48 protein-coding genes and 2 tRNA genes (1 of these 50 running past the window's edge) are annotated in these 57,671 nt (G+C 63.6%); 34 read left to right on the forward strand and 16 right to left on the reverse strand.

What is annotated here, in order from left to right:
• The first annotated feature begins 531 nt into the window (after positions 1 to 531).
• From BTM36_RS25645 to BTM36_RS25670, 6 genes are all read left to right on the forward strand, one after another.
• Positions 532 to 957, forward strand: a complete 426-nt coding sequence (locus tag BTM36_RS25645; RefSeq protein WP_077238463.1) for a thioesterase family protein — start codon at positions 532 to 534, stop codon at positions 955 to 957.
• 159 nt (positions 958 to 1,116) lie between these two features.
• Positions 1,117 to 2,268, forward strand: coding sequence for an ABC transporter substrate-binding protein (locus BTM36_RS25650; protein WP_006465414.1), 1,152 nt, complete (start codon positions 1,117 to 1,119; stop codon positions 2,266 to 2,268).
• A 171-nt stretch (positions 2,269 to 2,439) separates the two neighbouring features.
• Entirely contained in the window at positions 2,440 to 3,330 is an 891-nt protein-coding gene (locus tag BTM36_RS25655) for a branched-chain amino acid ABC transporter permease (protein WP_006465413.1), read from the forward strand.
• Between the two features lie 4 nt (positions 3,331 to 3,334).
• Positions 3,335 to 5,302 carry an ATP-binding cassette domain-containing protein gene (locus BTM36_RS25660; protein WP_077238464.1) on the forward strand — a complete coding sequence of 656 codons (1,968 nt, stop codon included), beginning with the start codon at positions 3,335 to 3,337 and terminating at the stop codon, positions 5,300 to 5,302.
• A 2-nt stretch (positions 5,303 to 5,304) separates the two neighbouring features.
• A complete protein-coding gene (locus tag BTM36_RS25665) occupies positions 5,305 to 6,033 on the forward strand; it encodes an ABC transporter ATP-binding protein (protein ID WP_006465411.1) in 729 nt (242 codons plus the stop codon).
• Between the two features lie 164 nt (positions 6,034 to 6,197).
• A complete protein-coding gene (locus BTM36_RS25670) occupies positions 6,198 to 7,028 on the forward strand; it encodes an alpha/beta fold hydrolase (protein ID WP_077238465.1) in 831 nt (276 codons plus the stop codon).
• A 29-nt stretch (positions 7,029 to 7,057) separates the two neighbouring features.
• Here the strand turns inward: BTM36_RS25670 and BTM36_RS25675 are convergent, their stop codons facing one another.
• Positions 7,058 to 7,252: a hypothetical protein gene (locus BTM36_RS25675; RefSeq protein WP_077238466.1), complete on the reverse strand. Its 195-nt coding sequence runs from the start codon at positions 7,250 to 7,252 to the stop codon at positions 7,058 to 7,060.
• Positions 7,253 to 7,309: 57 nt separating this feature from the next.
• On the opposite strand from BTM36_RS25675, the gene BTM36_RS25680 reads away from it, so the two are divergent.
• Complete coding sequence (locus BTM36_RS25680; protein ID WP_254427100.1) at positions 7,310 to 7,801, forward strand: helix-turn-helix domain-containing protein; 492 nt, start codon at positions 7,310 to 7,312, stop codon at positions 7,799 to 7,801.
• A 486-nt stretch (positions 7,802 to 8,287) separates the two neighbouring features.
• On the opposite strand, the gene BTM36_RS25685 is transcribed toward BTM36_RS25680, so the two are convergent.
• From BTM36_RS25685 to BTM36_RS25695, 3 genes are all read right to left on the reverse strand, one after another.
• A tRNA-Lys gene (locus tag BTM36_RS25685) sits at positions 8,288 to 8,363 on the reverse strand.
• 71 nt (positions 8,364 to 8,434) lie between these two features.
• Positions 8,435 to 8,510: transfer RNA gene (locus tag BTM36_RS25690), tRNA-Lys, on the reverse strand.
• 215 nt (positions 8,511 to 8,725) lie between these two features.
• The gene (locus BTM36_RS25695; RefSeq protein WP_077238467.1) at positions 8,726 to 9,550 is read right to left on the reverse strand and encodes a spermidine synthase; all 825 of its coding nucleotides are present in this window, start codon (positions 9,548 to 9,550) and stop codon (positions 8,726 to 8,728) included.
• 184 nt (positions 9,551 to 9,734) lie between these two features.
• Between BTM36_RS25695 and BTM36_RS25700 the strand changes: the two genes are divergently transcribed.
• Both BTM36_RS25700 and BTM36_RS28500 read left to right on the forward strand, forming a co-directional pair.
• Complete coding sequence (locus BTM36_RS25700; protein WP_077238468.1) at positions 9,735 to 10,550, forward strand: MetQ/NlpA family ABC transporter substrate-binding protein; 816 nt, start codon at positions 9,735 to 9,737, stop codon at positions 10,548 to 10,550.
• Positions 10,551 to 10,633: 83 nt separating this feature from the next.
• Positions 10,634 to 10,774, forward strand: coding sequence for a hypothetical protein (locus BTM36_RS28500; RefSeq protein WP_166757875.1), 141 nt, complete (start codon positions 10,634 to 10,636; stop codon positions 10,772 to 10,774).
• 36 nt (positions 10,775 to 10,810) lie between these two features.
• Here the strand turns inward: BTM36_RS28500 and BTM36_RS25705 are convergent, their stop codons facing one another.
• Positions 10,811 to 11,410, reverse strand: a complete 600-nt coding sequence (locus BTM36_RS25705; RefSeq protein WP_077238469.1) for a DNA-deoxyinosine glycosylase — start codon at positions 11,408 to 11,410, stop codon at positions 10,811 to 10,813.
• 164 nt (positions 11,411 to 11,574) lie between these two features.
• Here BTM36_RS25705 and BTM36_RS25710 point away from each other — a divergent pair, with 164 nt between their 5' ends.
• The 3 genes from BTM36_RS25710 to BTM36_RS25720 all read left to right on the forward strand — a co-directional run bounded on the left by BTM36_RS25710 (position 11,575) and on the right by BTM36_RS25720 (position 13,421).
• A complete protein-coding gene (locus BTM36_RS25710) occupies positions 11,575 to 12,324 on the forward strand; it encodes an SDR family oxidoreductase (RefSeq protein ID WP_077238470.1) in 750 nt (249 codons plus the stop codon).
• 34 nt (positions 12,325 to 12,358) lie between these two features.
• Complete coding sequence (locus tag BTM36_RS25715; RefSeq protein ID WP_077238471.1) at positions 12,359 to 12,805, forward strand: DUF962 domain-containing protein; 447 nt, start codon at positions 12,359 to 12,361, stop codon at positions 12,803 to 12,805.
• Between the two features lie 163 nt (positions 12,806 to 12,968).
• On the forward strand, positions 12,969 to 13,421 hold the full coding sequence (locus BTM36_RS25720) for a glycine zipper 2TM domain-containing protein (protein WP_006465401.1): 453 nt from the start codon (positions 12,969 to 12,971) through the stop codon (positions 13,419 to 13,421).
• Between the two features lie 326 nt (positions 13,422 to 13,747).
• Here the strand turns inward: BTM36_RS25720 and BTM36_RS25725 are convergent, their stop codons facing one another.
• From BTM36_RS25725 to htpG, 3 genes are all read right to left on the reverse strand, one after another.
• Complete coding sequence (locus BTM36_RS25725) at positions 13,748 to 14,326, reverse strand: GNAT family N-acetyltransferase (protein WP_077238472.1); 579 nt, start codon at positions 14,324 to 14,326, stop codon at positions 13,748 to 13,750.
• Entirely contained in the window at positions 14,310 to 14,837 is a 528-nt protein-coding gene (locus tag BTM36_RS25730; RefSeq protein WP_006465398.1) for an FUSC family protein, read from the reverse strand. Before BTM36_RS25730 ends, BTM36_RS25725 begins: the two co-directional genes overlap by 17 nt.
• A gap of 166 nt (positions 14,838 to 15,003) precedes the next feature.
• Positions 15,004 to 16,914, reverse strand: coding sequence for a molecular chaperone HtpG (htpG, locus tag BTM36_RS25735; protein ID WP_077238473.1), 1,911 nt, complete (start codon positions 16,912 to 16,914; stop codon positions 15,004 to 15,006).
• A gap of 449 nt (positions 16,915 to 17,363) precedes the next feature.
• On the opposite strand from htpG, the gene BTM36_RS25740 reads away from it, so the two are divergent.
• From BTM36_RS25740 to BTM36_RS25765, 6 genes are all read left to right on the forward strand, one after another.
• Positions 17,364 to 19,010, forward strand: a complete 1,647-nt coding sequence (locus BTM36_RS25740) for a TolC family protein (protein WP_077238550.1) — start codon at positions 17,364 to 17,366, stop codon at positions 19,008 to 19,010.
• 12 nt (positions 19,011 to 19,022) lie between these two features.
• Complete coding sequence (locus tag BTM36_RS25745) at positions 19,023 to 19,862, forward strand: OmpA family protein (protein WP_077238474.1); 840 nt, start codon at positions 19,023 to 19,025, stop codon at positions 19,860 to 19,862.
• Positions 19,859 to 21,232 (forward strand): HlyD family type I secretion periplasmic adaptor subunit, encoded by a 1,374-nt coding sequence (locus tag BTM36_RS25750; RefSeq protein ID WP_077238475.1) that lies wholly within the window; start codon positions 19,859 to 19,861, stop codon positions 21,230 to 21,232. Before BTM36_RS25745 ends, BTM36_RS25750 begins: the two co-directional genes overlap by 4 nt.
• 127 nt (positions 21,233 to 21,359) lie before the next feature.
• Entirely contained in the window at positions 21,360 to 23,030 is a 1,671-nt protein-coding gene (locus BTM36_RS25755; protein WP_077238476.1) for a biopolymer transporter ExbB, read from the forward strand.
• Between the two features lie 39 nt (positions 23,031 to 23,069).
• A complete protein-coding gene (locus BTM36_RS25760) occupies positions 23,070 to 24,773 on the forward strand; it encodes a peptidase domain-containing ABC transporter (RefSeq protein ID WP_006465392.1) in 1,704 nt (567 codons plus the stop codon).
• Between the two features lie 55 nt (positions 24,774 to 24,828).
• Positions 24,829 to 32,841 (forward strand): S-layer family protein, encoded by an 8,013-nt coding sequence (locus BTM36_RS25765; RefSeq protein ID WP_168189844.1) that lies wholly within the window; start codon positions 24,829 to 24,831, stop codon positions 32,839 to 32,841.
• A gap of 47 nt (positions 32,842 to 32,888) precedes the next feature.
• Here BTM36_RS25765 and BTM36_RS25770 read toward each other — a convergent pair whose 3' ends face one another.
• Positions 32,889 to 34,385, reverse strand: coding sequence for a PLP-dependent aminotransferase family protein (locus BTM36_RS25770; protein WP_039876992.1), 1,497 nt, complete (start codon positions 34,383 to 34,385; stop codon positions 32,889 to 32,891).
• Between the two features lie 199 nt (positions 34,386 to 34,584).
• Between BTM36_RS25770 and BTM36_RS25775 the strand changes: the two genes are divergently transcribed.
• From BTM36_RS25775 to BTM36_RS25800, 6 genes are all read left to right on the forward strand, one after another.
• Positions 34,585 to 35,679 carry a threonine dehydratase gene (locus tag BTM36_RS25775; RefSeq protein WP_077238477.1) on the forward strand — a complete coding sequence of 365 codons (1,095 nt, stop codon included), beginning with the start codon at positions 34,585 to 34,587 and terminating at the stop codon, positions 35,677 to 35,679.
• Positions 35,676 to 36,275: a LysE family translocator gene (locus BTM36_RS25780; protein WP_077238478.1), complete on the forward strand. Its 600-nt coding sequence runs from the start codon at positions 35,676 to 35,678 to the stop codon at positions 36,273 to 36,275. Before BTM36_RS25775 ends, BTM36_RS25780 begins: the two co-directional genes overlap by 4 nt.
• A gap of 112 nt (positions 36,276 to 36,387) precedes the next feature.
• Positions 36,388 to 37,308: a DMT family transporter gene (locus BTM36_RS25785; RefSeq protein ID WP_077238479.1), complete on the forward strand. Its 921-nt coding sequence runs from the start codon at positions 36,388 to 36,390 to the stop codon at positions 37,306 to 37,308.
• Between the two features lie 161 nt (positions 37,309 to 37,469).
• Positions 37,470 to 37,928 (forward strand): RidA family protein, encoded by a 459-nt coding sequence (locus tag BTM36_RS25790; RefSeq protein ID WP_077238480.1) that lies wholly within the window; start codon positions 37,470 to 37,472, stop codon positions 37,926 to 37,928.
• Positions 37,929 to 38,040: 112 nt separating this feature from the next.
• Positions 38,041 to 39,237 (forward strand): PLP-dependent aminotransferase family protein, encoded by a 1,197-nt coding sequence (locus BTM36_RS25795; RefSeq protein ID WP_077238481.1) that lies wholly within the window; start codon positions 38,041 to 38,043, stop codon positions 39,235 to 39,237.
• 19 nt (positions 39,238 to 39,256) lie between these two features.
• A complete protein-coding gene (locus BTM36_RS25800; protein ID WP_006465296.1) occupies positions 39,257 to 39,586 on the forward strand; it encodes a DHCW motif cupin fold protein in 330 nt (109 codons plus the stop codon).
• Positions 39,587 to 39,659: 73 nt separating this feature from the next.
• On the opposite strand, the gene BTM36_RS25805 is transcribed toward BTM36_RS25800, so the two are convergent.
• Together BTM36_RS25805 and BTM36_RS25810 are read right to left on the reverse strand one after the other, a co-directional pair.
• Positions 39,660 to 40,769, reverse strand: a complete 1,110-nt coding sequence (locus BTM36_RS25805) for an MBL fold metallo-hydrolase (protein ID WP_077238482.1) — start codon at positions 40,767 to 40,769, stop codon at positions 39,660 to 39,662.
• Positions 40,770 to 40,870: 101 nt separating this feature from the next.
• Entirely contained in the window at positions 40,871 to 41,254 is a 384-nt protein-coding gene (locus tag BTM36_RS25810; protein WP_077238483.1) for a tautomerase family protein, read from the reverse strand.
• 199 nt (positions 41,255 to 41,453) lie between these two features.
• On the opposite strand from BTM36_RS25810, the gene BTM36_RS25815 reads away from it, so the two are divergent.
• The gene (locus tag BTM36_RS25815; protein ID WP_077238484.1) at positions 41,454 to 42,299 is read left to right on the forward strand and encodes a LysR family transcriptional regulator; all 846 of its coding nucleotides are present in this window, start codon (positions 41,454 to 41,456) and stop codon (positions 42,297 to 42,299) included.
• A 17-nt stretch (positions 42,300 to 42,316) separates the two neighbouring features.
• On the opposite strand, the gene BTM36_RS25820 is transcribed toward BTM36_RS25815, so the two are convergent.
• Both BTM36_RS25820 and BTM36_RS25825 read right to left on the reverse strand, forming a co-directional pair.
• Positions 42,317 to 42,769: a carboxymuconolactone decarboxylase family protein gene (locus BTM36_RS25820; protein WP_077238485.1), complete on the reverse strand. Its 453-nt coding sequence runs from the start codon at positions 42,767 to 42,769 to the stop codon at positions 42,317 to 42,319.
• Between the two features lie 99 nt (positions 42,770 to 42,868).
• The gene (locus BTM36_RS25825) at positions 42,869 to 44,341 is read right to left on the reverse strand and encodes a PLP-dependent aminotransferase family protein (RefSeq protein WP_077238486.1); all 1,473 of its coding nucleotides are present in this window, start codon (positions 44,339 to 44,341) and stop codon (positions 42,869 to 42,871) included.
• 96 nt (positions 44,342 to 44,437) lie between these two features.
• Here BTM36_RS25825 and BTM36_RS25830 point away from each other — a divergent pair, with 96 nt between their 5' ends.
• From BTM36_RS25830 to BTM36_RS28505, 9 genes are all read left to right on the forward strand, one after another.
• Positions 44,438 to 44,923 carry a GNAT family N-acetyltransferase gene (locus BTM36_RS25830; protein ID WP_077238487.1) on the forward strand — a complete coding sequence of 162 codons (486 nt, stop codon included), beginning with the start codon at positions 44,438 to 44,440 and terminating at the stop codon, positions 44,921 to 44,923.
• Positions 44,920 to 45,537 carry an FMN-dependent NADH-azoreductase gene (locus tag BTM36_RS25835; RefSeq protein ID WP_077238488.1) on the forward strand — a complete coding sequence of 206 codons (618 nt, stop codon included), beginning with the start codon at positions 44,920 to 44,922 and terminating at the stop codon, positions 45,535 to 45,537. Before BTM36_RS25830 ends, BTM36_RS25835 begins: the two co-directional genes overlap by 4 nt.
• Before the next feature lie 158 nt (positions 45,538 to 45,695).
• Positions 45,696 to 46,154 carry an Hsp20 family protein gene (locus BTM36_RS25840; protein WP_006465288.1) on the forward strand — a complete coding sequence of 153 codons (459 nt, stop codon included), beginning with the start codon at positions 45,696 to 45,698 and terminating at the stop codon, positions 46,152 to 46,154.
• A gap of 284 nt (positions 46,155 to 46,438) precedes the next feature.
• Complete coding sequence (locus tag BTM36_RS25845) at positions 46,439 to 46,807, forward strand: Hpt domain-containing protein (protein ID WP_077238489.1); 369 nt, start codon at positions 46,439 to 46,441, stop codon at positions 46,805 to 46,807.
• Positions 46,808 to 46,985: 178 nt separating this feature from the next.
• Positions 46,986 to 48,431 (forward strand): efflux transporter outer membrane subunit, encoded by a 1,446-nt coding sequence (locus BTM36_RS25850; RefSeq protein ID WP_077238490.1) that lies wholly within the window; start codon positions 46,986 to 46,988, stop codon positions 48,429 to 48,431.
• Positions 48,432 to 48,433: 2 nt separating this feature from the next.
• Complete coding sequence (locus BTM36_RS25855; RefSeq protein ID WP_077238491.1) at positions 48,434 to 49,513, forward strand: HlyD family secretion protein; 1,080 nt, start codon at positions 48,434 to 48,436, stop codon at positions 49,511 to 49,513.
• Positions 49,510 to 52,260 carry a ribosome-associated ATPase/putative transporter RbbA gene (gene rbbA / locus BTM36_RS25860; RefSeq protein WP_077238492.1) on the forward strand — a complete coding sequence of 917 codons (2,751 nt, stop codon included), beginning with the start codon at positions 49,510 to 49,512 and terminating at the stop codon, positions 52,258 to 52,260. The genes BTM36_RS25855 and rbbA overlap by 4 nt, the downstream gene beginning before the upstream one ends.
• A 1-nt stretch (position 52,261) precedes the next feature.
• Entirely contained in the window at positions 52,262 to 53,389 is a 1,128-nt protein-coding gene (locus BTM36_RS25865) for an ABC transporter permease (protein ID WP_077238493.1), read from the forward strand.
• Between the two features lie 64 nt (positions 53,390 to 53,453).
• Complete coding sequence (locus BTM36_RS28505) at positions 53,454 to 53,618, forward strand: hypothetical protein (RefSeq protein WP_158243315.1); 165 nt, start codon at positions 53,454 to 53,456, stop codon at positions 53,616 to 53,618.
• Positions 53,619 to 53,678: 60 nt separating this feature from the next.
• Here BTM36_RS28505 and parC read toward each other — a convergent pair whose 3' ends face one another.
• The 3 genes in view from parC to BTM36_RS25880 are tightly spaced (at most 34 nt apart) and all read right to left on the reverse strand, a layout consistent with a single transcriptional unit that may run on beyond the window.
• Complete coding sequence (gene parC / locus BTM36_RS25870) at positions 53,679 to 55,994, reverse strand: DNA topoisomerase IV subunit A (protein WP_077238494.1); 2,316 nt, start codon at positions 55,992 to 55,994, stop codon at positions 53,679 to 53,681.
• 34 nt (positions 55,995 to 56,028) lie between these two features.
• Positions 56,029 to 56,952: a lytic transglycosylase domain-containing protein gene (locus tag BTM36_RS25875; protein WP_077238495.1), complete on the reverse strand. Its 924-nt coding sequence runs from the start codon at positions 56,950 to 56,952 to the stop codon at positions 56,029 to 56,031.
• A gap of 1 nt (position 56,953) precedes the next feature.
• Positions 56,954 to 57,671, reverse strand: the final stretch of a protein-coding gene (locus tag BTM36_RS25880; RefSeq protein WP_077238496.1) for a DNA topoisomerase IV subunit B. The gene runs 1,271 nt beyond the window's last position; 718 of the gene's 1,989 nt are visible here — the last part of the coding sequence; its start codon lies beyond the right edge, outside the window; the stop codon is at positions 56,954 to 56,956.

The following is a 57,671-nucleotide window of genomic DNA, read 5'->3' on the forward strand; positions in this document are numbered from 1 at the left end:
CGACAGCCCGGCTGGACCGCCGCCGACGATGACCACGTCGTATTCCATGGATTCGCGAGGGCCGTATTGTGCGAGCAAGTCTTGAGAAGAAGTCATGGGTGTCCCGTGTTATGTGAACTGCCTGTTTTTCGAACGATCGTGCTATTGTTAAGTATTTTTCGATGAAACGCTAGAGGGCCGGCGGTAATTCGTCGAATTTCTTCGCCTTCCTGTGCGCAGGTCTGAAACAATGCGCGGTGAACAGCGTTTCACGGCGGCCATTGCGCCGGTCTGAGTCGTTCCAGAATGCCGCGTATTTTATGGGATTTTGCCGGCGAGACTCATACCGGTTTGGCATCTGGCTATAACTCGCGCTTATGTTCCCGCTGAAATCTGTGCCAAGGGTGGCGTGGAGAGTCTGCGGTTGAATCCGGAATGAAGCGGAAAACCGGGGTTCAAGAAGAATCTGCTGCGTCAGAAAAGTGACGAGAACGGCCCGCCCGCATGAAAAATATTTCAGTCATCGATGAATCAAACCGTAAAGGATCACCAATGAGCAGTCAGGAAAGCACCGCAGCGAAACCTCTTTTCGTTTCCCGCCAGAGCATTCGCTGGGGCGACATGGATGCGTTCGGTCACGTCAACAATACCGTCTACTTCCGCTTCATGGAGCAATGCCGCATCGAGTGGCTGGAAGAGGTCTTCGGCCCCACCATCGCGGGCGAGGAAGGACCGGTGATCGTCAATGCGCACTGCAATTTCCGGCGCCAGATGAAGTATCCAGCCACCATCGAGGTGCACATGCTGGGTGGCCAGCTGGGACGCACGAGTGTGGAAACTACGTATGTCATCCGCGACGCCGACGATGAACAGATCATTTATGCTGACGGTGCCGCAAAAATAGTCTGGGTTGATTTCAAAAAAGAAAAGTCCACTGCGATGCCTGACAAGCTGCGACAGCTCCTGACAAGCTTGTAAGTTTGGCGCAAGGAAACTGCGACAGAATCGCCCCGACACTCCCGCAAGGAATCGCCAAAGAGCGAGGGGAGCGGAGAATTCGTTTCACACGGAGCGGGTTCAAAAAGTGCTACGCCCGTCACCGATGTGCTAGCCAACAATTACATTCTGGAGGATGACATGACATACAAGACCCAAGCCTTTGTTGCTGCCGCCCTGATGACGCTCGCAATGTCGTCGCAGGCAGCTGATCCGATCAAGATCGGTGTTTCTGGTCCGTACACTGGTGGTTCCGCTCCGATGGGGGTCTCCATGCGCGACGGCGTGAAGCTGGCCGTGGCCGAGATCAACGCCGCTGGTGGCCTGCTGGGTCGCCAGATTCAGCTGGTCGAACGCGATGATGAAGCCAAGAACGAGCGCGGCGTGCAGATCGCCCAGGAGCTGATCAACAAGGAAAAGGTGGTCGCCACCGTCGGCTTCATCAACACCGGCGTGGCCCTGGCCTCGCAACGCTTCTACCAGGAAGCCAAGATCCCCGTGATCAACAACGTGGCCACCGGCACCGTGATCACCAAGCAGTTCGAGAAGGAGAAGGACAATTACGTCTTCCGCACCTCGGCTGCCGACAAGATCCAGGCCAAGATGATCGCCGACGAAGCCGTCGACAAGCAGAAGCTGACCAAGGTCGCCATCCTGGCCGACTCCACCAACTATGGCCAGCTTGGTCGTGAAGACCTGGAAAAGGTCCTCTCCGACAAGAAGGTCACTCCGGTGGCCGTCGAAAAGTACAACATCAAGGACGTGGACATGACGGCCCAGCTGCTCAAGTCCAAGCAGGGCGGCGCCCAGGCGGTGCTGACCTACGGCATCGGCCCCGAACTGGCGCAGATCGCCAATGGCATGGAAAAGCTGAACTGGCACGTGCCTATCATCGGCAGCTGGCCGCTGTCCATGGGTAACTTCATCGACAACTCCGGCAAGAACGGCAATGGCGCCCGTATGCCGCAGACCTTCATCCAGGACGGCACCACTCCCAAGCGCAAGGCCTTCATCGAGGCTTACCAGAAGGCTTACAAGGTTGACCGCATGCCCTCGGCTGTCTCGGCTGCCCAAGGCTACGACTCCATCCTGCTGCTGGCCGCTGCCATCAAGCAGGCTGGCACCACCGACGGTGACAAGGTCCGTGCAGCCCTGGAAAACCTGAACACCAAGGTCGAAGGCGTGGTCACCACCTACGACAAGCCGTTCACCCACGACGATCACGAAGCCATCAAGCCGGGCATGGTCGTGATGGGCGAGGTCAAGAACGGCCGCGTCATCCTCGGCAAATAAGACTCGACTTGCTTCACGCACAGTAGTCGAAGAGGCCAGTCCTTGCGATCCGGGGGCTGGCCTTTTTCACACGATCTGTTGACGATTTCCTAACGGTCCGCCCTGGCGGTGCCGCGGCGTCGTCGCAGCTCTACGCCGCCACCCGGCGGTAGCCGCTTCTTGGGAAATACAATGGACATCCTCTTACAACTGGTCTTCTCCGGGATCGCGCTCGGCATGATCTACGCCGTGATCGCCTTCGGTTACCAACTGACCTTCGCCACGTCCGGCACGCTCAATTTCGGTCAGGGTGAAGCCCTGATGCTGGGCGCGCTGGTGGGCCTGTCGGTCGTGGGCAATATCCACGGCGGACCTTATCTCAACTATTGGCTGATGATCCCCATCGTGCTGGTGTTCGGCGCACTGCAAGGCATGTTCGTCGAATGGATCGGCGTGCGGCCGGCCATCAAGATCAAGTCCGAATTCGGCTGGATCATGTCCACCATCGCACTGGCCATCATCTTCAAGAACGTGGCCGAAAACATCTGGGGCAAGGACGACTTGCCGTTCCCTTCGCCGATCTCCGGCACGCCGTTCCAGATCATGGGCGCCAATGTGCAGCCCATGCAGGTGCTGGTGGTGATCGGCGCCTTGCTGATCATGGCGGCGGTCGAATTGTTCAACCGCAAGTCCATCTACGGTAAGGCCGTGGTGGCGACTTCCAATGACCGTGACGCTGCCGGCCTGATGGGCATCAACACCAGCATGGTGATCACGTTCTCCTATGCGCTGTCCTCGGCCACGGCGGCCTTTGCCGGCGTGCTGGTGGCCCCGCTGACCTTGACCGGCGCCACCATGGGGGCGGCACTGGGTCTGAAGGCGTTTGCGGTGGCCATCATCGGCGGCCTGACCTCGGGCATGGGCGCCATCGTCGGCGGCCTGATCCTGGGCGTGGCCGAGACCGTGACCGGCTTCTACATCTCGACCGGCTACAAGGAAGTTCCGGGACTGGTACTGCTGTTGCTGGTACTGGCTGTCAAACCTGCAGGCCTGTTCGGCAAAACTGCGATCAAGAAGGTCTGAAGCGATGAACAAGAAAATCCTGCTGCTGTCCTTGCTGGGCATTGTCGCGCTGGGCGGCATTCCCATGGTGGTGCACAACCCGTATTACCTGCACCTGATCGAAACCATCCTCATCTATGCCATCCTGCTGTTCGGGCTGGACATCGTGGTCGGCTACACCGGCCAGGTCTCGCTGGGGCATGCCGGCCTGTTCGGTATTGGTTCCTATGCGGCCGGCGTGCTGTTCTTCAAGCTTGGCATGCCCATCTTCGTGACCATTCCTGCCGCCATCGCGGTAACGGCCGTGTTCGGTGCCATCCTGGCGCTGCCGGCCTTGCGCGTGACTGGTCCTTACCTGGCCATGGTCACGCTGGCATTCGGTACCATCATCCAGATCCTGATCAATGAAATGACCTTCCTCACCGAAGGTCCACTGGGCATCAAGCTGCACAAGCCCATGATCGGCGGCGAGAAGATGAGCGAAGTGCAGTTCTTCTATCTGGTGGCGATCCTGATGGTGCTGTCCATGATCGTGGTGCATCGTATCCTCAAGTCCAATCTCGGTCGTGCCTTCCAGGCATTGCGCGATAGCCCGATCGCCTCGGACTGCATGGGCGTGTCGGTGTATCGCTACAAGGTCTATGCCTTCATCATCAGTGCCGCGCTGGCGGGCCTGTCGGGCGCGTTGTATGCGTATTCGGAGGAGTACATCTCACCCAATACCTACAACTTCGAACTGACCATCCTGTTCCTGCTGGCAGTGATCATGGGGGGGCGCAAGTCACGCATCGGTTCGCTCATCGGCGCGCTGATCGTGGTGATGCTGCCGAGCCTGTTGTCGGATATTGCGCTGTTCCGTCAGATCGCGACCGTGCTTGCGGTCATCGTGGTGGTCGGCGCAGGTGTGCAGCTGGCCAAGAAGACCAAGACCCTGCGCGGCGTGGCCGTGCCGGTGGTGGCGACCATTGCCATGGCGGCCTTCTCCTACAAGCTGGAAAACATCACCGACTGGCGTCTGACCATCTTCGGCTTGATGACCCTGTTCGTCGTGTACTACCTGCAGGATGGCATCGTCGGCTTCTGTCGTAGCCTGTTCGGCCGTGTCTTGACCAGGCATGTGCCGGTGGCGCAGCAGATTGCCGGTGACAAGGAGCGCGCCGTCATCACGACCGACTCGGTCAAGGATGAAGGTGCAACCCTGCTGAAGGTCAACCAGATCCTGATGCAATTCGGTGGTCTGAAGGCGCTCAACCGCGTGGACCTGGATGTGCGCAAGGGGACCGTGCATGGCCTGATCGGCCCCAATGGTTCCGGCAAGAGCACGATGATGAACGTGCTCACCGGCATCTATCGTCCTACCGATGGTGCGGTGGAATACGACGGTCGCCAGATCTCCGGCAATACTCCCTCGACCATTGCCCTGGGTGGCGTGGCGCGGACCTTCCAGAACGTGCAACTGTTCGGCGAAATGACAGCCACCGAAAACGTGCTGGTTGGCTTGCATCACACCTTCAACAGCAATGTGGTCGATGTGATGGTCAACACGCCGCGTTATGTGCGGGAAGAGCAGGCTGCCCGTGAGCGTGCGGCTGCCATCCTTGAGTTCGTCGGTCTGGCCAACCTGGCCAACGAAGAGGCACGCAACCTGCCTTACGGCAAGCAGCGCCTGCTGGAAATCGGTCGTGCCCTGGGGCTGAATCCGAGCCTGTTGCTGCTGGACGAGCCGGCCGCCGGCCTAACCGCGCCCGACATCAAGGAACTCATTGCCATCATCCGCAAGATCCGCGAAGCCGGCATCACCATCATCCTGATCGAACACCACATGGACGTGGTCATGTCGATCTGCGATACCGTCACCGTGCTCGACTTCGGCCAGAAGATCGCCGAAGGCAAGCCAGCCCAGGTGCAAGCTGACCCCAAGGTCATCGAAGCCTACCTCGGCAGTGGCGCAGGCGATGCCCATGACAACACATCCAGCCCCGCGGGAGCCTGAACATGCTGACTATTTCCAATCTGCACGCCGCTTACGGCAAGGTCGAGGTGCTGCATGGCATTTCCATGGACGTGCCCAAGGGCAAGGTGGTGACACTGATCGGCTCCAACGGTGCCGGCAAGACCACCACCATGCGCGCCATCTCCGGCATGATCAAACCGAAAGGCGGGGAGGTCACGCTCGGCGGCAAGAACATCACCGGCCTCGATTCCCACCGGATCGCCCGCTTCGGCCTGGCCCATTCGCCGGAAGGGCGGCGAGTGTTCGCCACCATGAGCGTGACGGACAACCTGCTGCTGGGCGCTTTCCCACGTTTCACCCGGGCGCGGCCCAAGGGAGATATCGCCCACGATCTGGAGCGGGCGCTGGAGTTGTTCCCGCGGCTCAAGGAGCGCCAGACCCAATTGGCCGGGACGCTCTCTGGCGGCGAGCAACAGATGCTGGCCATGGCGCGTGCCGTGATGTTGAATCCCGAGGTCATCCTGCTGGACGAGCCCTCCATGGGGCTGGCGCCGATCCTGGTTGATGAGGTGTTCCGTATCATCTCGCGGCTCAAGGAGCAGGGCGTGACCATGCTGCTGGTCGAGCAGTTTGCGGCGGCCGCGCTCAATGTTGCGGATTACGGTTATGTGTTGGAGAATGGAAAGATCTCCGTACATGGACCCGCCGACAAGCTGCAGAACGACCCGGCGGTCAAGGCCGCCTATCTGGGCGGTGGGGCGCATCACTGATGAGCTGAATTGGACTTCGCGTCAGGCGTGCGATCCGCATGATACTTGGGCTCGCACGTCGCCGTGGCTGACAGCGTGTCCGGTATATTAAGGGGGAGGCATACCCCTTGAAGGCTGTTTAGGCGCACCCTTGGGTGCGCCTTTTCTTTGGTGGAGGTGTCTACGTGAATGCGCCGCAATCATGCCGGTTCGAGGTGAAGGTCGAGGGTGTCACCCTGCAGGCCTGTCTCTGGGGTGAGCGCAAGCCGGGCCGTCCGGCCCTGGTGTTGATGCACGAATCCCTCGGTGGGCTGGCCCTTTGGCGGGACTTTCCGGCGCAATTATCGGCGCGTACCGGTTGCGCCGTGGTCGCTTACGATCGCTATGGCTTTGGTGCCTCCGATGCGCGCAATGACCGGCTTTCATCTGATTTCGTCGCCGCCGAGGCCCGGCCGTGGCTGGCCGCCGTATTGCAGCAGCTGGAGCTGGGCGCCGTGGTGTTGTTCGGTCATAGCGTGGGCGGCGGCATGGCCATCTCGGCCGCGTCCCAATTGCCGGATCAGGTGGTGGCCGTCATCACTGAATCGGCTCAGGCCTTTGTGGAAGAGCAAACGCTGCAAGGCATACGCGCGGCGCGTAACAGCTTCGCCGACCCGGCCCAGGTATTGCGGCTGGCGAAGTACCACGACAACGACGTGCGGAAAGCACGGTGGGTGCTCGATGCCTGGATCGACACCTGGCTCGATCCAGGCTTTGCCGGCTGGTCGCTGGATGCTGTTTTGGCCCGCGTGCATTGCCCGGTGCTGGCGCTGCATGGCGATCTGGATGAATTTGGATCACTGGCGCATCCGCAGCGCATTGCCCGCGTCGGCGTAGAGGGGCAGCAGGGACGCGAATGCCTGGTGCTGTCCCGCTGCGGCCATGTGCCTCACCGGGAGCAGCCGGAGCAGGTTCTGCAGGCAGTCTGCGATTTTCTGCGGCGGCGGGTCGAAGGCTGTTCGCATCTGTCTGGTTAGCGGGGGGGGATTCGGGGTGAGCACTGCCTCTATTGCTCATCCAGATCACCCTGGAAGGCCTGCAGGCCTCGCAAGTACATCATCCTGATGAACAGTGCCCTGGATCGGTAAGTTTGTGCCGCAAAGTGGTTAGCCTCCTCCAGTTCAGCTTGGGTAAGTCGAAAATTCACCAGACGTGCCGACGCATTTGCGGGCATACGTTCGGTTTGTTGCTTGCCTGCCATAAGATGTCTCCTGGCTTATTGATTCGAGAGAAACATTCTAGGAGAGGTCGTTTTCAGATGTCATCGAATAAAACTGAATATTTGACAATACTTGGCGATCGGTTGGCGAAAGAACGCAGCCGTTGTGGCCACACCCAGAAATCCGTGGCCGACGAACTGGAGATCACCGCCCGCACGCAGATCAAGTACGAGATCGGTGAAACCGCGCCTGACGCTTACTACCTGCATGGCCTCGTGGCGATCGGCATCGATGTCACCTATGTGCTGACCGGCACGCGAGGCGTGCTCCCCACGGCACAGGAGAGTGAACTGATCTCGTGCTATCGCAGTGTCGATGCACCGACCCGCACTTTGCTTGTGCAACTGCTGCAAGGAATGGCGCGCATGTCGCTGGCGACACGCAAGAAGCGCGACTTCTACGCTGTTCAGGACGTCAAGCGTGGCAAGCCGGGTCGCCGCAAATCAGTGCCTCCCGAAGCACCGAAGGTCGATGCTGGTGGCGACTCAACCACGCCGACCTCGGGCCCGGACCGAATGGACGGGCGCTGAGCCGGAGGGGAGGCGCCTTGGGCTGTTTTCCGAAGCCTCAGGTCGATTGGCAAGCTTCGCCCTGGAGCATCACCTCGCGGTGCCGCGTCGAGACCACGAAAGCCATCGCTGGGCCTATTCATGACTTCCTCGCACGTCGGCGGGTCGATATGGGGAATTGTGTTCCGGGCAGCTCTGCATTAAGCGATATCTGCATCAAGCGATATTCGGCTTTAGTGAAGGCCGGGCATTTGCGGAGTTGCTTTTATCGGAAGTCGCACGGGCCCGTTTTGTTAGCCAGCAGATTGCTTCATTTCCCGGTAAGTCATGTCGTCTATGCGAGCTGATCTTGCTGACAGTGAAAGGAGCTTTGCTTCCAGGCTGTTACCAAACCGCCACTCAGGCGTGTGAGCTGATTCTGCCGATGTAGTGGCTTGATCAACCAGCCGGGAATGGTGGAAATGAAAAAAGGGTTACAGACCTGTGCAGGCTGTAACCCTTTTGTATTGGTGGGGCGTCACAGATTCGAACTGTGGACCTACGGATTAAGAGTCCGCTGCTCTACCAGCTGAGCTAACGCCCCGAGATGTTCCTGCCAATGCAGGTCAATCTGGAAGTGAAAAAGGCCTCGATACGAGAGGCCTTTTGAAATTTTGGTGGGGCGTCACAGATTCGAACTGTGGACCTACGGATTAAGAGTCCGCTGCTCTACCAGCTGAGCTAACGCCCCGTTGCTGCACTTCGTTGTTGCTGCAGTGCTGCAAGAGAGAGCGCATTATAGGAGGGGGTAGGGGGTAGTGCAAGCATTTTTTGGGAAAAAGATAAAAATATTTTATCTCTAAGCACTAACAAGCTATCCAGCCCCCTGTTTTGTGGCGAATGGCGCGCACTGATCGCGCCATTGCAACAAGGCCATGCCAGGCTATTGCGCAGTCCCCTTTACGCTCAATCTCCAGCCTTGATACCGTTCACCCAGGACTTTGCCGGCAGTTTGGTCTGGGCCTCGATCAAGGCCGCCCGCGCATAGAGTTCCGGAAAATCAAACGCGATCTGTCCCTTGAAGGCCAGCGCCACCACGTTGCCATCGTGGACCTCCGGCAGCGACACCACCTTGTCGAAGGCGAACTCCATGGCGCGCAGGTTCTTGGCGTAGCTGGGATGATCGCCGAAGAGGTTGACCGTCATCACGCCACCCGGTGCCAGGCTGTCGTAACAGGCCTGGTAGAACTCCGGGCTATCCAGCACCGGCCCGCGCGCCGTGGCGTCATAGAGATCGACCTGCAACGCATCGATGATGCCGTGACCGGCGGCATGGACGATGAAATCCATGGCGTCGCTCTCGATGATCATCAGACGTTCGTCCGGTTCAGGCAGCTTGAACATGCTATGGCAAATCGCAATCACCGCCGGGTTCAATTCCACCGCCGTCACCAGCGCCTGCGGGAATTGCCGATAACCGAACTTGGTCAGCGCACCCGTGCCCAGCCCCAGTTGCACGATGTGTCGCGGCGCACCGTTGAACAGCATCCACGCCATCATCTGCTGCGCATATTCCAGTTCGATCCAGTCCGGTTTGCGGATGCGCATGGCACCCTGCACCCATTCAGTCCCGAAGTGCAGATAACGCACGCCGTCCAGTTCGGAGAGCGTGACCGGTGCGTATTTGGGCTTGCGCGGCTTGTTGCTGTCGGCGTCCAGTTGTTGACGACGGCGATTGGGACCGGCCTTGGTATTGGCCTGGGCCTCGATGGATTTTCTTTTGATGAGCATTTTCGATAGGAATCTGGCGCAGCATCCCGAAGAGAAGGGCGTGCCGACGGATGCCGAATGATACCTTGCCTGACCGATGCCCAGCGCCTTGCCTGCAATTGCCGCATATCGACATGCGGATTCATTCCTTCTTCCGGGCCTGGCTACATGTGAGGATGCAGACCTCATCATTTTCGGAGTCACCATGCATTTCGCTGCATTCATCAAGCGCATCGCAGTCGTTGCTGCGCTGACCCTGGCGGTCGCGCCCCATCTGGTGCACGCCCAGGACAAGACCAAGATCAAGGTCGGCATCTCGGTCGGCAGCGCCGAGGCCATCTTCGATGTGGTCAAGAAAGTCGCCGCGCGCGATGGACTGGAGATCCAGACCGTGGTCTGCAGTGACTATCTGCAGCCCAATGCGGCACTGGCAGCGGGCGACCTTGACGCCAATGCCTTCCAGCACCGCCCCTACCTGGAAAGCCAGATCGCCGCGCGCGGCTACAAGATCGTGCCAGTCGGTCTGACCATCACCGCGCCGCTGGGCATCTATTCGCGCAAGTTCAAGTCGGTCGACCAACTGCCCAACGGCGCCCATATCGGTATCCAGAACGATCCCTCCAACGGCAATCGCGCCCTGCTGCTGTTGCAGAAAGCCGGCCTGATTAAGCTCAAGCCGGGCGTGGGTGAAAACGGCGTCAACGCCACGCCGCTGGACATCATCGACAATCCCCGCAAGCTCAAGCTGATCGAGCTGGACGCCGCGCAACTCCCGCGCTCGCTGGACGACCTGGCCGCGGCCTCGATCAATAACGACTACGCCTACAAGGCCGGTCTATCGCTGCAGAAGGACTCCATCGCCGTCGAAGACCCGCGCGGCCGCTATGCCAACATCATCGCCACCCGTGCCGAAGATCAGGACAAGCCCTGGGCCAAGAAACTGGTGCAGGCCTACCACTCCGAGGAAGTGCGCAAGTTCATCGAGACCGAATTCAAGGGCTCGCTGGTCCCCGCCTTCTGAGTCGGGCGGCAAGCACGAGCCGAACCGCCCTCCGGGGCGGTTTTTTTCATGCCAACCGCGCCGGCCTCCATTAAACTGCCGGCATGATCAAGAATCTCATCCTCTGCCTGAAGCTGGCCATCGTGTTCGGCGCCATCGTGTTTTTCGCGAAGGCCTTGCAGTATCTGATTTTCAATGGCGGCTTGTCGGGCGAGTTCTACGATTACCTGTTCTTCCGGAAGTGAACGCCGGGCGCAGGCGCCACGAAGGGCGAGCAGGCCTCAAGCGGACCCGGTCAATGCATCGCGCCAGCGCGCCAGCTTCTGCGCATACGCCAGCGCCGCATAGGCCGGGCTGCTGGACGGCAACAGGGCGATCCGATACCGCTGTGCGTGCAACCCCAAGGCCGCCAGTCCCAGCTTGGCCGCCGTCCCGCCGTTGAAGGCAATCGTGCGCAATTGCGGCAAGGTGGCCAGCAGCGCCTGCAGGTCGTTCTGGGAGTGATCGCGGATAGCGCTGTCCAGGCTGCCCAGACGTCGCGCATTGGCGATCACGTCCCACAGGCCGATGCGGTGTTCCAGCAGCGTCGCCAGCCGGGCTTCATAGGCCATCCCATACAAATCGGCCCCGATCACCTCGCCCACCAGGCGCCAGAACGCATTGCGCGGATGGCCATAATACTGGTGCAGGGCCAGCGAGGCGACGCCAGGCAGGCTGCCCAGGATCAGGGTGTGCGTGTCCTGCGCCACCACCGGTGGAAAGCTCGCCAGCAGCGGATCACTGGCGGCGAAGGCTACCGGCGCGTGGAGAGCGCTGCTGGACTCCGCCACCGATGGCGGAGTCAAGGCGGTAGCACGCCGGGCGGTTTTTCGGTCGGGCATGATTGCGTCTGGATGAAAAGAATTTCAGCAAGCGCCGCACTCATCTGGACGCGGCACAATGACCGGCGGCTGCAGATGCCGCGCGCTTGCGGCAAAATGCACATCTTAGCGTAATCATCCCCCGGGCCAGCGCGTTCGGGCATTTCATCCAAGGGAGACAGAACATGACAGAAAAGGTCATCATCGTCACGGGCGGCAGCCGTGGCATCGGTGCGGCAACCGCCTTGCTGGCGGGCCAGCGCGGCTATGCGGTATGCGTCAACTATGTCAGCAACCGTGACGCCGCCGAATCGGTGGCCGAACGCATCCGCACCGCCGGTGGCCGCGCCATTACGGTGGCCGGTGACGTGTCCCGCGAGGAGGACGTGCTGCGGCTCTATGCCACGGTAGATGAGCAGCTCGGCCGCGTGAGCGCTCTCGTCAACAATGCCGGCATCCTTGAACACCAGTCCCGCCTGGAAGACATGAGCGCCGAGCGTATCACCCGCGTGCTGGTCGCCAATGTCACCGGCAGCCTCTTATGCGCGCGCGAAGCGGTCAAGCATATGTCTACCCGCCATGGCGGCCAGGGTGGGGCCATCGTCAACCTGTCCTCGATGGCGGCCAAGCTGGGCGGGCCGGGCGAATATGTCGACTATGCCGCCTCCAAGGGGGCCATCGACGCCTTCACCATCGGCCTGTCCAAGGAAGTGGCGGGCGAGGGCATTCGCGTCAATGGCGTGCGCCCGGGCCTGATCTATACCGACATCCATGCCAGCGGCGGCGAAGCCGGCCGGGTCGATCGTCTCAAGGACGCCGTCCCGATGAAACGCGGCGGCACTGCCGAGGAAGTCGCCCATGCCATCCTCTGGCTGCTCTCGGACGAGGCCTCCTACGCGACCGGTACCTTCATCGACGTCTCCGGCGGCCGTTGAGGTCGGCCGGTTTCCTTTCCAGCGGAGAGCCAGCATGGACAGCACGACTTCACCCCGTCGCATCGACGAGTTGCTGGCCCGCTACGGCGAGCACCACCGGCACCCCATGAACGAGCTGATCCACTGCATCTGCGTGCCGGCCATCGTGTTTGCGGTGCTGGGCCTGTGCTGGCTCATCTCGCCGGCGGTAGCACTGCTGGTCGCGGCCGGCGCACTGGCTTACTACCTGCGCCTGTCGCCGCCCTTTGCCGTGGGCATGCTGGCCATGTCGGCGCTGATGCTGGTCGTGCTGGCGCGCTTGCCCGCAGGTGCGGTGCTGCCGGGCTCTGTCGTGGTCTTCGTGCTGGCCTGGATCGGCCAGTTCGTCGGCCATCGGATCGAAGGGCGCAAGCCCTCCTTCTTCCAGGATTTGCGCTTCCTCCTGATCGGGCCGCTGTTCGTACTGGCCTTCCTCTATCGGCGCTGGCATATCCCGTACTGAAGCGGGCAGCCGCAGCATTTCCGGATCGGGCGCGCTTTGTATTAAGATGTCGTAGATGGACGGTATCGACCGCCGATGCGCATTCATGGCGCGTTTGCGAGGATGCGTGCCATTTCCACGCTGCCCGGAGACGGGCCAAAATTTCAGTTGGAGTGTTTTTGTTATGAAGAAATTGCTTGTGATTGCAGCCTTGGGCTCCCTGGTGGCCGGCTGCGCAGTGACCCCCAATTCGGCCAGCGTCTACAACTCCCGCCAGGCGCAGGGTGAGCAGACCGTGCGCATGGGCGTGGTCGAATCGATCCGCAACGTGACCATCGACAAGGGTTCCAGCGGCATCGGTACGCTTGGTGGCGCTGCACTCGGCGGCATCGCCGCGGGCTCCAACATCGGTGGCGGCAACGGTGCCCTGGCAGCCGGCATCGTCGGCGCGCTGGCCGGTGGCGTGCTGGGCAACCAGGCTGAAGCCCACCTGAACAACCGTCCCGGCCTGGAAATCACCGTGCGCCTGGACAATGGCGAACTGCGTGCCATCACCCAGGATGCCGACGAGCCGTTCCGTATCGGCGAGCGCGTGCGCCTGCTCTCCAACGGCCGTACCACCCGCGTGACCCACTGATCGGCGTCACCGCATCAGAAAAAGCAGGACTGCGGTCCTAATGCCGCTCAGTTAAGCTTGTTACCAGCTCGAAAGCTCGCTCAGACTTTGTTTGCACCACCGCTGACCGTTCGTCCTGAGTAGCGGCGTAGCCGCGTATCGAAGGCGCGCCACAAGCTGAGCAGCGCCTTCGATACGGCCCTAAAGGGCCTACTCAGTCCGAACGGTTTCAGATGGCTTGAAGAGAACCAAGCAAAATCGCCGCGCCAAAGTCATCTGGCGCGGCGATTTTTTCTTAACTGAACGGCATTAGGACTGCGGTCCTGCTTTTTTTGTCCTTGCGCAGTTCAGGAGCAAGCCCGCGTCAGCCAGGCTTGCCTCTCCATCCGGTATAGCCGGTGCATGCGATACGGGTGATTCACGGGCAGCCGTGGGTGCAGGAAGTCATCCTGCACGTCCGTCTGCATTCCAAGCCTTTGCATTACCGCCAGCGAGCGCAGGTTCGCCGGGATCGTGAATGCCACGATCTGGGATAAGTGCAGTGCCTGGAACCCGTAATCGAAGGCACAATGCGCAGCCTCACTCACATAACCCTTTCCCCATAACGCCGGCGCCAATCGCCAGGCGATTTCCACGGCCGGGGTGAAATGCGCTTCAAATCCCACCTGCATCAAGCCCACGAGCCCCGCGAACTCGGCCACGTCCGGTATTTCCAGCGCCCATGGGCCGAAGCCGTGCATGTCGAAATGCGCTTCGATGCGATCCGCCAGTGCATCGCTCTCCGAGCGCGTCAGCGGAGCCGGGAAATGCTGCATGGCCACGGGATCGGCATTGAGCTCTGCCAGCGGCCCTCGATCATCCGGCCGCCACCGACGTAGCAGTACCCGTGGTCCCCTCAGCAGGGCGTTTTCAGGAGTTCGCAGCATCCCCATCCTCCGGCTTGGACCGCAGCTTCAGCAGCCACATGTAGATCACCGTCTCCAGCAGCGCCACCGTGCTGCCGATGATGACTTCGCCCACCCGCATCAGCGCCAGATGCAATTCCTGGCTCAGCCCCTGGCCGGTAAAGGCCGCCGACAGCAGGATCACCACGGTCGCCGGGCCCAGCCGCCAGTTGCTGGGATAGTTCTGCAGCAGCATGGCCACCACTACGGCCGCAGTCAGCGCCACCAGCATCGCCAGGAAGGTCGGGCCGAATACCACCAGGGCAATGCACGAGACAATGCAGCCCGAAATGGTATTGATCAGCCGCGCCCGGAAATTGGCCTTGGCCACCGTCATGTCCGGTTCCGTGACGATGATCAGCGAGATCATGGCCCAGTAGGGTTCGGCGATGCCCAGGGCGCGCAATCCGTACCACAGGATCAGGCAGCCGGAGAGGATCTTGACCAGGTAGGCCAGGGCATTCTTGCGGGGATTGATGAAGTGCAATTCCATGGAAACGGGCGGGAGCAGGGGAGGGGCGACTGGATGGGGGCGATGTTAACCATGCACGGACAACCCGGCAAGCCTCCATGCAAAAACGCCGCCGCGTCCGGAGTGACCGGTGCGCGGCGGCGTTTCTGGCGCAGGCCCCCGAACCCGGGCGCCAGGCTGCCACGGCTTACTTGCCGGCCATGGCCAGCAGCATGTCATTGGTACGCTTGACGAAGCTGGCCGGGTCAGCCAGGGCGCCACCCTCGGCCAGCAGGGCCTGGTCGTACAGGATGTGCGACCAGTCGTCGAAGCGCGCCTCTTCATACTTCAGACGCTGCACCAGCGGGTGGTCCGGATTGATTTCCAGGGTCGGCTTGGAATCCGGTGCGGCCTGTCCCGCCGCCTTCAGCATGCGCACCAGGTTGCCCGAGAGCTCGTTCTCGTCAGCCACCAGGCAAGCCGGGGAGTCGGTCAGGCGGAAGGTCACGCGCACGTCCTTGGCCTTGTCGGCCAGGGCGGTCTTCATCTTCTCCACCAGATCCTTGTACTCGGCCTGCGTATCTTCGTGCTGCTTCTTCTCGGCCTCGTTTTCCAGCTGGCCCAGATCCAGACCACCCTTGGCCACCGAGGCCAGTTCCTTGCCTTCGAACTCGGTCAGGAAGGACAGCATCCACTCGTCCACGCGGTCCGTCAGCAGCAGCACTTCCACGCCCTTCTTGCGGAAGATTTCCAGGTGCGGGCTGTTCTTGGCCGCCTGGAAGGTCTCGGCGGTGACGTAATAGATCTTGTCCTGGCCTTCCTTCATGCGGCCCAGGTAGTCGGCCAGCGCGACGTTCTGCACCTCGCTGTCGTTGTGGGTCGAAGCGAAGCGCAGCAGCTTGGCGATGCGCTCCTTGTTGGCCGCGTCTTCGCCGATGCCTTCCTTGAGCACCTGGCCGAACTCGGTCCAGAAGGTGGCGTACTTGTCCTTCTGCGCCTGGTCCTCGCTGTTGGCCAGCTCTTCCAGCAGGCCCAGCACGCGCTTGGCCGAACCATCGCGGATGGCCCGCACGTCGCGCGACTCCTGCAGGATTTCGCGCGAGACGTTCAGCGGCAGGTCGGCCGAATCGATCACGCCCTTGACGAAGCGCAGGTACACCGGCATCAGCTGCTCGGCGTCATCCATGATGAACACGCGCTTGACGTAGAGCTTGATGCCGCCGCGCTTGTTTCGGTCCCACAGGTCGAACGGGGCGCGCGCCGGGATGTAGAGCAACTGGGTGTATTCGCTGCGGCCCTCGACCCGGTTGTGGGTGTAGGCCAGGGGCGCGCCGAAATCGTGCGAGACGTGCTTGTAGAACTCTTCATATTGCTCAGGCGTGACTTCCGACTTGCTGCGGCTCCACAGCGCGCTGGCCTGGTTCACGGTCTCCAGCTCGTCCTTCTGCACGGTTTCCTTCTTTTCCTCGTCCCATTCTTCCTTGTGCATCAGGATGGGCAGGGAAATGTGGTCGGAATACTTGCGGATGATGGACTTCAACTGCCAGGCCGAGAGGAACTCGTCCTCACCCTCGCGCAGGTGCAGGATGATGTCGGTGCCGCGGCTCGGCTTGTCGATCTGCTCGATGGAGAAATCACCGGCACCTTCGGATTCCCAGCGCACGCCTTCGGCGGCCGGGGTGCCGGCACGGCGCGTCTCGACCGTGATGCGGTCGGCGATGATGAAGCCGGAATAGAAGCCCACGCCGAACTGGCCGATCAGGGCCGCGTCCTTCTGCTGGTCGCCCGACAGGCGCGAGAAGAACTCCTTGGTGCCCGACTTGGCGATGGTGCCCAGGTGGGAGATGGCCTCCTCACGGTTCATGCCGATGCCGTTGTCGGAAATGGTGATGGTGCGTGCGGCCTTGTCGAAGCTGATCCTGATCTTCAGTTCCGGGTCGTCTTCGTACAGGCCGGCGTTGTTGATCGCCTCGAAGCGCAGCTTGTCGGCCGCATCGGAGGCGTTGGAGACCAGCTCGCGCAGGAAGATTTCCTTGTTCGAATACAGCGAGTGGATCATCAACTGGAGCAGTTGCTTGACTTCGGCCTGGAAGCCCATGGTCTGTTTTTCGGTGGCCATGTTTGTGTCCTTATTGAAGAAATGGATGAGTTGAATAGCTTGCGGCAATCGCCTGTGGGCTGGATATAGGGAGAGACTTGTGGTTTTTCAACAGCATTTTTAAAGAGTTTTTCAGCGCTTTGGTCTTCTGCGGAATTTCCTGATGGCACGGCGGCAACAAGATCACCATAATTGCGACTATTAATTTTTATCAAGTCAATTGAAATTAAACGGTTTTTTGCCGTTATTTGTAATTGAGTTGCAATCCTCGAGTGATAGAATTGTTTTGACAAAATGGTAATAATTTTCGTTTTTCCCCAAAGAGGGAGAGCGGAAGCAGAGGGCCAGGCCGGGACTTGCAAAGACGAAGAATATGAGTCCCCGTGCCTGATAACTGGAATCGCAGCGCTGGCTGGCGATTCTTTCCTAAGGGTGTTTTGGGGCAGGGGAGGCCGGTCCGGTACCGGCTGATCGCGTTGATGAGAGTTCTCAAGAGCAAACAGTTCATATTCGCAGTTTCACTCGGACTGACCGCGCCCCAGGTGGCACGGTCTGCAGATAACCCGCCGGTACCGGCGGAGCCGCCGGCAGCGTCCAGAGCGGTGGTGAACGTACCGCCACAGAACGGCGGCACCCTGGATGTACCGCCCCAGATCCGCCTGGGCGCCGATCCGGCCGGTCCGGCGCTGGCCGACTATCGCCTGCCGGCCTTGCCCGCCGATACCCCGGCGCCTTCGGCGCAGGACGAAATCCTGCTGCTGCTGCGCCAGTCCGATCCCGGCTTTTCCGGCAACCTGATCGCGCTGCCCCAGATCAGCATCGTCACCGAGGGTGATGTCGTCCCTGACCTGAACCTGCGCAGCGTACTCGACCTGGCGCTCAACAACAGCTACAGCTATGCCGCCACGGCGGCCCAGGCCGATCAGGCCCGCTATGCGTCCAAGGCCACCGCCGGACAGATGGGGCCGACCCTGGACGTGCGGGCGCAGAAGGGCAACGAGTATTCCTCGCCTTCCTCCGTGCTCGACCCCAATACCGGCCTGGTGCAGCGTGCGAACTACCACAAGCGCTGGGATGTCACGCTGATCGGTCGTCAGCCCATCTTCGCCCCCGGCTCCTACTACGACTACCGCAAGTCCAGTTCCCTGGCCGATGCCGCCGACCTGCGCCGCGACGACGCCCGCGAGACCCTGTACTACAACGCCATCAAGGCCTACTACGATGTCATGCGCGCGTACGCCTCGCTGTCCTTCGCCCGCAGCTATTCGCAGCGCATGAGCGCCTTGCTGGACTACATGAACAAGCGCCTCGAAGGCGGCGGCGCCAGCCGCATCGATTTCGAACGCGTGCGCGGCCGCTCGCTGACCGCCCAGTCCGCCGTGGCCGAAGCCGAAGGCGCCCTGGAAAGCGCCATGGTGACCTTGAACCAGGTCACCGGCCGCAAGATCGAGCAGCTGGAAGTGCCCGACCACATGATGCCGGTGGTCCCCGACACCTCCAAGCTTGCCCTGCAGGACGTCTACGACACCAATCCCGGCGTGCGTGCCGCGCGGCGCGATCTGGATGCGGCCAATCAGGAACTGAAGTCGGCCCGTGCCAAGTTCTCGCCTACGCTGGCCCTGGAATGGACCCAGATCAAGAGCCGTGGGGTCGGTGGGGCCATCGATACCACCACCAACGCCCTGCAGCAGACCACCGATCGTCGCCTGATGCTGGTGATGTCGATGAACCTGCTCAACGGCGGCTCCGACGTCTATTACACCAAGCAGGCCGGCGCCAAGTACGTCGAAAAGAGCAACACCGCGCTGGACCTGGAACGCAAGTTGCGTGAGCAGATCGAGATCAATTACCGCACCCTGGGCGCGGTGAGAAAGCGCATGGAAATCTCGCGCCAGGCTTACCTGACCAATGCCAACGTGGCCGATGTCTTCCTGGAACAGCTCTCCACCGGCAGCAAGCAATTGCTGGACGTGCTGGATGCCTACCAGCAGGCCTACCAGGCGCGTACCGATTTTGCCAACCTGCTGTTCCAGCAGGCCGACATCAGCTATCAGATCCTGCGCAACACGGGGCGCGCCTCGGCGCTGGAAACCCTGCCCGCGCGGGCAGCGAAATAGGACGGGGGACACATGGAGGGGGGAAGGGAACAGAATTTCTGGCCAGGCTTCGTGGACGCACTGTCCAACGTGGTGCTGGTGATGATCTTCGTCGTGGTGGTGTTCGTGGTGACCTTGTTCTACTACTCGCAGAAGCTGGCCCAGACCAAGGTCAGCCAACTGATCTCGCAGACGCAGAGCCAGAACCAGCGTGAGGTCAAGGCATCCCAGAAGGATGTGGCTGCCGCCGAACGCAGCGGGGCCGAGCGCCAGAACGACAATGCGCCCACTAACGCCAGCAGTGCCAGCAGCGCTGCCAACAGCGCCGCATCCAGCGCCGCCGAGACACCGGGCGAGCGCGAGAAGGCCAAGGAAATCGAACAGCTCAGGCGTGAAGTGGCTACCCTGAAAGCCAAGCTGGCCGCGCCGCCGTTGCAATCGGACAATGGCAGCCTGCGTAGCGACGCCGCGCCCTCCAGCCCCAACGCGATCCAGGTCAAGACCGAACCCAATGACAAGGAAGTGGCCCCCGGCCTGCGCATCGACGCCAACGAAAAAGCGGTCACCCTCACTTTCGACGCCGACTCCACCCAGTTGAACGACGAGGGCGGCAAGGCCCTCGACAAGAGCATCGGCGACTGGATCCGGCGCGTCAAATCCAGCCAGGGCAAGATCGTCGTGACCGGCGTCATCGGCAGTGGCAGCTACAGTGAAAGCCGCCGCCGCGCCTACTACCGCACCGTCGCCGTGCGCAATTACCTCATCGATGCCGGGGTCGACAAGGAGCGCGTGACCAGCCGCGTGGCCACCGACCAGAACGGTAGCGGCAACGATGCCCGCGTGGTCGTGCAATATCAGGCCTCGGCAAAATGACGCTCTCGCTCAAGCCCGGCGCCGACCACGGGATTGCCTCCCGCGGCAAGGGCTTCATGCGCCGCGTAGCGCCGCGCCTGGACCGCCGCCTGGGCCAGTTGCAGGCCATGCCGCGCCCGCGCCTGGCGGTCCTGGCCTGCGCGCTGCTGCTGGCCTTGCTGGTCGTCTGGTCCATCCTGGCGCCGATCGACATGGTGGTGCGCGGCAGCGGGCGCATCGTCGCTTCCGAACATAACCAGGTGATCCAGCATCTGGAGGGTGGCATCGTCTCGGCCATCCTGGTGCGCGAAGGCGCGGTGGTCAAGAAGGGCCAGACCCTGATCTCCATTGCCGACGTGCGCGCCAATGCCGACCTTGGCGAAGGCCGTGTGAAGATTCTCGGCCTGCGTGCCAGGGTGGCGCGGCTCTCGGCCGAAGCTTCCGGCGCGGCCAGCCTGCAGATGCCGGCCGACCTCGAGCGTGATGATCCGGCCGTGCAGAGCGAGCAGGCCGCCTTTGCCGCCCGCGCCGCCAAGCTGACGCAGGAAATGTCGGTGCTGCGCGAACAGGCCGCCCAGCGCCAGGCCGAACTGGGCGAGGCCGTGAGCCGCCAGAAGAGCCAGGCCACCGAGGTCGACCTGGCCCAGCGCCAGTACAAGCTGATCCACAACATGCTGGAGCGCAATGCCGCCTCCCAGCTGGAAGACATCCAGGCTGCGGCCCGCGTGCAGGATGCCCAGAGCCGCCTGGCCGCCACCGATGCCATGATCCCGCGCCTGAAGGCGGCCATCGCCGAATCCCAGGCCAAGATGGGCGAAGCCTCCTCGCGCTTCCGCTCTGATGCCCGTACCGACCTGACCGCCACCGAAAACGAACTGGCGCGCCTGCAGGAAGAAATCAAGTCGCGCAACGACCGTGTCTCCCGCTCCGAAGTCAAGGCACCCATGGATGGCGTGGTCAACCGCGTCATGATCAATACCGTGGGCGGGGTGGTGCGCCCGGGCGACCCCATCATCGAGATGACCCCCAGCGACGACAAGTTGGTCATCGAAGCCCGCATCTCCCCGACCGACCGTGCCGAACTGGTCACCGGCGCCCGTGCGCGGGTCAAGGTCTCGGCCTATGACTATGGCGTCTATGGCGCCATGGAAGGCGTGGTCACCGAGATCAGCGCCGATACCGTGCCCGACGAGAACAACCAGCGCGGCGAACGCAGCTATCGCATCAAGATCGCCGTGCAGCGCGGTGACAGCGCCTTGCAGCGCAAGCTGGACCTGATGCCCGGCATGACCGCCAGCGCCGACATCATCGTCGGTCGCCGTACCGTCTGGCAGTACCTGATGTCGCCCCTGTCGCGCTTCGGCCAGGGTGCCCTGCGGGAGCCGCGATGATCGCCCCGCACCGCCTGCATCCCCGGTTTCACCGGTCGCACACGCCCACCCCGATGGGCGTCGCGGCTTTTGACGTTTTCTGCACCATCCACATCCCCTGCGTTCTTTTCTCCGGAACCTCGCACGTATGAAAAACCTTCGCCAGTTCTATGCACTTGCCGCCATCCCGACGCTCCTGCTGCTGTTGGGCGCCTTCCTGTTCCGGGCCTTCGTGGGGCATGCCATCCAGATCAACCCCTTCCTGAACCTGTTCATCATCGCCGTGGCGCTGTTCGGGATCGGCCTGATCGGCTACAACCTGTACCGCGTCAACTGGGAATACGACAAGCTGATGCAGTTCTATGACCGCACCAAGTCCGGCGAATCCATGGAGAGCCTGGTCAAGGCGCCCGAGTTCGCGGGCACCGAGATCGGTCAGGTGCTGGTCAGCGTGGCCAGCACCAAGGGCCGCCTGACCTCGCGTATCGAACAGGAAACCATCGAAGGTTCGCTGCACGACCTGCGCGCCCACCTCGAAGCCAAGACCGAATTCCCGCAATTCCTGACCGGCTTCATGATCGCGCTGGGCCTGCTGGGGACCTTCATCGGTCTGCTTGAGACCCTGGTCAGCACTGCCGAGCTGATTGACGGCTTCGGCAAGGCCAGCACCGGCGGCGACATGGATGCTTCCTTCATGCATCTGGTGGCCGACCTGCAGAAACCGCTGGCTTCGATGGGTACCGCCTTCTCGGCCTCGATGTTCGGCCTGATCGGTTCGCTGGCCCTGGGCCTGACCCTGACCCCGCTGCGCGCGGCCAGCAAGAAGCTGGTGGCCCGCGCCCGCGAATGCATCAGCGACATGGTGCAACACGTGGTGCACGACGCCACCGGTCCGGCTGCCACCCAACGCCAGGGCGTGTCCGAATCCTTCCTGGCCGAATTCCTGCAGGATCTGATGGTCCTGCAGCGCGAATCCATCATGGCTGCCCGCAACAGCTCGGAAGCCTCGCTGCAGGCCGGTATCAAGCTCGAAGGCCTGAACGACCGCCTGAACAACATCGTCCAGCTCTTCAACGACAGCATGGAAGAATCGCGCAGCCTGCGCCAGCTGGTGGCCTTCGGCCCGCGCATGCACGAAACCGCGCAGCAGACCCTGGAAGAGATCCGCACCGTCGGCCAGTTGATCAATACCAAGATCACCTCGGCCCGCGACCTCTCCGACAGCCTGTCCTCGCTGGAAGAACGCCTCTCGGTCAACGGCGACATCGCCAACCGCACCTTCGAAGTGCTGCCGCAGATCGTCACCACCATCCAGGCCGGCCAGCTGGCACTGTCCACCGCGCTGAGCTCATTGCAGACGCAGCAGGGCGAAATCTCCAACATGAACGAAAAGAACGCGCAGAACATTGCGCAACTGCCGGCACTGCTGAACCAGATTTCCGTGCGCCTGGCCGACGAGATGGGCGCCATCCAGTATCAGGGCGAACTGCAGGCCACGGTCGCAGCGCGCCTGAACGAACTGGGCAACACCATCGGCGAGAACTCCAGCAACATGGCCCGCGACGCGCTGTCGGCACGCCAGCTGCAGATCGACCTGGCCAAGCACATGGCGACCCAGAACGATCGCGTCAAGAACCTGGGCGCCATCCCGCAATCGCTGACCTCCATCACCGAAGCCCTGATGCGCCAGAACATCAACTGGCAGACCGTCATCGACGAAATGCGCAGCGGCCGCCAGACCATGGTCAAGGACCTGCGTCTGGAGCTGCGCGAAGCCATCCGCGAAATCACCACCGCCAACCGTGGCGGCCAGGCCTGATCGCGGCATAACCGGGCATAAGAGAGTCACCACCGCATCATGAACGCCAGCGAACAGGTCCACATCGATCAACCGCAGGTCCTGCAGGACCTGCGGCAGGACCCCAGCTATCTGTCGCTGTTGCGCGCCTATGGCAGTCGCTTCGTCGAGATCATCGTAGCCGGGGTGCTGGTGAACCTGCTGGGCCTGCTCATGCCGCTGTATTCGCGGCTGATCTACGACAAGGTACTGGGCAACCACATCCCCGAGACGCTCTGGGCGCTGACCCTGGGCATGCTGCTGTTCATGGCGCTGGAAATGGTATTGCGCGTCATCCGCGTGTACTACACCGAACAGCTGGCCGGGCGCCTGGATACCGAGTTCGACGAGGTCTCGGCACGTCGTCTCCTGACCGCCAAGGTGCAGGCCCCGGTCGGGGTGGTGCTGGCACGTTACCGCGATCTTTCGGCCGCGCGTGACCTGCTGTCCTCCAACTACATGCTGTTGCTGGTGGACCTGCCTTTCCTGCTGCTCTACCTGGTGGTGCTGGGCCTGATCGGCGGCCACATGGTGTGGGTGCTGCTGGTGGGTGGGGCCGTACTGGTGGCGCTGCAGCTCTTGCTGAAGGTGCCGGCCAACGACTATGCCAATGCCGCCATGAAGGCCGGTGCCGGCAAGGTCGACAAGCTCGCCAGCATCGTCTACGGCATGGAAACCCTGAAGACCACGCCGCTGCAGGACCGCCTGTTGCGCAGTTTCCTGATCGACGCCGCCGCCAATGCGGTGGCCCAGGCCAAGAGCCGTTACTGGATGAACACCAGCTACGCCATCTCCAGCGTCGGCTATACCTTCATCGCGGTGGCCACCCTGGTGGTGGGTGTCTATCTGGTGGAAGACAACCTCCTGACCGTGGGCGCGCTGATCGCGTGTTCGCTCCTGATCAGCCGCGCCACCACGGTGCTGTCGTCGCTGGCGGCACTGCTGGGACGTATCGAGATGTTCCGCCGCGCCCGCGCCGAGTTCGACCAGCTGTTCGAGGCGCAACCCGAGACCGTCAGCGCCGACGTGCTGCGCCAGGAAATGCGCGGCCTGATCCAGGTCGGCAACCTGCTGCTGCACCTGGACAGGAAGGAAACCCCGACCCTCAAGCATGTCTCCCTGACCGTGCAGCCAGGCGAGAAGGTCGGCATCGTCGGCCGCTCCGGTTCCGGCAAGTCCACGCTGCTGCGTGCGCTGGCCGGGCTGCATCATCCCGACGAGGGCCATGTGCTCATCGATGGCGTGGCCGTGACGGCCTATGCCCCTGAGGTCCGCATGCGCTGCATCGGCTTCAAGCCGCAGGAACCCTTCCTCTTCGATGGCACAGTGGCAGCCAATATCTTTGTCGGCGACCGCGTGCCGGGGCAGGTGTACGAGGCAGCGTTGGCGGTGTCCTCGCTGGACGACCTGATCGCCCGTGGCGAACTGCGGCTGGACCAGGTCATCAAGGCGCCCGGCAATCTTTCCGGTGGCCAGCGCCAGATGGTGGCCCTGGCCCGGGTGGTCGCCAGCACGCCGCGCATCCTGCTGCTGGACGAGCCCACCACCGGCGTGGACCAGCAGACCGAGGCCCGCATCATCGAGCGCCTGGTGGCCTATGCCGGCCCGCGCACGCTGGTGGTGGCCACCCATAGCCCCGCGCTGTTGCAGCACATGGACCGCATCGTCGTCATCGACGGCGGTCGCATCGTGGCCGACGGGCCGCGGGCCCAGATTTTGCAGTAACGCCGTGCAGCCCACGGCGAACCTGATTCGAACCGATCTTCGATAGCGAGGAAACATGGCAACCGCAAGCTCATCACAAGCGAACTCCGCGGACAAGGTCACCGGCCCGGTACGGGTGGTGATGCCCGACCAGGCCGGCAGCTTCCAGGTCAGCGCCACCCGCGCCGCCGTCCAGCACGTCCAGGTGGTGGACGTGGACATGGTGCTGCACATGGCCGACGGCACCAAGGTGGTGCTGGCCGGGGGCGCCATCGAGGCGATGGACGACAAGTCCAAGGTCAAGTTTGCCGATACCAGCGCCGATACCGGCAAGCTGCTCGATTCGGTGGGCAAGATCGCGCTCAAGCCCAATGACCAGTCGCGCATCCTCAATTCCGACCCGGTGGCGGTCCCGCCCAATGTGACACCGGCCCAGCAGGTCACGGTGGACCGCAATGCGGCCAGCATCGGCAACGATGGCGGCAGCCAGTTTTCCCAGATCATCAGCGAGAATTCGGCCTCGCTCACCACCAGCAGCAACGGCACCAGCAAGGCCGGTGGTTCTGCCGGTGCAGTGGTGGGGGGCGACACCACCCACACCACGGTGGGCGCCACCGCGGCGGCGTCGCAGAACCTGACGGCCAATACGCCACCGGTGTTCTCGCCGCCTGCCAATCCCAGTTCCAACGATGCGCCGGTCAAGCCTTCCGAACCGCAGGTGCCGCCCGAGCGGCCCGGCTCGATTCCCTCGCCGCCGATCCAGGTCGACCCCTCGCAGCCGGCCATGGCCATCAAGCTGGTCAACCTGGCCACCATCACCCAGACCGGCGACGTCCTCTACGGCAGCGGCGGCATTCCGCAATCGGCCACTGATGCCGGCCTGCCGTTGCAGTTCAGCACCCAGGTGATCAACGCCGGCAATGATGTGCGCACCATCTATGCCGCCGGCAACAATGCCGGCACCTTCATCAAGGTGTTCGATGTCACCATCACCGGCAATGGCAACGTGGTGTCGGTGATCGTCTCGGGTGTGCCGGCCAACATGTCCATCGTCAACGCCACCGATCTCGGTGGCGGTCGCTACGAGATGACGGTGGCTGCCGGCCAGACCGATTTCCCGATGCAGTTGCAGTACAACACGGTCGAGGCCAATGCCTCCTCGCCGGTGCATCAGGCCTTCGATCTCACCTTCACCACCACGGTCTCGACCTCGCGCGGCCCGCAGACCCTGGTCGATGTGCGCCACGTCGCCGTCAAGGATGCCACCGTCTATGGCGACCTGAGCTACCTCGATCCGGCCACCGGCGATCCGGTGCTGGTGTTGCCGGCCCAGGGCGCACCGCACGAGGTACATGCCGGCAACGGTGGCGTGACCATCTACGGCAGCAATGCCAATGACCTGCTCTATGGCGGCAGCGGCAACGACATCATCTACGGTGGTAGTGGCAATACCTTCTTCCAGGGCGGTGCCGGCGCTGACCAGCTGGTGGGCGGCGTCAACAGCACCGGTACCAACGTCAACACGGCCAGCTACGCCGGCTCCAGCGCTGGCGTGACGGTCAATCTGGTGACCGGCCTGGGCAGTGGCGGCGATGCCCAGGGCGACCAGCTTTCCAACATCCAGAACCTGCGCGGCAGTGCCTTCGACGATACCTTCGTCGCCAATGCCGTGATCAACCGCCTGGATGGCGGCAGTGGCGGTTCCGATACGGTGTCCTACGTGTCTTCGAACGCGGCCGTGACGGTCAACCTGATCACCGGCACCGGCGCGGGCGGTTATGCGCAGGGCGACACCTATACCCATATCCAGAACGCCATCGGCAGCGACTACAACGATCTCTTCGTGGCCAGCAGCGATGCCAACCGCTTCGACGGCGGCCTGGGCTCGAACACCGTCTCCTACGCCAATTCCAATGCCGGCGTGAACGTCAACCTGCAAAGCGGCCTGGGGAGCGGCGGCGCAGCGGCGGGCGACAGCTACGTGCGCATCCAGAACGTCATCGGCAGCGCCTATGACGATACCTTCGTGGGCAACGTGGACGTCAATACCTTCGATGGCGGCAGCGGCGGCAATGACACGGTCAGCTATGCCGGCTCCACCACCGGCGTGTCGATCAACTTCGTTTCCGGTCGCGGCACCGGCGGCTATGCCGAGGGCGACAGCTACAACCACATCCAGAATGCCATTGGCTCGGCCTTCGACGACGTCTTCATCGTCGGCGTGGATACGCGCCGCATCGACGGCGGCAGCGGCGGTTCCGATACCCCGAACTTCGGCGCTTCCACCCGCGCGGGCAGCATCAACATGATCACCCAGGCCGGCAGCGGCGGGTATGCGCAGAACATCAGCTTCGCCAACATCCAGAACATCGTCGGCAGCTCGTATTCCGACACCTTCATCGCCAGCGTCGGAGCCAACAATTTCAACGGCGGCCTGGGCGGCTCGGACACGGTGAGCTACGAGTTTTCCACCAGCGCCGTGACGGTCGACCTGACCCACACCGATGGCACCGGCACCTCTGGCGGCTACGCCCAGGGCGACGTGCTGGCGCACATCCAGAACCTGATCGGCAGCGCCTACGACGACATCTTCATCGCCAGTGCCGACGTCAACAATTTCGACGGCCGGGGCGGCTCCAATACGGTCAGCTACATCTATTCGACCGGTGGCGTCACGGTGGACCTGACCAATACCATCGGCACCGGTACCGGCGGCTACTATGCGGCGGGCGACTCCTTCACCAATATCCAGAACCTGATCGGCAGCGTCTACGACGATACCTTCGTCGCCAGTGCCGCGGCCAACAGCTTCGACGGCGGTGGTTCCAACCACAACCGCGTCAGCTATGCCGCCTCCAGCGCCGCCGTGACGGTGGACCTGAACTACGCTGACGGCACCGGCACCTCCGGTGGCTATGCCCAGGGCGACAAGCTGGTCAACATCCAGGACCTCACCGGCGGTGCCGGCAATGACCTCTTCGTGGCCAACCTGGCAGCCAACAACTTCGACGGTGGCGCCGGCTCCAACACGGTCAGCTACGCGCGTTCCAACGGCGCCGTGACGGTCGACCTGGTGCAGGGCAGCGGCAGTGGCGGCTATGCCGACAACGACACCTACCTCAACATCCAGAACGTCATCGGCAGCGACTACAACGACCTGTTCATTGCCAACCTGGCGGCCAATGCCTTCGTCGGCGGTGCCGGCAACAATACCGTCAGCTATGCCAAGGCCAGCGATGGCAATGGCGTCACCGTCGACCTGTTCCACGGCACCGGCAGTACCGGCTTTGCCGCAGGTGACACCTATAGCGGCATCCAGAACGTCATCGGCAGCGCCTATGACGATACCTTCATCGCCGACAACAACGTCAATGTCTTCAATGGCGGGCTGGGTTCCAATACGGTCAGCTACGCCTTCTCGACCGGCGCGGTGACGATCAACCTGGTCACCGGCACCGGTAGCGGCGGCTTTGCCGCGGGCGACAGCTATACCGCCATCCAGAACGTGGTGGGTTCCGCCCAGGACGATGTGATCATCGCCAGCGCCGAGGCCAACAGCATCGACGGCGGCAGCAGCACGGCCACCTCCCACAATCGGGTCAGCTATGCCAGCTCGGACGCCGCCGTCACGGTGGACCTGAGCTATACCAACGGCACCGGTACCTCGGGCGGTTACGCGGCCGGCGACAAGCTCTCCAACATCCAGGACCTGACCGGTAGCATCTACGACGATACCTTCGTGGCCAGCCTGGCGGCCAACAACTTCGACGGTGGCGGCGTCTCCCTGCACAACCGCGTCAGCTATGCGCATTCCACCAGCAGCGAAACCATCAACCTGTTTACCGGTGCCGGCAGCGGCACCTATGCCCAGAGCGATACCTATACCAACATCCAGGATGTCACCGGTGGTTCGGGCGACGACCTGATCATCGCCAGCGCCGCCGCGAACAATATCGACGGTGGCGCCAGTACGGCGAGTTCGCATAATCGCGTCAGCTACCAGAATTCCACCGTGTCCGAAACGGTGGACCTGTTCAACGGCGTAGGTACTGGCGGCACTGGCAGCCTGGCCAACGGCGACACCTACACCAACATCCAGGACGTCACCGGCGGCAGCGCCGACGACACCTTTGTCGCCAGCGCCGCAGCCAACAATTTCGACGGTGGCGGCGGTACCCACAACCGTGTGAGCTATGCCAATTCCAGCGTGGACGAGACCGTCAACCTGGTCACCAGCGCCGGCAGCGGCGGCACGGGCAGCCTGGCCAATGGCGATACCTATACCAATATCCAGGACGTCACCGGCGGCAGTGGCAACGACACCTTCTACGGCAATGCCGCGGCCAACCGTCTGGATGGCGGCGGCGGCTTGCACAACCGGGTCAACTACAGCAGTTCCACGGTGTCGGAGACGGTCAACCTGTTCGACGGTACCGGCACGGGCGGCACCGGCAGCCTGGCCAACGGCGATACGTATGCCAACATCCAGGACGTCACCGGTGGCACCGCCGACGATGTCTTCATCGCCAGTGCGGCCGCCAACTTCTTCGATGGCGGCACCGGCTCGCTGCATAACCGGGTGAGCTATACCAATTCCACCGTCGACGAGACCGTCAACCTGGTCACCGGCCAGGGCACGGGCGGCACCGGCAGCCTGGCCAATGGCGATACCTACATCAACATCCAGGACATCACCGGCGGTGGCGGCAACGACACCTTCTACGGCAATACCGCCGCCAACCGCTTCGATGGCGGCGGTGGTAGCCACAACCGGGTCAACTACAGCACCTCGACGGTGGCCGAGACCATCGACCTGTTCGGTGGCACCGGGACCGGCGGTACCGGCAGCCTGTCCAATGGCGATACCTATACCAACATCCAGGACGCCACCGGTGGCACCGCCGACGATGTCTTCATCGCCAGCGCGGCGGCCAACTTCCTCGACGGCGGCACGGGTTCGCTGCACAACCGGGTCAGCTACACCAATTCCACCGTCGACGAAACGGTGAACCTGTTCAATGGCACGGGTAGCGGCGGCACCGGCAGCCTGGCCAATGGCGACACCTATGCCAACATCCAGGACGTCACCGGCGGCAGCGGTAACGACACCTTCATCGCCAGCGCGGCGGCCAATCGTTTCGATGGTGGTGCCGGTACCCACAACCGGGTGAGCTACACCAACTCCACCGTCGATGAAACGATCGACCTGATCAGCGGGCTGGGGAGTGGCGGCACCAACAGCCTGGCCAATGGCGACACCTACACCAACATCCAGGACGCCACCGGCGGCAGCGGCAACGACACTTTCTACGGCAACACCGCCGCCAACAGTTTCGATGGTGGTGGCGGCAGCCACAACCGGGTCAACTACAGCAGTTCCACGGTGTCGGAGACGGTCAACCTGTTCAACGGTACCGGCACGGGCGGCACCGGCAGCCTGGCCAACGGCGATACCTACACCAACATCCAGGACGTCACCGGCGGTACTGCCGATGACGTGTTCATCGCCAATGGGCTCGCCAATGCCTTCGATGGTGGCACCGGCTCGCTGCACAACCGGGTGAGCTATGCCAATTCCGCGGTCGACGAGACCGTCAACCTGTTCAACGGTACCGGCACGGGCGGCACCAACAGCCTGGCCAACGGCGACACCTACATCAACATCCAGGACATCACCGGCGGTGGTGGCAATGACACCTTCTACGGCAATACTGCCGCCAACAATTTCGATGGCGGTGGCGGTACCCATAACCGGGTCAACTACAGTACCTCGACGGTGGCCGAAACCATCAACCTGTTCAACGGAACCGGCACGGGCGGCACGGGCAGCCTGGCCAATGGCGACACCTACACCAACATCCAGGATGCCACCGGCGGGTCCGCCGATGACGTGTTCGTGGCCAGCGCGGCCGCCAACTTCTTCGATGGCGGCACGGGTTCGCTGCACAATCGGGTGAGCTACGCCAACTCCACCGTCAACGAAACCATCAACCTGCTCAGCGGCAGCGGCACGGGCGGTACCGGCAGCCTGGCCAATGGCGATACCTATGCCAACATTCAGGACGCCACCGGTGGCAGCGGCAACGACACCATCGTGGCCAACGCGGCGGCCAACTTCCTGGATGGCGGAGCCGGGTCGAACACGGTCAGCTATGCCGGTTCCACCAGCAGCAACAGCGCCACCGGCGTGACGGTCAACCTCACCAGTGGCGTCGGATCGGGCAACTACGCCCAGGGCGACACCTTTGCCAACATCCAGAACGTCATCGGCAGCGACTGGGCCGATACCCTGACCGGCTTTTCCACGGTCGGCGTGATGTCGGTACTGACCGGTGGCAAGGGTGCCGACAGCATCACCGCCGACCTCGGCAATCGCGCCTACACCTATGCGTCCTATGCCGGGTCGTCCAGCGGCGTGACCATCGACCTGAAGAACGGGACCGGTACCGGGGGGGATGCCCAGGGCGATACCCTGTTCAATATCGACAACGTCATCGGCAGCAACAACGACGATACCTTCCTGGCCAGCGCTGCAGTCAACATCCTCAATGGCGGCACCGGCGGCTCGGACACCGTCAACTATTCGCTCTCCACCAGCAGCGACGGTACCAACGGCGTGAATGTTGACCTGTCCACGGCCACCGGTACCGGCAGCGGCAACGATGCCGCCGGCGATTCCTACACCAATATCGAGAACGTGGTGGGCAGCGCCTTCAATGACGTGCTCAAGGGGTTCTCCACCCCCGGTACGCGCTCGGTGCTGGAAGGCGGCGCGGGTGCCGACAGCATCACCGCGGTGGTCGGCAACCGGGGTTCGACCTTCGCGTCCTACGCCGGCTCGACGCTGGGCGTGACCATCGACCTGAAGAACGGCACCGGTACCGGTGGCGACGCCCAGGGCGATACCCTGTTCAACATCGACAACGTGATCGGCAGCGCCGCCAACGACCTCTTCAAGGCCAGCACCCAGGCCAACAACTTCGATGGCGGTGCCGGCGTCGATACGGTGAGCTATGAATTCGATACCGGTGGCGTGACGGTGGATCTGACCAATACGCTGGCCGCCAGCGGTCTCTATGCGCTCGGCGACAAGTTCACCAATATCGAGAACCTGATCGGCGGTTCCGGCAACGACACCTTCTATGCCAGTGCCGCCACCAACGCCTTCGACGGTGGCGCCGGCAACAATACGGTCAACTATGCGCGTTCCGGCGGGGTGGGCGTGACGGTGGACCTGTTCCACGGCACGGGTGCCAATGGCTATGCTGCCAACGACACCTACGTCAACATCCAGAATGTCACCGGCAGCGCCGGCGACGATATCTTCTATGCCAGCGGTGTGGCCAATGTCTTCAATGGTGGGGCCGGCGGCAGCGATACCGTCAGCTACCTGTATTCCACCAGCGGCGCGATCAATGCCAGCCTGGTGAGCGGCGGCAGCAGCGGCGATGCCAACGGGGACAGCTATGTCGGCATCGCCAACCTGGAAGGCAGCAGCAGCGTCAACAGCACCCTTACCGGCAACAGCGGCGCCAATACCCTGACCGCGCGCGGCAACGGCACCACCAACGTCCTCTCGGGCGGTGGCGCCAGTTCCGGCACCGATATCTTCAACGTGGTCGAGGGCGGGCACAATTCGGTGACGGTGGGCAGCGGCACGAACCTGATCAATGTCAGCGCCGGCCTGGGCAGTACTGCCGGCGCGCAGAGCGACATGGTCAACAAGAACACCGGCACCTCCAACATCGATTCCATCAATGGCGTGGCCGGGGTGACGACGCTGCATTTCGCCGACCTGGGCAATACCCTGAACCTGAGCAATTTCTCCAGCAAGGTCAGCGGTATCACCACCCTCGATGTCAGCGCCGGCAATGGCACCAACATCATCATCACGGCCCAGGACGTGATCAACATGGGCATGGTCAGCGGTGCCACCTCGCACCTGTTGACGGTGAAGATGAGCGGCAGCGAAAGCTTGCAGATCATGGCCAATGGTTCGGACCATTACGTCTACTTCCCCGGTACCACCGACTATGCCTTCTACAATGCCAGCAACCAGGAAGTGGCGCGCATCCACCTGACCACCTGACCTACCGGTGGTCAGGGCGGCCAGGGTGGCCAGGGTGGGCGAGGGGCTCAGCGCGCCATCGCCTTTTCCAGGAAGCGCCAGATGCCGGGGTCGGACATGCTGGCCACGTTGATGCGCATGCGCGTGGAGGGTAGCTGCGCGGGCGAGAACAGGCTGCCCGGCGCCAGCAGGAAGCCCTGTTCCATCGCCTCCTCGGTCATGACATTGGTGTCGCGCCCGGTATCGACCCACAGGAACATCCCGCAGGGCGGCGGATCACCGATCTCCATGCCCATGCGTTCCAGCTGGCGCATCACCTTGTCGCGCGCGCCATTGAGCCGCGCCCGCAGCCGTTCGGCATGCTTGCGGTAATGCCCCTCCGATAGCACCTTGTAGGCCACGCGTTCGCCGATCTCGCCAGTGGTGAGGGTCGAGAGCAGCTTGCGGTCGGCCAGGCTGCGCGCCAGTTCGGCCGAGGTGGCGATGAAGCCTACCCGCAGGTTGGCCGACAAGGTCTTGGAAAAACCGCCCAGATAGATCACCCGCTGCAGCTGGTCCAGCGCGGCGATGCGGGTCGCCGGCTGTACCGCCGAACCGGGATGCATGTCGCAGTAGATGTCATCCTCGACGATGATGAAATCGTGTTCCTCGGCGATGCGCAGGACCTGGAAGGCCTTGGCCGCCGACAGCGAGGTCGAGGTCGGGTTGTGCAGCACCGAATTGATCACGTACAGCTTGGGCTTGTGGATCGCCGCCAGCTCGCGCAGGCGCGCGATGTCGGGGCCGTCGCCCAGCCGCGGGATGCCCACGATCTTGGCGCCCAGCGCAGCAAAGGAGCCGAACATCAGGAACCAGGCCGGATCATCGACGAAGATCACATCGCCCGGGCGCAGGAAATGCCGTGCCACCGTGTCCAGGCCCTGGGTCACGCCCGTGGTCATCACGATCTGGTCGGGGGCGGCGGCGATTTCCAGCTCCGCCAGCTTCAGCTGCAACTGCTGGCGCAGCGGCAGGAAACCCAGCGGCGTGCCATAGCCCAGCAGCAGGGAAGGGTTGTCGCGGCTGACGGCACGCAGGGCGTTGGCGATCAGTTCGCCATCCAGCCAGTCCGGCGGCAGCAGACCGCCCCCGGGCATCTTGTGCGGCGGCATCTGGCGGAACATGTTGCGTACCAGCCAGACCACATCCAGCCCGCGCCCGGCCTCGGCCACGGCTTCGGCCTGGGCAGCGGTGTTGCCATAGCCGCCACCCAGGGGTGAGCGTTCCTTGACGTAGAAGCCGGAGCCCCGGCGCGATTCCAGATAGCCCTGGGCCACCAGGCGGTCATAGGCCTCCACCACGGTAAAGCGCGAAATCTCGTTGCCATCGGCAAACTGCCGGATCGAGGGCATACGCACGCCGCTGCGCAAGAGCTTGTCATCGATGCGGGCGCGGATGCCGCGCACAATCTGGTCCACCAGCGATTCGCCACTCTCGCGCAACAGCAGCGGCCAGCCGGGGAGGGCGCTGTCGCTCTGAGGCATATCGGGTCTGACGCTGCGCAATTGCTTGACTGTATTGGTCATTTTGCCGTGACAATGTTTTGGATTATTTGGAAAAGTGTACAGGTACTGTATCGGTATTGTCGGCTAGGATGGCTTCCAATACAAGAGCAAGCGTATCGCCGGGACAAGCAAGCCAATCCGGGCCACTTCGGTCCGCCCGATCCACCCTAGATATCCCGGCCTTGTCGCCAGCAACCTGCATTCCGATAGGAGAACCGTCATGACCCAAGCCACTTCCGCCGCCCACCGCCTGTTGCCCAGCCTGATGGAGATCGAACAGGCCGCCGGTATCGTCTATGCCGGCATGGCACCCACCGCACAACTGTGCTGGCCGCTGCTGAACCAGGCACTGGGTGCCGAAGTCTGGGTCAAGCACGAGAACCATGCCCCCACGGGCGCTTTCAAGGTGCGCGGTGGCATGGTCTATCTGCATCACCTGGCCCGGCAACAACCGCAACTGTCCGGCGTGATTTCGGCCACCCGGGGCAATCACGGCCAGTCGGTGGGGCTGTCGGCGCGCCGCTTCGGCATTCCTGCCACCATCGTCGTGCCCGAAGGCAACAGCCGCGAAAAGAACGCCGCCATGCGCGCCCTGGGCGTGGATCTGATCGAACATGGCCGCGAATTCCAGGACAGCCGCGAACACGCCCAGCAACTGGCGCAACAGCAGCAATTGCACATGATCCCGTCCTTCCACCGTGACCTGGTGGCCGGCGTCTCGACCTACTGGATGGAACTGTTTGCCGCCCAGCCCGAACTGGACCTGGTGCTGGTCCCCATCGGCCAGGGCTCCGGCATGTGCGGCGCGGTAGCGGCGCGCAATGCACTGGGCCTGAAGACCCGCGTCATCGGCGTGGTGTCCGCCCACGCGCTGGCCTACAAGCTGTCCTTCGAGGCCGGCCGCAAGATCGAGGCGCCGGTCAGTACCTGTATCGCCGATGGCGTCGCCTGTCGGGTTCCCGATCAGGCCTCGCTGGAGGTGATGCTGTCCGAAGTGGACGAGGTCGTGGCCGTCACCGACGATGAAGTCATGGACGCCATGAAGCTGGCCTTCATTGCCACCCACAATGTGGCCGAAGGAGCGGGTGCCTGCGCCCTGGCAGCGGCCTTGCAGCTGCGCGCGCGGCTGCGCGGCAAGAAGATCGGCATCACGCTCTCCGGTGGTAACGTCGATCATGACGTCTTCGCCCGCGTGCTGGCCCGCGACAGTGCCGTGGCCGATGCCCTGCTGGCCCCGGCGCGGGTGGTGTCGCTGGTGCAGGGGCATGCGCAAGCCTCGCACGAAAGCCAGCTGGCGCAGCGGAGGTCGGCATGATCGAGGCTTTGCTACCGCTGATGTCGTTCGCCTTTGTCTCTTCGATCACGCCGGGACCCAACAACATCATGCTGACCTCCTCGGGGATCTGGTTCGGCTTTCGTCGCTCGGTGCCGCACATGCTGGGCATCACCTTCGGCTTCGGCGTCCTGCTGGCGGTATGCGCCTTCGGTATAGGCGAGCTGGTGGTGGCGCTGCCGCAGGTGGTGCTGTTGCTCAAGGCGGCTGGCTGCGCCTATCTGTTGTACCTGGCCTGGCAATTGCGCCGCATGGGCGTGGCCGGCACGGGGGCGCGGGCGCTGCAGCCGATGTCCTTCGGCGCGGCGGCGATGTTCCAGTTCGCCAATCCCAAGGCCTGGGTGATGGCCATCACCGGTGCCTCGGCCTTCATGCCGTTGCTGCATAAGCATGCCGGATGGCTGGCAATCCTGATCTACTGCCTGGTGTTCTGCGCCATCAACCTGCCTTGCGTGTCGGTCTGGGCCGGTGCCGGAGCGGTATTGCGGCGCTATCTGGAACGCCCGCTGTGGCGCATCGGCTTTGCCGCGACCATGGTGGTGCTGACCCTGTATTCGGCACTGGCGATCTGGCTGTGATGCGGCGCCAGGCCGCGGCTGCCAGGGTCGTCAGGGCCGTCGGGGACAGGGCAGGGCGCGGGTAAATCTTTTATATCAATAAGACAACAGCGTACGCAGACAGGGGCATTTCATGCAGACAGGCAGCAAATCCGTTCTGGGTAGTCCATCGACCCGGGTACCGGCACGCCACGAAAGTCGTGGCATGTGGCTGGGCCTGATCGGGGTGGCGATCTTCAGCCTTACGCTGCCCTTTACCCGCATTGCCGTGGCCGAACTCAATCCGGCCTTCGTCGCCTTCGGCCGGGCGGTGGTGGCCGGCGTATGCGCGCTGGTGTTGCTGGTCTGGATCAAGGCACCGCGCCCCACGGCCAGCCAACTGCGCGCCCTGGTGATCACGGCACTGGGCGTGGTGGTGGGTTTCCCGCTGTTTTCCTCGATCGCCATGCGCTATGTGCCGGCTGCGCACGGCGCCGTGGTGGTCGGCCTGCTGCCGCTGGCGACTGCGCTGTTCGGGGCGCTGCGTTTCGGCGAGCGACCCTCGGCCGGCTTCTGGCTGGCGGCGCTGGTGGGCTCGGGCATCGTGATCGGGTTTGCCTTGCACGAAGGCGGTGGCAGTTTCCACCTGGCCGACTTTGCCCTCTTTGCGGCCGTGATCGCGGCGGCCATGGGCTATGCCGAGGGCGGTCGGCTGGCACAGACCATGGGTGGCCAGAACGTGATCGCCTGGGCGCTGGTGGTGGCCTTGCCGGTGATGCTGCCGGTGTCGCTGTGGCTGGGCTGGCAATATGACGTCACCGCCTCGGCACCGGCCTGGCTGGCGTTTGCCTACGTGTCGCTGTTCTCGATGTTCATCGGCTTTTTCTTCTGGTACAAGGGCCTGGCCCTGGGCGGCATTGCCCGTGTCGGTCAGGTGCAATTGTTGCAACCTTTCATGAGTCTGCTGGGGGCCGCGGTGATCGCCAATGAAGCCCTGGATGCGAGCAACATGCTCTTTGCGCTGGCGGTGATCGTGGTGGTGGCCATTGGCAGGCGCATGGCCGTGCGCCGCTGAAGGGCGTGGCAGGCGCGGCTGTGGCCGTGTTGCGAGCCGAAATAGTTCAGACTGTACCGGGCTAAAACCTTGGAATTTTGAGATAATCGTCGACTTATTTTTCTTAACGCGCAGCGCCTGCGGCCTCAGCCGCGCGGGCGCTGTCCAACAGGGAGTACCGCATGTCCGTCTATGAAAAGCTGAAAGCATTGAACATCGAACTGCCCGCCGTGGCCGCCCCGGCAGCAGCCTATGTGATGTATGCACAAACCGGCAATACCGTCTTCCTCTCCGGCCACCTGGCCAAGAAGGATGGCAAGGTATGGGTCGGCCAGCTGGGACGCGACATCGGTACCGACGACGCCAAGCTGGCCGCGCGCGGCGTGGCCATCGACCTGATCGCCACCCTGCAGGCGGCCTGTGGCGGCGACCTGACCCGCGTCAAGCGCATCGTCAAGCTGATGAGCCTGGTCAACTCCACCGGCGAATTCACCGAACACCACCTGGTCACCAACGGCGCTTCGGAACTGATCGGCGAAGTCTTCGGCGAGACCGGCAAGCATGCCCGTTCCGCCTTCGGCGTAGCGCAATTGCCCATGGGCGCTTGCGTCGAGATCGAGATGATCGCCGAGATCGCCTGATCGATCGAAACTGTCGAATTGCCGACCAGCACGGCCGCATCATCCGCAGAGGCGCGCGGCCTGATTCATCCCGAATCACCCTGAACCACACAGACACAGAACACGGTACCGTATGAAACTCGAAAATCCAGCAGCACTGCAATGGCAGTTTTCCCAGCGCGCCGAAGCCATGAAGAGCTCGGCCATCCGCGAAATCCTGAAGGTGACCATGCGTCCCGACATCACCTCCTTCGCCGGAGGCCTGCCGTCGCCGCTGACCTTCCCGGTGGAGCACATGAAGGCTGCCTTCGACCGCGTGCTCACACAACAGGGCAAGACCGCCCTGCAATACGGCCCCACCGACGGCTATCTGCCGCTGCGTGAATGGATCGCCGCTTCGCTGTCTTCCGACGGCGCCCAGATCACGCCTGACCAGGTGCTGATGGTGTCCGGTTCGCAGCAAGGCCTGGACCTGCTGGGCAAGGTGCTCATCGACGAAGGCAGCAAGGTACTGGTCGAGACCCCCAGCTACCTGGGCGCGCTGCAAGCCTTCGCGCTGTATGGCGCCCGGTTCGAATCGGTCCCCAGTGACGAATTCGGCCTGCAGCCCGAGACCATCGAAGCCATCGCCGGTGGCGCGCGCATGCTGTATTCGCTGCCCAACTTCCAGAACCCGACCGGCCGCACCCTGCCCACCGAGCGTCGCATCAAGCTGGTGGAAACCTGTGCCCGCCTGGGTCTGCCGCTGATCGAGGATGATCCGTACGGCGCCCTGAGCTATCGCAACGCACCGCTGCCCAAGATGCTGTCGATGAACCCGGCCGGCGTGATCTACATGGGCTCCTTCTCCAAGGTACTGACCCCCGGCATCCGCCTGGGCTACGTGGTCGCGCCGCGTCCGCTGATCCTGAAGATGGAACAGGCCAAGCAGGCCACCGACCTGCACACTGCGCAACTGACGCAGATGGTGGTGTACGAGGCCATCAAGGACGGCTTCCTGGACCAGCACGTGCCGACCATCCGCCAGCTTTATGGCGACCAGTGCCAGGCCATGCTGGACGCGCTGCAGCAGTACTTCCCGGCCAGCTGCTCCTGGAGCAAGCCGGAAGGCGGCATGTTCATCTGGGTCACGCTGCCCGAGCACCTCGACGCCGGCGCGCTGTTGAACGAAGCGGTGGAACAGGAGAAGGTCGCCTTCGTTCCGGGCGCACCGTTCTATGCCAACGTGCCGCAGAAGAACACCCTGCGCCTGTCCTTCGTGACCGTGCCACCGGAACAGATCCGCGCCGGCGTGGAGCGCCTGGGCAAGCTGATCGCTTCCAAGCTGTAAGCAGGCAGGACAAGCGCGCATGAAGATCTCCGACCTGCCCTTCGGCACCACCGACTGGAGCCAGATCGCGGCCACCGAGCATCCCGGCGTCACCGGCACGGCCTGGTGGCGCACCTGCCGCTTCGGTGACCTGCGCGTGCGCATGGTCGAGTACACCGCCGGCTACCTGGCCGATCACTGGTGTGTGAAGGGGCATATCCTGCTCTGTCTGGAGGGTGAACTGCACACCGAGCTGGAAGATGGACGCAGCTTCGTACTCAAGCCAGGCATGAGTTACCAGGTCGCCGATGATGCGGAACCGCATCGCTCGTCCACTTCGGTCGGGGCGAAGTTGTTCATCGTGGACTAGCCGTTCCCAGCGTATCGTTGTGCATCCAGATGCCCGCCCTCGAAACAGGGCGGGCATTTTTCATCTGAAGGGCTTAGCGCGCAAGCTTCAGCGTCTCGCCATGCTTGAGCGTGACGAACTGCTCCGGCGGCAGATTGGCCTGCTGCATGGCCCTGGCCAGCGCCTGCGGTGGTTCGTCCAGCGGCTCATCGGCCAGTTCGAAGGTCCCCCAGTGGATACCGATGGAGCGTGTGGCGTGCACGTCGCGGTGGATCTGCACGGCCTGTGCCGGGTCCACGTGTTGGCCCTGCATGAACCAGCGCGGCGCGTAGGCGCCGATGGGGATCAGCGCCAGGTCGACATGAGGGAAGCGTGCGCCGATGTCCTGGAAGTCCTTCGAATACCCGGTGTCACCGGCGAAATACACCGTGAACGGTGCGCCGCGGTCATTCTGGGCCGGCGCGGCCTGCAGCACCCAGCCACCCCATAGCGTCTCGGAACGGTCGAACAGGCTGCGCGCCGACCAATGGGTCGCGGGTACGAACGTGATGTCCAGCTTGTCCAGGGACGTCTTGTCCCACCAGTCCATTTCCCGCACGTTGTCGATGCCCAGCGCCATGAACCAGTCGCGCAATCCCAGCGGCACCAGGAACAGTGGCGGGCCACCAGCCTGCCGGTTCAACTGTTCCACGCTGGCGCGGTCCAGATGGTCGTAGTGGTTGTGCGAAATCACCACCATGTCGATATGCGGCAGCTCGGCAATCTGCACCGGCAGTGGCACCTTGCGACGCGGTCCGATGAAGGTAAAGGGCGAAGCGCGCTCCGAGAACATGGGGTCGGTCAGCACATTCTTGCCACCCAGCTGCAGCAGCGCCGTGGCATGGCCGATCCAGGTCACGCTGGGCATGTCGTGGTTGGCCTTGATCCAGGCCAGGTCTGGTTTGAGCACCGGGAACCGGTAGTCGTTGGCGGGCGGCTTGGGCAGGCCCTGGGTCAGGCGTTCCCATTGCCACTTCAAGACGGAGGCACGCTCCGGCTGCGGGTAGTTGTTGCGAAAACCGGTCTCGGTGCGGTTGGACTTGGCGGGGTCGTAGTACTTGCTCGACGAGGAGCAGGCCGTCAACCCCGCCGCCAGCAGCAGGGCGGCAGTACAGCGGAAGAGGCGGCGCAGAAGCGGATGGCGGCAGGATGTCGCAGGTGGCATGTGAGAGGCGCGATGGCTGGGAGGAACGACATCCTAGCAGCAGCCGGCGCGGCGCGCAGGGGACGCGCATGTCTTGCGGCCCCATTGCAAAGTGCGCTGTCTCAGAGCACGTACTGCGCCAGCCCGCGTCCGAAGGACCAGTTGCCCTTGTCACCTTCAAGCAGGTGGATCAGCACGTCGTCAGGGCGGATGCCGGGATTGACCTGCAAGCGCTCGACGATGCGGGCAAAGAGCGCATTCTTCTGCGCCTGGTTGCGGGTGTTGCTGACCGACAGCTGGATGACCACGAAGTCGTCCGAACGCTCCATCCCCATGTAGTGGCGGTCGAAGATCAGATCCTCGGGGTCGTGCTGGCTCACGATCATGAAGAGATCGTCCTTGGGGACGTTGAAACGCTCGTGCATGGCCTGGTAGACGTTGTCGACGATGGCATCACGGTAGGTGCGGGGCTTGCCGCGCAGCAGGGAAAGGCGGACCAGGGGCATGGTGTTCTCCTTGAGATCGGGTGGTTGAAAGTGCTTGAAAAGCCGTGGGTCGCCTGGGCAGGCCTGCCCGTGTGCGACCCATGCAGTGCATGCTAAGCGCCCTCTATCATTTTAAAAACTGCTGAATGGTGATTTCAATGATTTAAAATTCGAATCATTGAGCAATCCGACCCGATATCAGATGCGAGGAGCCTACCCCATGGACCGCCCCCTGGAACTGGATGCCGTACAAGCCTTCGTGCTGGCAGCCGACCTGCAAAGCTTCACCCGCGCCGCCGAAGTGCTGGACAGCACGCAATCGGCGATCAGCCTCAAGCTCAAGAAACTGGAGCAGCGCCTGGGGCGTCGCCTGCTGGAACGCACCCCGCGCCTGGTACGCCTGTCTGCGGAGGGCCAGCAATTCCTGCCGGCCGCCCGCGAATTGCTGGCCGCGCACGAACGCGCCCTGGACCGGCTGGAGCAGGGGCTGGTGCGCTTTTCGGTGGGTATCAGCGATCACGTGGCCGGTGCCGGCCTGCCACGCGCCCTGGCGCAACTGCATGCCCACGATGCGGGCGTGATGGTGGAGGTGAGGGTGGGCTCGTCGCACGACCTCATGCCGCTCTATGAACGCGGCGAACTGGACGCCGTCATCGTGCGTCGCGAGCCGCAGGACCAGGGCGGTGAATTGATCATGCAGGAAGCCATCGGCTGGTTTGCCCATCCCGATGCGCAATGCCGGGTCGGGCCTGCCTTGCGGGTGGCGACTTTTTCTTCGACCTGCCGCATTCGTGAACTGTCGCTGCGCCGACTCGACGAAGCCGGTATCGCCTGGGTCGAGGTCTTCGTCGGTGGCGGCATCCTGGCGGTCGGCGCGGCGGTGAGCGCGGGCCTGGCGGTGTCGGCGCTGCTCCATCGCAGCGCGCCGCCGGGGGCGGTGGAGGTGGGCCAACGGCTGGGCCTGCCCACCTTGCCGCTGGCCCAGGTGATGCTGCATTCCCGCCTCAGGGAGACCCGCGCGCAGGCGGCATTGCGCACGCTGGTGGCCGCACTGAAGTCAGCCTGAGCCCGGAGTCGCCTCAATCAGGCGCGCGCCGCCTGTGGCCGCATGCGGCCCGGGATGGCCAGGCGGTTCATGGCATTCATCAGGGCGATGGCGACCGTCAGTTCGCTGTACTCCTCGGGCGTGAAATGCTGGATCACCGCCTGGTAATCCGCATCCGGCGCCGCCGTTTCACCGATGCGCGTCACCACTTCGGCCCAGGCCAGCGCAGCCTGCTCGCGGGGCGTGAAGAGGCTGCCGGCCTCGTGCCAGACCGGCACCAGCACCAGCTTGTCGATGGTCATGCCGCTCTTGAGCAGGTCGCGTGAATGTTTGTCGATGCAATAGGCACAGCCGTTGATCAGCGACACCCGCAGAAACACCAGTTCCACCAGGTCGGCCGGCAGGCTGCATTGCTTGAGATGACGGTTCACGGCCAACAGGCCGTCGTAGGCGGCGGTGGCGTTCTGGTAGAGATCGATACGGTTGGACATGGCGACAAGGCTCCTGTTGTGGATGGAAACGAGGCGCCATCATGCCCGCTCATGGCCCAGTCGATAAGTGCCAAGAATGATGAATCGGACTAGGCCATGTCAGGACGGCTCCAGCAGCGCCAGGATACGCCTTCCCAGTTCACCGGCCTGGCGCCGGCTGTCGATATTGGTGAAGCTGAGCATGATCATCGGCGCCACGCCGGGGCGCGGCGCCAGCAGGCATTCCGACAGGGCGCGGCTGAACATGCCGTGCTGGCGCATCTTCTCGGCCAGTACGCGGTCCGAACGGCGGCCCTGCAGGCGCAGCAGCAGATGCATGCCGCCAGGCGGCGAATCGATGCGGACATGGGCTTTCAATACCGCCTCCAGGCCGGCGATGGTCAGGGTACGGCGCTGTGCGTACAGGCGTCGCATGCGCTGGATGTGGCGGGCGAAATGTCCCTCGGCCATGAAATCGGCCACGATATGCTGCATCAGTGCCGGCGCGCCCCCGGAAAACAGCCGGGCACTGTCTTCGAAACGCTGCACCTGGGAACGCGGCACCACCAGATAGGCCAGCCGGATGGCCGGGAACAGTACCTTGCTGAAGGTACCGGCATAGAGCACGCGGTCATCCCGGTCCAGGCTCTTGAGGGCGGGCAAGGGGCGGCTGACGTAGCGGTATTCGCCGTCGTAGTCGTCTTCCACGATCCAGGCCTGCTGCCGTGCCGCCCATTCCAGCAGCGCCAGCCGGCGCGGCAGTGACAGGGCCACGCAGGCGGGGCTCTGGTGGGCCGGCGTGACCACCGCCGCCCGTGCGCGTGCGGCATGCTGCAGCCCGTGCTCCACCTGCATGCCCTCGGCATCGACCGGTACCCCCACCAGCTGCATGCCGGCTTCGCGCAGCAGGGCGCCGGTGGGCGCATAGCCGGGGTCTTCCACCCAGACCTTGTCGCCGGGTTTGAGCAGGGTGCGCGTAATCAGGTTGAGGCTGTCGCGATACCCGGAAGTGATGAAGACCTGTTCCGGCCGGCAGTCCAGCCCCCGCGACAGCTGCAGATAACGCGCAACTTCCACGCGCAAGGCCATCAGTCCGGCGGGAGAGGGGTAGAGCATGTCCACCGCTTGCGTGGCACGCGCCGAGCGGGCCGCCAGGCGCGCCCAGATCTTGCGCGGAAAGGCGTCCAGCGCCGGGATGCCCATCTGGAACGGACGCGGTCCCCGGGCCTCGGCGTGACCGTCTTCCGGCAGGATGGGGTAGCGCGGCGCGGCAGGTACTGCCTGGGCAATGATGGGGCCGGGTTTGCCGGGCGCGTTCGGCGCTCTGGCGGGCAGCCCGGCCGCGATCACGGTGCCGGCCTGTCCGCGTGCTTCCACGTAGCCTTCAGCCGCCAGCAGCGAATAGGCCGTCTCCACGGTGCCGCGCGCCAGTCCCAGTTCTGCTGCCAGTGCCCGCGCCGAGGGAATGCGGTCGCCCGGGCGCAGCATCCCTGCTGCCACCGCACTACGCAGGCGCCCGTAGATCTGGCGGTAGTAGGGCTCGTCGGTGGCGCTGTCGAGGGTGATCAGGGAGGCGGAGGACGGGGTAATCATGGACCAGTCGAAATGTCATTTCTTGGATCTCTCGATTATGCCATCGGCTGGCTAGGATGAAGCTCCTTCTACTTTGAACGCATTGAGCTTTCTCCCATGAACCAAGCTTCCAAGATTGCCCCTCCTGGCCACTGGCATATCGCCGACAGCGCCTTGCGCCATGCCGACACCGAGGCCGACCGGCTGGCCTGCTTTTCCGTGATGCACGAACTGCGCCCACACCTGCGTGACGCCGACGAGTTCATGCAGCGTACCGGTCGCGCCCGCGAGCAGGGCTATCGCATCCTGGCAGCCTGGGAGCAGGGCGTGGTGGTCGCCCTGGCCGGTTACCGTTTCCAGGAGAATCTGGTCTACGGCCCCTTCCTGTACGTCGATGATCTGGTGGCCGCCAGCACGCAACGCGGCAAACGTTGGGGCGAGCGCCTGCTCGCCGCGCTCGAAGGTGTGGCCGCCGAGGCCGGCTGTGCGCGACTGGTGCTCGATACCGGTATGGCCAACGCGCTGGCGCAGCGCTTCTACTTCCGCCAGGGCATGCTGACCGGCGCACTGCGCTTCGGCAAGGCCATCGGAGGTGCGGCATGAAGATCCTGCACCTGCTTGCCTCCCCACGCCAGGAGGCATCCAACACCTGGTGGCTCTCGCAACAGATCGTCAGCCGCCTGCGCAGCTTGCACCCGCAGGCGCAGATCGTGCTGCGCGACCTGCATGCCAGTGCCATTGGTCACGTCGATGCTGCCTATGCCGATGCGCTGGGCTCGCCCGCCTTCGTGGAGGATGCCGGCGCCGCGCAGGGGACGCTGGCCTTGTCGGACCTGCTGATTGCCGAGCTGGAGGCCGCCGATCAGGTCGTCATCGGCACCCCCATGCACAACTACACCGTCCCCTCCGTATTGAAGGCCTGGATCGACCATGTGGTGCGGGTGCGCCGCACCTTCGGCATCACCCCCGACGGCAAGGTCGGCCTGCTGCACGACCGCCCGGTACACCTGGCCGTGGTCTCCGGCGGCCGCTTTACCGGCGCGTCCGCACGCCAGCCGGATTTCCTCACGCCCTACCTGAAGGTGGCGCTGGCCACCATCGGCCTGCATGACCTGCGCCTGACGGTGATGGAGGGACTGGCAGCCGGCGCACAGGTGGTGCGCAGCGAACGCGAGCGGGTCGCGATGGAGCTGGATCGGCAGTTTTCAAGGGCCTGAGGCCGCTTTTCCCGGAAGAAAATCGGGCGTCAGAGGCGCCCGTATTTTTTCGAAAAAAATCTCTTGAAAACCCAAAATGCCATCCCTAGATCGGTACCAGCAGATGCTCGACGTTGAGGTCTGCCACGAAAACATCGCTTAACTGAAAGGATATTTTTATGCGTACTTTTGATCTCTCCCCCCTGTACCGTACCGCCATCGGCTTCGATCGCCTGGCCCAGATGTTCGACAACGCCCAGCGTACCGATCAGCCCAGCTATCCGCCGTACAACATCGAACTGGTGGCAGAAGACAAGTACCGGATCACGATGGCCGTCGCCGGCTTTGCCCGCAGCGAAATCGACATCGAGACCGAAAACGAAACCCTGAAGATTACCGGCCGCAAGCAGAAGGAAGACAAGCAGGTCAACTTCCTGCACCGTGGCATCGCCGCCCGTGATTTCGAGCAGCGCTTCCAGCTGGCCAACCATATCAAGGTGGTCGGCGCCAATCTGGAAAACGGCCTGCTCAACATCGAGCTGGTCCGCGAAATCCCTGAAGCCCTGAAGCCGCGCAAGATCGAGATCGGCGCCGCTGATGGCAGCGACAACGTCCAACGTCTGGAACGCGCTGCCTGATTGGCTTCCCCCTGGATGCCGGGCGCATCCGGAAGCCTGATTGAGCATGCCGCCCGCTAATTGCGGGCGGCTTTTTTGCGTCTATACCTAACACTTCTGATTGACTGTCGTAGCCGGCTTGGTTACGTTACAGGCGCGGCGAAAGAGTTTGCGTGAGTTTGCGCGAGTTTGCCGCACCCGCTCACGATCCGCGCCGTACCCATCGGCCCGGAACTGCTGCTCAAAAGAAATTGGCAATGGAGCAATATATTGCGTATATTGCGTCGGCCTCAGGGGAGAAACGCGTGAACGACAACCGATACCAGCACATCAATCCCGAGCCACTGCTCGAGGCCATGGGGGGCGATGCTGCCGCCTGCCGTCACATGTTCGGCACTTTTGCGCAGAGCGCACCGGCCACCTTCGCCCGGCTGGAACAGGCCATCCACGCCGACGATGCAGCCCAGGTCAAGCGCGAGGCGCATAGCCTCAAGAGCATGACGGCCCTGGTGGGCGCGGGCGTGCTGACCGACATGCTCAAGAGCATCGAGACGCAGTCGCGCGCCGAACCACCGGTCAGCGCCCAGCCGCGTCTGGCAGAGCTGCAGGCGCTCTTCGCCGACGTCGCCGCCGAGGTGCGCCATTATGTCGACCAGGTTGGCGTAGCGCAGTAGGGCAGGAAGGCGCCATCGGCCTCGAGCGTTTCCCCTATTCCCCTATTTGACTTGTTACCGACTCATCAGTCAGTAACCTGACTTACATCAATCGGGTTTTTGGCAAGCAACTTCATAATGTGGACACAAAAGACGAAGACTTTCGTCACCACATTTTCCGCTTCCGCCGATGCCCACGATGTGCGAGCCCCCTCCCAGAATGCGCCTGGCCGCATTGCCGCTGTTGCTGGCATTTTTGCTGGCGGCCTGCCAGTCCATGGCGCCGGACTACCAGCGGCCCGCCGCGTCGGTGGCCGCGCACTACCCGCAGCAGCCTGACAGCACGCTGCCTGCCACGACGCCGCTGGACTGGAAGACCACCTTCAGCGATCCGCAACTGCAAGCCCTCATCAGCCTGGCCCTGGCCAACAACCGCGACCTGCGGGTGGCCGCCTTGCGGGTGGAGGAGGCCATGGCGCTCTATGGCATCCAGCGTGCGGACCTCTTTCCCACCATCGGTGCGCAGGTCGGCCTGGACCGTTCGCGTACCCCGGCCGATCTCAACCTGACCGGACGACCGCTGGTCGGTAGCGCCTATCAGGCAGGGCTGGGCCTGAGCAGCTGGGAGATCGACCTGTGGGGCCGTCTGCGCAGTCTGGATGATGCGGCCCTGCATACTGCCCAGGCCAGCGAAGCCACGCGTCGCGCTGCTACCCTGAGCCTGGTCACGCAAGTGGCCGATGCGTATCTGGAACTGGGTGAGCTCGACGAGCGCCTGGCCATCGCCAGCGATACCATCGCCAGCCGTCAGGAGAGCTATCGCATCTATGCACGGCGGGTGGAGGTGGGGGCCAGTTCGCGCCTGAACCTGACACAGATCGAAACCCTGCTGACCCAGGCCCAGGCCTTGGGCGCACAACTGGAACAACTGCGCGCCCAGCGCCTGAATGCCTTGACGCTGTTGGTGGGTAGCCCACTGGAACTGGCACCGGGACAGGCACGCAGCGTGCTGGACACGGTCTTCCCCGCGTTGCAGCCGGGCCTGCCTTCGCTGTTGTTGACGCGCCGGCCTGACGTGCTTGCTGCCGAATACCGCCTGCAGGCAGCCAACGCCAACATCGGTGCCGCGCGGGCGGCTTTTTTCCCGTCTATTTCGCTGACCGGCCAGGTCGGCAGCGCCAGTGCCGAATTGAGTGGCCTGTTTCGCGATGGCAGCCACGCCTGGAGCTTCTCGCCCAGCATCACGCTGCCGATCTTCACGGCCGGTCGTCTGCGCAACAATCTGGCGCTGTCCGAGATCCGTCGCGATATCTCGGTGGCCAATTATGAAAAGACCGTCCAGGCCGCCTTCCGCGAGGTGGCCGATGCCCTGGCCGCCCGCCAGTGGTTGACGCGGCAACTGGCCATCGCCCAGACCGCCGTGACCGTGCAGGCCGAGCGGGCCCGCCTGTCCACGCTGCGCTATGACAACGGCGCCGCGCCTTTCCTGGATGTGCTCGATGCCCAGCGCGACCTGCTCAGCGCGCGCCAGCAACTGGTGCAGACCCGGCGCGCTTTGCTGTCCTCCTCCGTGGCGCTGTATGCGGCCCTGGGTGGTGATGCCAGCCAGGCCGGCGCTGCCACCCCTCCTCGTCCCGGACCCTGATCATGACGCTTTCTCCCGCCAAGAAAAACCTGCTGACCGCCGGCCTGCTGGTCGTCCTCCTTGCTGGCGGTGCCACCTATGCCTGGCAGCGCCTGCATCGCAGCGGCCCGGGGGAGGGTTTCGCCAGTGGCAATGGCCGCATCGAAGCCACCGAGGTGGATGTGGCCACCAAGCTGGGGGGCAGGGTGGACGCCATCCTGGTCAACGAAGGGGATTTCGTCACGGCCGGCCAGCCGCTGGCCCAGATGCAGATCCTGTCGCTGCAGGCGCAACGTGATGAAGCCCAGGCACGCCAGCAGCAATCGCTGTCGGCCGTGGCCAGTGCCGAGGCCCAGGTGGCGGTGCGCGAGAGTGACTACCAGGCCGCGCTGGCACAGAGTGCACAACGCGAGAGTGAACTGGACGCAGCGCGGCGCCGCCTGGCGCGCTCCGAAGTGCTGGTCAAGGAAGGGGCCTCGTCGCTGCAGGAAGTCGATGACGACCGCGCCCGGGTGCGCGGCATGCAGGCCGCCGTGACCGCTGCCCAGGCACAGGTGACGGCCGCCCGGGCCGCCGTGGTGGCGGCACGCACCCAGGTCAGCGGTGCCAGATCGACGGTGACCGCAGCCGCCGCCACGGTACAGCGCATCAAGGTCGATATCGACGACAGCACGCTCGTCGCACCCCGTGCCGGGCGGGTGCAGTACCGCATCGCCCAGCCGGGCGAGGTGCTGGGGGGCGGCGGCAAGCTGCTCAACCTGGTGGACCTGAGTGACGTCTACATGACCTTCTTTGTCCCCGAGGCCGTGGCCGGCAAGCTGGCCCTGGGGGCCGAGGCCCGCATCGTGCTGGACGCCGCACCGCAGTATGTGATCCCGGCCAGGATTTCCTTCGTCGCCAGCACCGCCCAGTTCACTCCCAAGACGGTGGAGACGGCCAGCGAGCGGCAGAAGCTGATGTTCCGTGTCAAGGCGCAGATCGATCCGGCGCTGTTGCAGCAGCATCTGACGCTGGTCAAGACCGGCCTGCCGGGCGTGGCCTGGGTACGCACCGACCAGAGCCAGGCGTGGCCGCCGCAGCTGGTGACCAGGGTTCCGCAATGACCGCCACCCCGGACCAGTCGTGGGTGGCACGCCTGGACGGGGTGTCGCTGCGCTATGGCAAGACGCTGGCACTGGATGCGATATCGCTGCAGGTTCCGGCCGGCTGCATGGTCGGCCTGATCGGCCCGGACGGCGTCGGCAAGTCCAGCCTGCTCTCGCTGGTGGCCGGCGCCCGCGCCTTGCAGCAGGGCGAGGTGAGCGTGCTGGGCGGCGACATGCGCAAGGTCGCGCATCGTACCCAGGTCTGCCCGCGCATCGCCTACATGCCGCAAGGACTGGGCAGGAATCTCTATCCCACCCTGTCGGTGGAAGAAAACCTGCAATTCTTCGGTCGCCTGTTCGGCCAGGATGGTGCCGAGCGCCGTCGTCGCATCGACGAACTTACCCGCGGTACGGGCTTGGCCCCCTTTCTCTCGCGCCCGGCCGGCAAGCTCTCCGGCGGCATGAAGCAGAAGCTGGGCCTGTGCTGCTCACTGATCCACGATCCCGACCTGCTGATCCTGGATGAACCCACCACCGGCGTGGATCCGCTGTCACGGGCGCAGTTCTGGGACCTGATCGAACATATCCGCCAGGAGCGTGCGGGCATGAGCGTCATCGTCGCCACCGCCTACATGGAAGAGGCGGACCGCTTCGACTGGCTGGTGGCGATGGACGACGGCAAGCTGCTGGCGACCGGCACTCCGGCCGAGCTGCACGCCCGTACCGGCACGGCAGCGCTGGAAGAGGCCTTCATCAGCCTGCTGCCCGAAGAAAAGCGGCGCCAGCACCAGACAGTGCAGGTCACCCCGCTGGATGCAAGCGTCGAGGCCGGCATTGCCATCGAGGCCAAGGGCCTGACCATGCGCTTCGGCGATTTCGTGGCGGTGGATCATGTGGATTTCCGTATCCGGCGGGGCGAGATATTCGGCTTTCTCGGCTCCAACGGCTGCGGCAAGTCCACCACCATGAAGATGCTGACCGGGCTGCTGCAGGCCAGCGAGGGCCAGGCCTGGTTGTTCGGCCAGGAGGTCGATCCGCGCGACATGGCCACGCGGGCCAGGGTGGGCTATATGTCGCAGGCCTTTTCGCTGTATGGGGAATTGAGCGTACGCCAGAATCTGGTGCTGCATGCCCGCCTGTACCGCGTGCCGGAAGCGCAGATCGACGCCCGCACCGAAGAGATGGCGACCCGCTTCGGTCTGCTGGATGTGATGGACAGCCTGCCCGAGAGCCTGCCGCTGGGCATACGCCAGCGCCTGTCACTGGCTGTGGCGATGGTGCACAAACCGGAGCTGCTGATCCTGGACGAGCCGACTTCCGGCGTGGACCCGATCGCCCGCGACCTGTTCTGGCAACTGATGATCGACCTAGCGCGCAAGGACAGGGTCACCATCTTCATCTCCACCCATTTCATGAACGAGGCCCAGCGCTGCGACCGCATCTCGCTCATGCATGCCGGCCGGGTCCTGGTGAGCGCCACGCCGGATGCGCTCATCCGCGAACGCGGTGCGGCCACGCTGGAACAGGCCTTCATCGCCTATCTGGAAGAGGCGGCGGGCAAAGGGAGCGCGCCGGTTGCCGATGACCGGCCAGCGCTGCCCGCGGCGGTGGAAGCGTCAACATCGCGCCCCGGCCGGTGGCGCACCAGCCTGGGCCGCGCCCTGAGCTACAGCCAGCGCGAAAGCCTGGAGCTGCGACGCGACCCGGTGCGCGCCACGCTGGCCTTGCTGGGGACGGCCATCCTGATGTTCATCATCGGCTATGGCATCAACCTCGATGTGGAAAACCTCACCTATGCCGTGCTGGACCGCGACCAGACCGGTCTGAGCCAGAACTATGCGCTGAACCTGTCGGGCTCGCGCTACTTCATCGAGAAGCCCGCCATCACCGATTATCAGGACCTGGACCGGCGCATGCGCAGCGGCGAGATTTCGCTGGCCATCGAGATTCCCTCCGGGTTTGCCCGCGACATCGGGCGCGGCAAGCCGGTCGAGGTCGGGGCCTGGGTGGATGGCGCCATGCCCACGCGCGCCGAGACCGTGCGTGGCTATGTGCAGGGCATGCATCAACTGTGGCTGGCCGACATGGCCCTGCACCGTCTGGGGCAGACCCTGGCCACGCCGGCCTCCATCGAGACACGCTATCGCTACAACCCGGATGTGAAGAGCCTGCCGGCCATGGTGCCGGCCATCATCCCGCTGCTGCTGATGATGATTCCGGCCATGCTCACGGCGCTGTCGGTGGTGCGCGAGAAGGAGCTGGGCTCCATCCTCAACCTCTATGTCACGCCGGTCACCCGCACCGAATTCCTGCTGGGCAAGCAGTTGCCCTATCTGCTGCTGGGCATGCTCAACTTCGCCATGCTCACGCTGCTGGCGGTGACGGTATTCGGGGTGCCGGTCAAGGGCAGCCTGTTCACGCTGACCCTGGCGGCGCTGGTGTTCATCATCTGCTCCACCGGTTTCGGTCTGCTGGCATCGACCTTCACCAACAGCCAGATCGCGGCGCTGTTCGTGACCATGATCGGCACCATCATTCCCTGCGTGCAGTTTGCCGGCCTGTTGAACCCGGTGTCCTCGCTGGAGGGCATGGGCGCCCTGATCGGCCAGGTCTATCCGGCCACGCATTTCCTCACCATCAGTCGCGGCGTGTTCAGCAAGGCGCTCGCCGTCGGCGACCTGGGCTCGTCCTTCTGGCCCCTGGTACTCGCCGCACCCGTGATCCTGGGGCTGTCGGTGCTGTTACTGAAGAAACAGGAGCGGTGAGATGTGCAACTCCTGGGCCAACATCTACCGCCTCGGCATCAAGGAACTATGGAGCCTGCTGCGCGATCCGGCCATGCTGGTGCTCATCGCCTACACCTTTACGCTGTCCATCTACGTGGCCGCCACCGCCATGCCGGAAAGCCTGCACCACGCCGCCATCGCCATCGTCGATAACGACGGCTCGCCGCTCTCGGCACGCATCGCGGCGACCTTCTATCCGCCGCACTTCAAGGTGGCGCGGCTGGTTACGGCGCAAGAGGCTGATGCCGGCCTGGATGATGGCGACTACACCTTCGTATTGGACATCCCTGCCGACTTCCAACGTGACGTACTGGCCGGACGGGCGCCTGCAGTGCAACTGAATGTCGATGCCACCCGCATGAGCCAGGCCTTCACCGGTAACAGCTACATCCAGCAGATGATCACCACCGAGGTGACGCAGTTCGTGCGACGCACCGAGGCCGGTACCACCGCACCGGTGAACCTGGCCATGCGCATGCGCTTCAATCCCAATCTGGAGCAGTCCTGGTTCGGATCGCTCATGGAGATCATCAACAACGTGACCATGCTTTCCATCATCCTCACCGGCGCCGCACTGATCCGCGAGCGCGAGCACGGCACCATCGAACACCTGCTGGTGATGCCGGTAACGCCTGCCGAGATCATGCTGGCCAAGGTCTGGTCCATGGGGCTGGTGGTGGCGCTGGCGGCACTGGCCTCCTTGCTGTTGATCGTGCGCGGCGCGCTGCAGGTGCCGATCGAAGGTTCGGTGGCGCTGTTCATGCTGGCCACTGTCATGCATCTTTTCGCCACCACCTCCATGGGCATCTTCATGGCCACGCTGGCGCGTTCGATGCCGCAGTTCGGCATGCTGACCGTGCTGGTGCTGTTGCCGCTGCAACTGCTCTCGGGCGGTTCCACGCCGCGCGAAAGCATGCCGCTGCTGGTGCAGGACATCATGCTGGCCGCGCCCACCACGCACTTCGTGGCGGCCGGGCAGGCCATTCTGTATCGGGGTGCCGGGCTGGAGGTGATATGGCCGCAACTGCTGGCCATCTTTGCAATCGGTGCCTTGTTGTTCACGGCCGCGCTGGGCCGCTTCAGGAAGACCATCAGCCAGATGGCGTGATGGATATTTTCGTTCGCCTGCGCGGCGCCCGTGCGAACACCGACCTCACCGGGGAGTAACCACCATGGACCTGACCAGCCCTTCCGCCTTGATACCCGCCATCAGCATCGCGCTGCTCCTGTTCGGCTATGGCATGCGGGCCCGACGCTGGGCGCCCTATTGCATGCTGGCCGGGGCGTTCGGCTTGCTGGGGGTGTTGTTGTATCGGGTGTCGGTGGCGATTGCATAGTAAATCGCCCCCTGCACAACATGCGCAGAGGGCGATATCTCAACAACGTCAGGCCGCGCCTCAGACTTGCGGACGCAGCCCCGTCACCTTGATCCGAGACTCCAGCGCCTTGCCCTTGCGCGCCCGCTTGCCGATGTGCACGCCCAGCGACGCGGCCGAGAGGGCGATTTCCTTGGCCTTGCCGACATTGCCGGTGCCTTCGACCACCACGCCCTTCTGGCTGATGGCTTGTGCGCCGATCAGCTTTTCGTTTTTCTCCAGCTCCATCAGGTTCACGCCACGGCCGCCGGAGGACAGGGTCTTCATCTCATCCAGGCCAAACACCAGCAGACGGCCATTGCCCGAGACGCAGGCCACGGCACTGGCGTCGGCAGCGACTGCGCGCGGTGCCAGGGGCAGGGCGCCTTCGTCCAGCGTGAAGAAGCTCTTGCCGCCCTTGACCCGGCCGAACATGTCGGAGGCCTTGGCGATGAAGCCGGCCGCGGCATCCGAGGCCAGCAGCAGCGTGGTGTCGGCCGGGCCGGCGAAGTAGTGCAGGATGCTGCTGCCGCTGGCCAGTTCGATCAGCGTGGTCACCGGCACGCCATCCCCGCGTGCATTGGGCAGGGCGCTCACGGCGATGGTGTAGACGCGGCCGTTGGAGCCGAAGGCCAGCAGGTTGTCCACGGTACGGCATTCGAAGGCGCCATACAGGCTGTCGCCGGCCTTGAAGGTGAATTGCGTGGCGTCGTGACCGTGGCCGGTGCGGGCGCGTACCCAGCCCTTCTGCGAGATGATGACGGTGACCGGTTCATCGATCACCTTCTGTTCGAAGGTGGCGCGTTCGGCTTCCTCGATGATGGTGCGACGGGCGTCGCCATAGGTCTTGGCGTCGCCTTCGATTTCCTTGATGACCAGCTTCTTCATCGAGGCCGGGTTGTCCAGCAGGTCTTGCAGGGTTGTCTTCTCGCCGCGCAGCTCGGCCAGTTCCTGCTGGATCTTGATGGCTTCCAGGCGGGCCAGCTGGCGCAGACGGATTTCCAGGATGTCTTCGGCCTGGCGATCCGACAGCCTGAAGGCCTCGATCAGGGCCGGCTTGGGTTCGTCGGACTCGCGGATGATCTTGATGACCTTGTCGATGTTCAAGAGCACCGCTTCCCGGCCTTCCAGGATGTGGATGCGGTCGTTGACCTTCTGCATGCGGAATTGCGTGCGGCGGGTCACGGTCTCGAAGCGGAAGCTGATCCACTCGCCGAGGATGTCGGTCAGGTTCTTCTGGCGCGGACGGCCATCGCCGCCGATCATCACCAGGTTCAGCGAGGCACTGGTTTCCAGCGAGGTCTGGGCCAGCAGCGTGTTCATGAACTCGGTCTGGTCCTGGTTCTTGGACTTGGGTTCGAACACCAGGCGCACCGGCGCCTCGCGGCCGGACTCGTCGCGCACGGCGTCGAGCAGGCCGAGGATGGTGGCCTTCTGGGCTTGCTGCTCGGGCGTGAGCGATTTCTTGCCCAGCTTGAGCTTGGGGTTGGTCAGTTCTTCGATCTCTTCCAGTACGCGCTGCGAGGATACGCCCGGCGGCAATTCGGTGATCACCGCCTGCCACTGGCCGCGCGCCAGGTCTTCGATCTTCCAGCGGGCGCGCACCTTGAGGCTGCCGCGGCCGCTTTGGTACATCTCGGCGATGGTCGTGGCCGGGGTGATGATCTGGCCGCCACCGGGGAAGTCCGGGCCGGGGACCAGTTCCATCAGTTCGGCATGGCTGATCTTGGGGTTGCGGATCATCGCCACCGCCGCCTTGGCCACTTCGGTGAGGTTGTGCGACGGGATTTCGGTGGCCATGCCCACGGCAATGCCGGAGGCGCCATTCAACAGCAGGAAGGGCAGGCGCGCCGGCAGCAGGCGCGGCTCTTCGGTGGAACCGTCGTAGTTGGGCTGGAATTCCACCGTGCCCATGTCGATTTCATCGAGCAGCAGCTTGCTGATGGGCGTCAGGCGGGCTTCGGTGTAGCGCATGGCCGCCGCGCCATCGCCATCGCGCGAACCGAAGTTGCCGTGGCCATCGATGAGCGGGTAGCGCAGCGAGAAATCCTGGGCCATGCGCACCAGCGCGTCGTACACCGACTGGTCGCCGTGCGGGTGCAGCTTGCCCAGCACATCGCCGACCACGGCGGCCGATTTGCGCGGCTTGGCGGCGCTGTTGAGCGAGAGTTCGTTCATTGCATAGAGGATGCGGCGCTGTACCGGCTTCTGGCCGTCGGCCACATCGGGCAGGGCGCGGCCCTTGACCACCGAGATCGCGTAATCGAGATAGGCGCGTTCGGCGAAGGTGGACAGCGTCAGCGATTCGCCATAAGGGGCGGCCGGGACTGGGTCAAACAGGGTCGGTTGATCGGTCATGGAACAGTTCTTGTTGTCGTCGTGGTGGACAGGGTTAATCGTTGGCGGTGACGGGCTCGCGCGGCGGCAGCGTCACCTTGAGACGGGCCTGGCCTGAGCTGGCGCCGGGGGCGGAGGCGGAGGCGGGGCTGCGCTCGCCGGCAGCCAAGCGCATTGCGCCGGGCGGGCGATACAGCTCATAGAAGCGCGACACCAGCCGCACATAGCCCTGGGTCTCGGGATAGGGGGGAATCTTGTTGCCGTATTTCTGCACCGTGCCTTCGCCGGCATTGTAGGAAGCGATCGCCAGTTCCACATGTTGCGGGAACATGGCCATCAGGTCGCGCAGGTAGCGTGCGGCCAGGCGGATGTTGATCTTTGGATCGACCAGCTTCTGGTGCAGGCTCTTGCGGCGGTCGCCCTGCAGGCCATAGCGCTCGGCGGTATCGGGCATGATCTGCATCAGGCCGATGGCGCCCTTGCTGGAGACGGCACCGGCATTGAAGCCGGATTCGGCCGTCATGACCGCCTTGAGCAGGGCCGCATCCAGGCCGAACTCCCCGGCCGCTTCGCTGAGCAGGCTGTCGTACTTGCGCGCATCGCGATGCGCGAGCATGGTGCGCACGAAGGGCGGGTCGGCCGGGGTGACGGCTTCCTTGCTGCCGGGATGGTTCAGCAGCGAGGCGCTGCTGGCCATGAGCTTGTCGGGGTCGTCCAGGGTCTGGGCATAGAAGTGGACCGCGCCGTCGGCATCGGTGTACCGGTAGACGATGGTGCGGGGTTTGCGGCTGCTGCCGTCCTTGCCGCCGTTCTTGTTGCCCTCGGCCGCCTCCACCCGCATGTGCTGCACGCCATCGGCGTCGGTATAGCGCACCATCTGTTGCGCCCGTGCCGTCCCTGCGCCCGCGCACAGCAGCACCGTCGCGCCCAGCAGGGCGGCGCGAGCGATGAGCGGCAGGCGGGGTTGGCGGCGGGTCATGTCAGATATCGGCCTCGGCTTCGTTGCCGTGCTCTTCGATCCAGGCGCGGCGGGAGGCGGCTTCGCCCTTGCCCATGAGCATGTTGAAACGCTCTTCCGAGGTCTGCACGCCCGGTTCGCCGAAGCCGATCGGCAACAGGCGGCGGGTGTCCGGGTTCATGGTGGTTTCCCACAGCTGTTCGGCATTCATCTCGCCCAGGCCTTTGAAGCGGGAAATGCTCCAGGCGCCTTCCTTCAGGCCATCCTTGCGCAGTTTGTCTTCGATGGCTTCGAGTTCGCCATCGTCCAGGGCGTAGAGCTTCTGCACCGGCTTCTTGCCACGGGCGGGGGCATCCACGCGATAGAGCGGCGGGCGCGCCACGCAGATGTTGCCGTTCTCGATCAGCTTGGGGAAGTGACGGAAGAACAGCGTCAGCAGCAGCACCTGGATGTGCGAGCCGTCCACGTCCGCATCCGAGAGGATGCAGATCTTGCCGTAGCGCAGGCCGGACAGATCCGGGCTGTCGTTGATGCCGTGCGGATCGACGCCGATGGCCACGGCGATGTCGTGGATCTCATTGTTGGCGAAGAGGCGGTCGCGCTCGGTCTCCCAGGCGTTCAGGACCTTGCCGCGCAGCGGCAGGATGGCCTGGAACTCCTTGTCGCGGCCCATCTTGGCCGAGCCGCCGGCGGAGTCGCCCTCGACCAGGAAGATTTCATTGCGCGACACATCCGAGGAT

The sequence above is a fragment of the Herbaspirillum sp. VT-16-41 genome, from assembly GCF_001994935.1.
GTDB classification, from domain to species: Bacteria; Pseudomonadota; Gammaproteobacteria; order Burkholderiales; family Burkholderiaceae_D; genus Herbaspirillum; species Herbaspirillum frisingense.

Coding starts and splice junctions, on each gene's coding strand:
- BTM36_RS25645 (WP_077238463.1), top strand. CDS start 532: ATGAGCAGTCAGGAAAGCACCGCAGCGAAACCTCTTTTCGTTTCCCGC.
- BTM36_RS25650 (WP_006465414.1), top strand. CDS start 1,117: ATGACATACAAGACCCAAGCCTTTGTTGCTGCCGCCCTGATGACGCTC.
- BTM36_RS25655 (WP_006465413.1), top strand. CDS start 2,440: ATGGACATCCTCTTACAACTGGTCTTCTCCGGGATCGCGCTCGGCATG.
- BTM36_RS25660 (WP_077238464.1), top strand. CDS start 3,335: ATGAACAAGAAAATCCTGCTGCTGTCCTTGCTGGGCATTGTCGCGCTG.
- BTM36_RS25665 (WP_006465411.1), top strand. CDS start 5,305: ATGCTGACTATTTCCAATCTGCACGCCGCTTACGGCAAGGTCGAGGTG.
- BTM36_RS25675 (WP_077238466.1), bottom strand. CDS start 7,252: ATGGCAGGCAAGCAACAAACCGAACGTATGCCCGCAAATGCGTCGGCA.
- BTM36_RS25680 (WP_254427100.1), top strand. CDS start 7,310: ATGTCATCGAATAAAACTGAATATTTGACAATACTTGGCGATCGGTTG.
- BTM36_RS25695 (WP_077238467.1), bottom strand. CDS start 9,550: ATGCTCATCAAAAGAAAATCCATCGAGGCCCAGGCCAATACCAAGGCC.
- BTM36_RS25700 (WP_077238468.1), top strand. CDS start 9,735: ATGCATTTCGCTGCATTCATCAAGCGCATCGCAGTCGTTGCTGCGCTG.
- BTM36_RS28500 (WP_166757875.1), top strand. CDS start 10,634: ATGATCAAGAATCTCATCCTCTGCCTGAAGCTGGCCATCGTGTTCGGC.
- BTM36_RS25705 (WP_077238469.1), bottom strand. CDS start 11,410: ATGCCCGACCGAAAAACCGCCCGGCGTGCTACCGCCTTGACTCCGCCA.
- BTM36_RS25710 (WP_077238470.1), top strand. CDS start 11,575: ATGACAGAAAAGGTCATCATCGTCACGGGCGGCAGCCGTGGCATCGGT.
- BTM36_RS25715 (WP_077238471.1), top strand. CDS start 12,359: ATGGACAGCACGACTTCACCCCGTCGCATCGACGAGTTGCTGGCCCGC.
- BTM36_RS25720 (WP_006465401.1), top strand. CDS start 12,969: ATGAAGAAATTGCTTGTGATTGCAGCCTTGGGCTCCCTGGTGGCCGGC.
- BTM36_RS25725 (WP_077238472.1), bottom strand. CDS start 14,326: ATGCTGCGAACTCCTGAAAACGCCCTGCTGAGGGGACCACGGGTACTG.
- BTM36_RS25730 (WP_006465398.1), bottom strand. CDS start 14,837: ATGGAATTGCACTTCATCAATCCCCGCAAGAATGCCCTGGCCTACCTG.
- htpG (WP_077238473.1), bottom strand. CDS start 16,914: ATGGCCACCGAAAAACAGACCATGGGCTTCCAGGCCGAAGTCAAGCAA.
- BTM36_RS25745 (WP_077238474.1), top strand. CDS start 19,023: ATGGAGGGGGGAAGGGAACAGAATTTCTGGCCAGGCTTCGTGGACGCA.
- BTM36_RS25750 (WP_077238475.1), top strand. CDS start 19,859: ATGACGCTCTCGCTCAAGCCCGGCGCCGACCACGGGATTGCCTCCCGC.
- BTM36_RS25755 (WP_077238476.1), top strand. CDS start 21,360: ATGAAAAACCTTCGCCAGTTCTATGCACTTGCCGCCATCCCGACGCTC.
- BTM36_RS25760 (WP_006465392.1), top strand. CDS start 23,070: ATGAACGCCAGCGAACAGGTCCACATCGATCAACCGCAGGTCCTGCAG.
- BTM36_RS25765 (WP_168189844.1), top strand. CDS start 24,829: ATGGCAACCGCAAGCTCATCACAAGCGAACTCCGCGGACAAGGTCACC.
- BTM36_RS25770 (WP_039876992.1), bottom strand. CDS start 34,385: ATGACCAATACAGTCAAGCAATTGCGCAGCGTCAGACCCGATATGCCT.
- BTM36_RS25775 (WP_077238477.1), top strand. CDS start 34,585: ATGACCCAAGCCACTTCCGCCGCCCACCGCCTGTTGCCCAGCCTGATG.
- BTM36_RS25780 (WP_077238478.1), top strand. CDS start 35,676: ATGATCGAGGCTTTGCTACCGCTGATGTCGTTCGCCTTTGTCTCTTCG.
- BTM36_RS25785 (WP_077238479.1), top strand. CDS start 36,388: ATGCAGACAGGCAGCAAATCCGTTCTGGGTAGTCCATCGACCCGGGTA.
- BTM36_RS25790 (WP_077238480.1), top strand. CDS start 37,470: ATGTCCGTCTATGAAAAGCTGAAAGCATTGAACATCGAACTGCCCGCC.
- BTM36_RS25795 (WP_077238481.1), top strand. CDS start 38,041: ATGAAACTCGAAAATCCAGCAGCACTGCAATGGCAGTTTTCCCAGCGC.
- BTM36_RS25800 (WP_006465296.1), top strand. CDS start 39,257: ATGAAGATCTCCGACCTGCCCTTCGGCACCACCGACTGGAGCCAGATC.
- BTM36_RS25805 (WP_077238482.1), bottom strand. CDS start 40,769: ATGCCACCTGCGACATCCTGCCGCCATCCGCTTCTGCGCCGCCTCTTC.
- BTM36_RS25810 (WP_077238483.1), bottom strand. CDS start 41,254: ATGCCCCTGGTCCGCCTTTCCCTGCTGCGCGGCAAGCCCCGCACCTAC.
- BTM36_RS25815 (WP_077238484.1), top strand. CDS start 41,454: ATGGACCGCCCCCTGGAACTGGATGCCGTACAAGCCTTCGTGCTGGCA.
- BTM36_RS25820 (WP_077238485.1), bottom strand. CDS start 42,769: ATGTCCAACCGTATCGATCTCTACCAGAACGCCACCGCCGCCTACGAC.
- BTM36_RS25825 (WP_077238486.1), bottom strand. CDS start 44,341: ATGATTACCCCGTCCTCCGCCTCCCTGATCACCCTCGACAGCGCCACC.
- BTM36_RS25830 (WP_077238487.1), top strand. CDS start 44,438: ATGAACCAAGCTTCCAAGATTGCCCCTCCTGGCCACTGGCATATCGCC.
- BTM36_RS25835 (WP_077238488.1), top strand. CDS start 44,920: ATGAAGATCCTGCACCTGCTTGCCTCCCCACGCCAGGAGGCATCCAAC.
- BTM36_RS25840 (WP_006465288.1), top strand. CDS start 45,696: ATGCGTACTTTTGATCTCTCCCCCCTGTACCGTACCGCCATCGGCTTC.
- BTM36_RS25850 (WP_077238490.1), top strand. CDS start 46,986: ATGTGCGAGCCCCCTCCCAGAATGCGCCTGGCCGCATTGCCGCTGTTG.
- BTM36_RS25855 (WP_077238491.1), top strand. CDS start 48,434: ATGACGCTTTCTCCCGCCAAGAAAAACCTGCTGACCGCCGGCCTGCTG.
- rbbA (WP_077238492.1), top strand. CDS start 49,510: ATGACCGCCACCCCGGACCAGTCGTGGGTGGCACGCCTGGACGGGGTG.
- BTM36_RS25865 (WP_077238493.1), top strand. CDS start 52,262: ATGTGCAACTCCTGGGCCAACATCTACCGCCTCGGCATCAAGGAACTA.
- BTM36_RS28505 (WP_158243315.1), top strand. CDS start 53,454: ATGGACCTGACCAGCCCTTCCGCCTTGATACCCGCCATCAGCATCGCG.
- parC (WP_077238494.1), bottom strand. CDS start 55,994: ATGACCGATCAACCGACCCTGTTTGACCCAGTCCCGGCCGCCCCTTAT.
- BTM36_RS25875 (WP_077238495.1), bottom strand. CDS start 56,952: ATGACCCGCCGCCAACCCCGCCTGCCGCTCATCGCTCGCGCCGCCCTG.